Genomic DNA, 57,671 nt, shown 5'->3' with positions numbered 1-57,671 from the left:
CTGGCGGCCACCCCGGAGCTCAAGGTCGCCCAGCTCGACGTCCTGGAGCCCGCCGAACGCGGCCGGCTGCTCGGCGAGTTCAACGACACCGCCGCCGAGACCCCGGACGTCACCGTCCACGGGCTCGTCGAGGCCCAGGCCGCCCGGACCCCGGACGAGCCCGCCCTGACCGCCGACGGCACGACCCTCACGTACCGCGAGCTGAACGCCCGGGCCGACCGCCTGGCGCGCGAGCTCGCCGGACGCGGAGTGGGCCGGGAGTCGCTGGTCGCGCTGTCGCTGCCGCGGTCGGCGGACCTGGTCGTTGGACTCCTCGCGATCCTCAAGGCGGGCGGCGCCTACCTGCCGGTCGACCCCAGGTACCCCAGCCACCGGCTGGCGGCCATCTTCGGCGAGGCGCGGCCGCGCCTGGTCCTGACGGACTCCGCCACGGTCGCGGTCCTGCCCGCGCACGACGCCCCGGACCTCCTCCTCGACACCCTCGACCTCTCCGGGGCCGGGGACGCCGACGGGGAGGACACCGGCCCCACCCGGCCGGTGCACGCGGACCGGCTGGCGTACGTGATGTACACCTCCGGCTCCTCGGGCAAGCCCAAGGGCGTCGCCATCACCCACGCGAACGTCGTCAACGGCGTGCTCCAGCTCGCCCCCCGCGTGGGGGCCGGGCCCGGCAAGCGGCTCCTCGCGGGCACCTCCGTCAACTTCGACGTCTCGGTGTTCGAGATCTTCACGACCCTCGCCACCGGCGGCGTCGTCGAACTGGTCCGGGACGTCCTGGTGCTGGGCGAACGGAAGGAGGGCTGGAGCGGCAGCGTCATCTCCACGGTGCCGTCCGCCTTCGCCGAACTCCTCGACGGCATCGCCGGCCGCACCGAGGTGGAGACGCTCGTCTTCGCCGGAGAGGCCCTGCCCTCCTCGCTCGTCGAGAAGGTGCGCGGCGCCTTCCCGGGCGTCCGGGTCGTCAACGCCTACGGGCAGAGCGAGTCGTTCTACGCCACCACCCACACCGTCCCCGACGGGACGGAGGGCCGGGCGGGCAGCGCACCCGTCGGCACCCCGCTCGGCAACATGCGGACCTACGTCCTCGGACCCGACCTGGCCCCGGTGCCGCAGGGCGCGGTCGGCGAGCTGTACGTCGGCGGGAACGTGGGCCGCGGCTACCAGGGCCGCGCCGACCTGACCGCCGACCGCTTCGTGGCGGACCCGTTCGGCCCCTCCGGCTCGCGCATGTACCGCACCGGCGACCTGGCCCGCTGGAACGCCGAGGACCGCCTGGAGTACGTGGGCCGAGGCGACGCGCAGGTCAAGGTGCGCGGCTTCCGCGTCGAACCCGGCGAGGTCGAGGCCGTCCTCGCCGCCCACCCCGAGGTCGCCCAGGCGGCGGTCGTCGCCCGGCAGGCGGCGGGCTCCGGCAAGCAGCTCGTCGCGTACGTGGTGCCGGCGGGCGCCGCCGACCCGGAGGGGCTCCGCGGGTTCACCGCCGAGCGGCTGCCCGAGTTCATGGTGCCCTCCGCCTTCGTGCTCCTGGACCGGCTGCCGCTGATGCCCAACGGCAAGCTGGACCGGGCCGCGCTGCCCGAGCCGGAGTTCACCGGCGCCCCCTACCGGGCGCCCCGCACCGCCCGCGAGGAGGCCCTGGCCGCGCTCTTCGCCGAGGTGCTCGGACTGGACCGGGTCGGCATCGACGACGGCTTCTTCGAGCTCGGCGGGCACTCCCTGCTCGCCACCCGGCTGATCAGCCGCGCCCGCGCCGAGATGGGACTGGAGATACCCATCCGCAAGATCTTCGACCTGCCGACAGTGGCCGCGCTCGCACCGTGGCTTGAGGAATCGGCCGTCCCGCGCCGCCCGAGTCTGCGCCAGATGTTCGTATGAGGAGTGAAGCAATGATTCCGCTGTCCTTCGTGCAACGTCGCACATGGTTCCTGCACCAGTTGGAGGGTGCGGAGACCTGGAACATCTCCTCGGCGTTCCGGCTGACCGGGCGACTGGACGAGGAGGCCCTCCTCGCGGCGCTCCGCGACATCGTCGACCGGCACGAGGTGCTGCGCACCACCTACCTGACGGACGACGACGGGGAGCCCTACCAGCTGATCCTGCCGACGGAGCGGGCGCGGGAGCAGGTACGGGTGCCGGTGGCGGACGTGGCGCCCGAGGAGGTGCCCGCCGCCGTGGACGAGACCGTCGCGCACTGGTTCGACCTGGAGGCCGAGATCCCCCTGCGGGCCCGCCTGCTGCGCTGCGGACCCGAGGAGCACGTCCTCGTCCTGGTCATCCACCACATCGCCTCGGACGGCAGCTCGGGCGCGCCGCTGGCACGGGACCTGGCCGCGGCCTACAACGCGCGCCGCAGCGGCCGGGCCCCGCAGTGGGAGCCGCTGCCCGTGCAGTACAAGGACTTCACCATGTGGCAGCGCGAGGTCCTCGGCGACCTGGCGGACCCGGACAGCCTCGGCGCCCGGCAGATCGCCTACTGGCGCCGGGAACTGGAGGGCGTGCCCCAGCCGCTCAACCTCCCCCTGGACCGCCCGCGGTCCGTGGAGGCGGGCACCGACGGCGACGCGGTCCCCATCCCCGTGGCCGCCGACGTCATGGCCGGACTGCAGAAGCTGGCCGACGGGCGCGGGCTGACCATGTCGATGGTCATGCAGGCCGCGCTCGGCGTCCTGCTGTCCAAGCTCGGCGGCGGCGAGGACATCCCGGTCGGAACCCCGATCGCCGGCCGTACCGACGAGGCGCTGAACGACCTGATCGGCTGCTTCGTCAACAACCTGGTCATCCGCATGGACCTCTCCGGCGACCCGACCTTCGCCGGCCTGCTCGCCCAGGTCCGCGACAAGGCGCTGGCCGCCTACGAGCACCAGGACGTGCCGTTCGAGGTGCTGGTCGAACAGCTCAACCCGGACCGCTCCGCCGCGTACCGGCCCTTCTTCCAGGTGATGTGCGGCTGGCAGAACACCGAGAAGTGGTCCCTGGAGCTCGACGGACTCGACGTGGAGTACCAGCAGGCCCTCCTCGCGACCACCCAGGTCGACGTGTTCTTCAGCATGACCACCGACGAGACCGGCGCCCTGCGCGGCGACATCTCCTACGCCACCGACCTGTTCGACCGGGACACGGTCGAGGACATGGCCGCCCGCTACGCCCGCGTCCTGGAGCAGCTCGCCGCCGACCCGCAGGCGCGCATCTCCGACGTCGACGTCCTGATCGGCGGCGAACGCGAACGGCTGCTCATCGAGGTGAACGACACCGCCGAGCCCACCCTCGAAGGCGGCCTGGCGCAGGCGATCAGCCGGCAGGCGGAGGCGACCCCGCAGGCCCTCGCCCTCATCGCCGAGGAGGAGTCGCTCACCTACCGCGAACTGGAGGCCCGCTCGAACCGGCTGGCACACTGGCTGGCCGGCCGCGGCGTGCGCGCCGAGTCGCTGGTCGCCGTCTGCCTGCCCCGGACCCCGGACCTGCTCGTGGCCCTGCTCGCCGTGCTCAAGTCCGGCGGCGCCTACGTACCGATCGACCCCGACCACCCGCGCTCGCGCATCGACTTCGTCCTCGAACAGGCGAAGCCGGCCCTCGTCCTCGACGCCGCCACCCTGGCCGCCGCCGACCTCGCGGGGTACCCGGACACGGCGCCCGAGGTGAGCGTCCGCCCGGACAACACCCAGTACGTCATCTACACCTCGGGCTCGACGGGCACCCCGAAGGGCGTCACGATCCCGCGCGGCGCCGTGGCCAACTTCCTGGCCGCGACGCAGCGCCGGTTCCCGCTGACCGCCGCCGACCGGATGCTGTTCAGCACGACCGTGTCGTTCGACATGGCCAACACCGAGCTGTACCTCCCGTTCGTCTCCGGCGCGACCATGGTCCTGGCGAAGAAGGAGACCGTCACCGACCCGTCGGCGATCACGGCCCTGCTGCGCCGCCACGGGGTCACCGTGGTCCAGGCCACCCCCGGCTTCTGGCAGATGCTGCTCACCCACGAGCCGGACGCCGCCCAGGGCCTGCGGATCATCACCGGAGCGGAGGCCGTCCCGGTCCGCCTCGCCGAGACGCTGGCCGAGCAGGCCGCCGAGGTCGGCAACTGGTACGGCCCCTCCGAGACCACCACCTGGTCGACCATGGCGCCCCTCAAGGCCGGGGCGGGCGTGACCATCGGCACGCCGATCGGCAACACGCAGGTGTACGTGCTCGACGCGCGGCTGCGCCCGGTCCCGCGCGGCGTCCAGGGCGAGCTGTACATCGCCGGAGACGGACTCGCGCGCGGCTACCAGGACCGCCCGGAGCTGACCGCGGAGCGGTTCGTGCCCTCCCCGTTCGGCCCCGCCGGCTCCCGCATGTACCGCACCGGCGACCTGGTGCGGTGGAACAAGGCGGGCCGGCTGGAGTACGTCGCACGCACCGACCACCAGGTGAAGGTCCGCGGCTTCCGCATCGAGCTCGGCGAGATCGAGCACGTGCTCGCCGGACACCCCGCCGTGTCGCGGGCGGCGGTCGTGGTGCGCGAGAGCCGGCAGGGCGACAAGCGCATCGTCGGCTACGTGGTGCCCGCGGCGGACGCCGCCGGGGCGGACGTACTGCTCCCCGAGCTGACCGAGTACCTGCGCGCCCGCCTCCCCGACTACATGGTGCCGTCCGCGCTGATCCCGCTCGCGGAGATCCCGCTGACGCCCAACGGCAAGCTCGACCGCCAGGCCCTCCCGTCGGAGCACACCCCCGCGGCGGCCGGGCAGGCGCCGCGCAACTCCCACGAGGAGAGGCTGGCCGCCGTCTTCTGCGAACTGCTGGACAAGGAGAGCGTCGGCGTCGACGACGACTTCTTCGCGCTCGGCGGCCACTCCCTGCTGGCCACCCGGCTCAGCGTCCGCATCCGCAAGGACTTCGACGTCGAGCTGCCCCTCAGGACGATCATCAAGTTCCCGACGGTGGCCGAACTCGCCGCACTCCTGCTCGCCGGCGCCGTCCCCGACGAGGTCGCCGACCCCTTCGGCGTCGTCCTGCCGCTCAACAGCGACCCCGGCACGGGCAAGAAGCCGCTGTGGTTCTTCCACGGCGGAGGCGGCCTGGGCTGGGCGTACTTCAGCTTCGTGACGCACGTGAAGGACCGGCAGGCCTACGCCCTGCAGTCGCGCGGCGCCGACGGCCGGGCACCGCTGGTGGAGTCCATCGACGAGATGGTCGACCACTTCATCGAGGAGATGCTGCAGATCCAGCCGGAGGGGCCCTTCAACCTCGTCGGCTGGTCCTACGGCGGCACCCTCGTCCAGGCCATCGCGGCGGGCCTCGACCGGCGCGGCCACGAGATCGCGCTCACGGCCGTCCTGGACTCCCAGCCGGGCGGCCAGGGCTGGTCGGAGATCCACCGCAACAAGACGGTGGAGGACTACCGCGACGAGCTGGAGGACTTCTTCGGCCAGTACATCGGCACCGGGAACCAGCAGGAGTTCCTGGACAACATGTCGAAGGTCCTCGCCAACAACACCAACCTGATGATGGATTGGGAATCCCCGGTCTACCGCGGCGACGTGGTGTTCTTCCACGCCACGCTCAAGGACGAGATGTACGCCCACCTGTGGCGCCCCTACGTCCTCGGCACCATCGAGGAGTACGACGTGGCGGCCACGCACCACGAGATGAACCTGCCCGGACCCGTGTCCGAGGTCTTCGAGGTCCTGAACCGGAAGCTGGCGGACCTGGCATGACGAACCGTAGAACACATGATCGGAGTTGGTCGCGGTGACGGAGACCACGCTGCTGTGCGTGCCGTTCGCGGGAGCGGGCCCCTCGTTCTTCCACCCCTGGCGGGAGCTGGCCGCCGGCCGGTGGCGGGTGACCTCGGTCGAGCTGCCGGGCCGGGAGCGGCGCATCCTGGAGGAGCCGTACCGCAACGTCTACGAGGCCGCCAAGGGCTCGGTCGACGAGGTCGTCGCGGACCTCGGCGAGGGGGCGCGGACCGTGCTGTTCGGGCACAGCCTGGGCGCCGTGCTCGCCTATGAGCTGGCGCACCTGCTGGGCGCGCGCGGCGTGCACGTCGAACGGCTGGTCGTCAGCGGTTCGCCGGGCCCGTGGACCCAGCGCGAACGGCGGGCGGCGGGGCTCCAGGACGAGGAGTTCCTCGCCAGGGTCGAGGAGTTCGCCGGGTTCCGGCACGAGGCACTGGACCACCCGGAGATGCGCGAGCTGATCCTCCCGGTCCTCCAGGCCGACTGCGAGATGCACGAGAGCTACGTACCGAGCACCGACGTACCGCTGAGCGTGCCGATCTGCTCGCTGCGCGGCGCCGTCGACGGTCTGGTCACCGCCGAGGAGGCCCGGCAGTGGCAGGCGGCGACCACGGCCGGCTTCACCTATGCGGAGTTCCCCGGCGACCACATGTACCTGGTCGACTCCGGCCGGGAGGTCCTGGACGTGATCGCACAACAGTCCCTCTGATCAGGCGAGATGGGCTCCAGCGCGGTGTCAGCGGCGTGACAGGTGGATGACAGGCCCGGAGAGGAAAGTGGAGGCATGAGAAGTTCAGCGATCGCAGTTTCAGGGCTGCGGAAGGCATACGGTGACAAGGTCGTGCTCGACGGCATCGACTTCGACGTCGCCGCGGGATCGGTCTTCTCCCTGCTCGGCCCGAACGGCGCGGGCAAGACGACGACGGTCAACGTCCTGACGACGTTGATGAAGGCCGACGCCGGCACGGTGCGCGTCGCCGGGCACGACGTGGCGACCGAGACCCGGCAGGTGCGCGGCGCCATCGGCGTGACCGGCCAGTTCGCCGCCGTGGACGAGCTGCTGTCGGGCCGCGAGAACCTGCGGCTGATGGCGGACCTGAAGCGCGTGCGCGACGGCGGCGGGGTGGTCACGCGGCTGCTGGAGCGGTTCGACCTGGTGGAGGCGGCGGACAAGCAGGCGTCCACGTACTCCGGCGGTATGCGCCGCAAGCTCGACCTGGCGATGACCCTGGTCGGCAACCCGCAGGTCATCTTCCTGGACGAGCCGACGACGGGTCTCGACCCGCGCAGCCGGCGCACCATGTGGGGCATCGTCCGCGAACTGGTCGCCGAGGGCACCACCATCTTCCTCACCACCCAGTACCTGGAGGAGGCCGACCAGCTCGCCGACCGGATCGCCGTCCTCAACCAGGGCCGCCTGGTCGCCCAGGGCACCCCCGAGGAGCTCAAGCGCCAGATCCCCGGCACCCACGTCCGGTTCCGCTTCGCCGACCTCGTCGAGCTCGACAGCGCGGCGCGGGTCCTGACCGAGGCCACCCGGGACGACGAGGAGCTCACCCTGCGGGTGCCCGGCGACGGCGAGACGCGGTCGGTGCGGGCCCTCCTGGACCGGCTCGACGCGCACGCGATCGACGCCCAGGAGTTCTCGGTGCAGCGGCCGGACCTCGACGACGTCTTCCTCGCCCTCACCGAACAGACGGCGGGCGCCCAGAACACCAGCAAGGAGGCGATCGCACAGTGAGCACGGTCTCGACGCCGTTTGCCGACTCGGCGATCATGCTGCGCCGCAACCTGAAGCACACCGTGCGCAACCCCGTCACGGTCTTCAACGCGGTCCTGTTCCCCATCATCATCATGCTCATGTTCGTCGGGGTGTTCGGCGGCGCCTTCAGCGTCGGCGAGGACTACGTCGACTACGCGACGCCCGGCCTGCTCGTGATGGCCATCAGCTACGGCCTGGGCGCCACCGCGACGGCCGTGAACGACGACATGACCAAGGGCATCATCAACCGCTTCAAGGTCATGGACGTCTCCCGCGGCGCCATGCTGACCGGACACGTCGTCGTCACCTCGGTGCGCTGCCTGGTGGCCTGCGCCGCCATCGTCGGGGTGGCCTTCGCGATGGGCTTCGACCCCGCCGCGAGCGCCCTCGACTGGCTCGGCGTCGTCGGCGTCATCGTGCTGCTGAGCTTCGCGGCCGGCTGGCTCACCGTCGCCACGGGCCTGGCCGCCAAGACCGTGGAGTCGGCCGGCCTGGCCTCCGTACCGCTGATCATGCTGCCCTTCCTGAGCACCGCGTTCGTCCCCGCGGAGACCATGGGAACCGGCATCCGGCAGTTCGCGGAGTACCAGCCCTTCACCCCGATCATCGAGACGCTGCGCGGGCTCCTGGCGGGCAACCCGTCGGGCGGCGACGCGATCGCGGCCGTCGCCTGGTGCCTGGGCCTCGCCCTCCTCGGCTACGTGTGGGCGGTCTCCACGTTCAACAAGCGGGCGTGACCGCGGCCGGCCGGGGCCGGCCACGACCACGGCGGCCGTCAGGACCCGGACCGGGTCCTGACGGCCGCCGTCGCGTGCGCCCCCGAGCCGGCGGGCGCGGCCTCACCCCCGCCGGGCCGGACCGAACCAGGTGGTCAGCGCCGTCCGCAGCGCCGGGATGTCGGGCGCGCCGACGGCGTCCGCCGCCCAGGCCACGTGGCCGTCGGGGCGGATCAGCAGGGCCGCCGGAGCGGGGACCTCGCCCACGGCCGGGACCGGCCAGAGCTCGTCCTCGCTGCGCGCCTCGACGAGGTCGACGCGATCGGCCCAGCCCTCCGCGGCCGCCGCGACCCCGGCGCCGCCGCACAGGTCGAGGAGGACCGGCCGGCCCTCGTGCAGCAGCTGGTAGACGCCGATGACCCCGTCGGCCGTCTTGAGGTCGGCGTCGAAGACCCGGCGGCCCTCCATCGGGTGGTCGCCGTCGACCGGGTAGCGGATGTCCAGCGCGGTCAGCATGTGGCGCAGGACCCGGTTGACGTCGTCGAACACCATCAGCGAGCCGAACACCTCGCGCAGCGCGTCCGTCGCGGCGCCCGGACGGGCCAGGGCCGCCTGCGCCCGGGTGTTGTGCAGCACGCGCTCCCCGACGGGGTGGCGCTCGGCGTGGTAGCTGTCCAGCAGGCTCTCCGGCGCCCGCCCCCGTACCACCGACCCGAGCTTCCAGCCCAGGTTGACGGCGTCCTGCACCCCCATGTTCAGACCCTGCCCGCCGGCCGGGAAATGGATGTGCGCGGCGTCGCCCGCGAGCAGCACCCGGCCCTTCCGGTACCGGTCGGCCTGCCGTGCGGCGTCGTTGAACCGGGAGACCCACCGCGGGGCCCGCATGCCGAAGTCGGTGCCCGCGACCCTGACCAGGGACTCCCGCAGCTGCTCGAACGTCGCCGGTTCGTCGCGGTCCGCGACGCGGTCGTACTCGGACGTGATCACCCGGTACCAGCCCGGCTCGAAGGCGATCGCCGAGTAGTCACCGCCCGGGGTGCGCCGCACCCAGACGTAGTCCTCGGGCAGGCCGGGGAGTTCGACGTCGCCGATCAGGGCGGTCATCGTCGCCTCGGTGCCCGGGAAGCCGATGCCGGCCAGCTTGCGCACCGTGCTGCGCCCGCCGTCGCAGCCCACCAGGTAGCGGGCGCGCAGCGTCGCGTCCGCCGCGTCCGCCGTGTCCAGCTCGACCGTCACGCCGTCCTCGTCCTGGCGGATCCCGCTCACCGCGGCCGACCGGCGCACCCGCACGCCGAGCTCGGCGGCCCGCTCCTCCAGCAGCCGTTCGATGGCGGACTGCAGGATCATCAGCGGGTAGGGATGCCTCGACTCCGACTCGTCGAAGTCCAGATAAAGACCGGAGAAGTGGCCCACCGGCTGCGGTTCGCCCTCCGCCAGGAAGCGGTCCAGGATCCCGCGCTGGTCCAGCACCTCCAGGGTGCGCGAGTGGATCCCGCCGGCCCGTGACTCGCCCGTGCGCTCCGCGAGCCGCTCGACCACCAGCACGTCGGCGCCCGCCAGCCGCAGCTCGCACGCGAGCATCAGGCCCGTCGGACCCGCGCCCGCGATGACCACGTCCGCGTCCGTACCCGTATGTCCCACGTCGTTCCCCCTCGTTCGACTGCGCCTCTAACGTCGTTAAATCACCCTCACGTTCACTGAACGCGAATCGGCCGGTCAAGGAACGCCGACGCCGGGACGGGCGAGCCGAGGTCCGGCTTCCCCCTGTCCCGCCGGCGGGACGGTCCCGGTGAACAGGCCCGCCGGCGCACTCTCAACCCCACCGGCCGGCGGACACCGGACCACCGCCGAAGCGGTGTGAGCGGACACGCGTTCACGCGACACTCGGTCCGGCCGTTCGAGGAACGTGTCTCGCCGGCGGGACGGCGCGGCCGACGGAACTCCCGGTCGGCGGAGGAAGGACGGACTGGCAATGGGATCGCTGGGGCAGGAAATCGCGGGGCTGTGGGGAGAACACCTCGGCCGCGAGGTCGGGGTGGACGACGACTTCTTCACGATCGGCGGCAACTCGCTGAGCGGAATCAAGATCATCGAACAGGTGTCGGAGGCCTACGGCGTCCAGCTGTCCGTGCGCGACTTCTACCTGGCCCAGACCCCGGCCCGGGTCGCCGAGCTGATCGAGCGGGCGAGGACGGCGGCGTGAGGCTGACGCCGGGTCCCCGGCCCGAGGTCGACCTCGGCGGCGTCGACCTGTTCGACCTGGACCTCTACACGTCCGGCGACCCGCACCCGATCTGGGACGTGATGCGGGCGAAGGCCCCCCTGCACCACCAGGTCCTGCCGGACGGCCGCGAGTTCTGGTCGGTGACCCGCTACGAGGACGTGCGCCGCGTCCTGAGCGACCACCGCGAGTTCACCTCCGAGCGCGGCACGGTCCCCACCCACCTCGGGACGGACGACCCCGCCGCCGGCGTGCTGATGACCTCCACCGACCCGCCGCGGCACACCGAGGTCCGCCGGCCGCTCGGCTCCCGGCTCACGGCCCGCGCGGTGCGCTCGTGGGAGGAGCGGATCCGCGCCACCGTCGTGCGCTTCCTCGAACCCGCCCTGGACGGCGGGGTCTTCGACCTGGCCGAGCAGGCACTGCTGCTGCCCGCGCTGGTCACCGGCCCGCTGCTCGGCATCCCCGAGAAGGACTGGGAGGAGCTCGTCCGGCTGACCGCCATGGTGACGGCCCCCTCGGACCCGCACTTCCGGCTGGGCAACGAGGCCGTGACCCTGGCCATCTCCCACCACGAGCTCCTCGCCTACGTCCGGGACTGGGCCAAGGCGCACCGGGCCTCCGGCGCGGAGGACGAGAGCCTGCTCCACCACCTCACGAGCGTCCGCCCGGGCGGCGCGCCGCTGTCCGACGAGGAGATCGCCCTCGACGGCTACAGCATCCTCCTGGGTGCCAACGTGACGACCCCGCACACCGTGTCGGGTACGGTCGAGGCCCTCATCGAGCGTCCCGACCAGTACGCGAAGGCGGCCGCCGACCCGACGCTGGTCCCGAACCTCGTCGAGGAGGGCCTGCGCTGGACCTCGGCCGCGTGCAACTTCATGCGGTACGCGGTGGACGACGTCGAGATCGGCGGGGGCGTCATCCCGGCCGGCGGCGCGGTCGTGGCGTGGATCGGCTCGGGCAACCGGGACGAGACCGTCTTCCCCGACCCGCACGTCTTCGACATCACCCGGGCCGGCGCCAAGCGCCACGGCGCGTTCGGGTTCGGCCCGCACTTCTGCATCGGCGCCCCGCTGGCCCGGATGACCCTGTGCGTCTTCTTCGAGGAGCTCCTCGCGCGCTTCGAGTCCTTCGAGCTCGCCGGCGAACCGCAGCACCTGCGCTCGTACTTCATCGCCGGCATGACCCACCTGCCCATCGTCGGAAAGGAACGGCGGACCCCATGACCACCGGCACCCCCGCCACCGCCTCGCCGTGGTTCGTCCGCCCGCCGTCCGACGCGTACCCCGCCCGGCTCCTGTGCTTCCCCTTCTCCGGGTCCGGGGCCTCCGCCTTCAGCGCCTGGCCGGCCGGGATCGACGGCGCCGAGGTCTGCCCGGTGCAGTTCCCCGGCCGCGAGAACCGGCTGGGGCACCCGCACTACGGCACCTACGAGGACCTGGCCGACAGCCTCGTCGAGCCGCTGGAGCCGCTGCTCGACCGGCCGTACGCGATCTTCGCGCACTGCGCGGGCGCCCTCCCCGCCTACGAGACCGTGCTCCGGCTCGCCGAGCGCGGCCTGCGCGGACCGGACCGCCTCTTCGTGTCGGGCCAGCCGGCCCCGCACGACGCCGCGCGCGACCGGATGCTCACCCTGACCGAGCCCGAACTGCGGGCCGAGCTGGAGTCGTTCGTCCGCGGCCGCGGGATCGAGCCGCGGCCGGACATGATCGACATGGGCATGTACGTACTGCTCCGCGACCACGCCGCCGCGGGTGCCTACCGGCGGCGGGAGCCGGTCCGGGTGGACTGCCCGATCACGGTCCTGCACTGGCGCGACGACGCCGACGTGACCCCGGAGGACCTCGAAGGGTGGCGCCGGTACGCGGACACGGTCGAGTTCCGGGTGGTCGACGGCGGCCACTACGACTTCATGGACGCCCCGGACGAGCTGCTGAGGGCGCTGGCCTCCTGGCGGTGAAGCCGGCGCCGACCGTCCGTCAGTGCGTCAGTCCGTCCGTCCGAGCGACATCCCGACACAAGCCGAGAGAACCGGAAGGGAACGCGTATGAACGGCGCAGCCGCCGACATCGCCGTCATCGGGATGTCGTGCCGGTTCCCCGGCGTGAACGACCCGCGCGAGTTCTGGCGCCTCCTGCACGACGGGGAAGCCACCGTCGGAACCTTCCCCGCCTCCCGGGCGGCCGGCCCCGACCCCGCGTCCCACCCGGACGCGGCCACCCTGCTGCAGGGCTCGTTCCTCGACTCCGTCGACGGGTTCGACGCCGAGTTCTTCGGCACGGGCCCGGCGGAGGCCGCCGCCATGGACCCCGTGCAGCGGCTGGGGCTGGAGCTCGCCTGGGAGGCCGTCGAGGACGCCCGCATCCCGGCGGACACCCTCGCCGGCCGCGAGGTCGACGTCGTGGTCGGCACCGCCCCGTCCGGGTACGACCTGCTGCGCAAGCTGTCCGGCAGCGACCGGGACGACCACTACGCCGCCCTCGGCTCCAACGGGGCGATGATCGCGAACCGGATCTCCAGCCTGTTCGACGTCCGCGGCATGAGCTTCTGCGCCGACTCCGGCCAGTCCTCCTCGCTGGTGTCCCTGGCGCTGACCTGCGAACGCATCCGCAGCGGCGCCGTCGACATGGCGCTCGCGGGCGGCGTCCACCTGATCGCCGATCCGCAGGCGGGAGCCGGCCTGGCGAACCTGGGCGCCCTGTCGCCCGACGGCCGCTGCTACACCTTCGACGCCCGCGCCAACGGCTTCGCCCGCGGCGAGGGCGGGGCGTTCGTCCTGCTCAAGCGGCTCGACCTCGCCCTCGCCGACGGCGACCACGTCTACGCGGTGGTGCGCGGCTGGGGCGTCGGCAGCGGCGGGGCGTCCACCCGGATGCCGGACCCCAGCCCCGCCGGGCAGGCGGCCGCCGTACGGGCCGCCCTCGCACGCGCGGACGTCCCCTTCGACGGCATCGACTACGTCGAGGCCCACGGCACCGGCACCCGCATGGGCGACCCGGCCGAAACGGCCGGTCTGCGCGAGGTGTTCCGGGAGACGGGCCGCAGCCGCCCCCTGGTGATCGGCTCGGCGAAGACGAACGTCGGGCACCTGGAGCCGGCCGCGGGCATCGTCGGCTTCGTGAAGGCGGCGCTCTGCCTGGACCGCGCCACGCTGGTCCCGAGCCTGAACTTCCGCTCCCCGAACCCCGCCATCGAGGACTTCCACGAGCACTTCGAGGTCCTGCGGACCGCACGGCCCTGGCCGGCCGCGGCCGGCCGGCCGCGCCGGGCGGGCGTGTCGGCGTTCGGCATGGGCGGCACCAACGCGCACGTGATCCTGGAACAGGCCCCCGATACGCGGGCGGAGCCCCGTCCGGCCCCCGCCGGGGATCCGGCCCCCCGCGTGCTGCCGTGGGTGCTCTCCGCGCGCTCGGAGCCGGCCCTGCGGGAGCAGGCGGCACGGCTGCGGGACCTCGTGGCCTGCGACCCCTCGCTGTCCGCGGCCGACGTCGGCCACTCGCTGGTCTCGACGCGGACGCGGTTCGAGCACCGGGCGGTCGTGCTGAGCGGCGGCCGCGACGAGGCCCTGGCCGACCTCGGCCGGTTCGCGGCGGGCCAGGACCCGGAGCGGGTGGTCCGCGGGACGGCCACCGCCCCGGCGGGTCCGGTCGTCTTCGTCTTCCCCGGCCAGGGGTCGCAGTGGCCCGGCATGGGCAGGCGGCTGTACGCGGAGTCGGCGGTCTTCGCCCGCTCGGTCGACGCGTGCGCGAAGGCCCTCGAACCGCACGTGGACTGGTCGCTGGTGGACGTGCTGACCTGCACGGAACAGACCGCCGCGCTGGACCGCATCGAGGTCGTCCAGCCCGCGCTGTTCGCGATGCTGGTGTCCCTGGCGCGGGTGTGGGCTTCCCTGGGGGTGACCCCGGACGCGGTCGTCGGCCACTCCCAGGGCGAGATCGCCGCGGCCCACATCGCGGGCGCCCTGACCCTGGAGGACGCGGCCCGGATCGTGGCCCTGCGGTCCCGGCTGCTCGCCACGGTCGCCGGGCAGGGCGCCATGGCCGGCGTCCTGCTGCCCGAACGCCGGGTGCGGGAGCTGCTGGGGCGGTGGGGCGACCGGATCGGGATCGCCGCGGTCAACGGGCCCAACTCCACCACCGTCTCGGGTGAGACCACGGCGGTCACGGAACTGGTCGCGGCCTGCGAGGCCGAGGGCGCCCGCGCCCGGCTGATCAGGTCCACCGTCCCCGGCCACTCGCCGCTGCTGGACCGGTTCGAGGCGGAACTGACGGACGGACTGGGCCGGATCACCCCCCTGCCCGCCTCGGTGCCCATTTACTCGACGGTGACCGGCGACCTGATCGACCCGGCGGAGCTGGGCACCGCCTACTGGTTCCGCAACCTGCGCCGGACGGTCCGGTTCGAAGCCGCCACGAGCCGCCTCATCACCCAGGGGCACGGCACGTTCATCGAGGTCAGCCCGCATCCGGTGCTCCAGGTGGCGGTCGAGGAGACGGCCGACGCCCTGGGGGTCTCGCCGACCGTGGTGGGCACCCTGGACAAGCACGACGGGAGCACGGGCAAGGTCCTGGCCTCCCTGGCCCAACTGCACGTACGCGGAGTGCCGGCGGACTGGGAGGCGGTGTTCGCCGCAGACCGGCCGCGCCGGGTCCCCCTGCCGGCCTACCCGTTCCAGCGCCGGAGCCACTGGCTGACGGCGCCCGAGGACACCGCCGCGGACGGCCGCACCGCGGAGCCGGGCACGGCCGCCCGGGCGGCGGACCTGGCCTCGGAACAGGCGGTCCTCGCCCTCGTGTGCGCCGAGACGGCGGCCCTGCTGAAGGTGCGCGACCCCGCCCTGACGGAGACCGCGCTCGCGGCGAGGGCGACGGAGACCTTCAAGTTCCTCGGCTTCGACTCCGCGCTGGCGGTGGGGCTGCGCAACCGGCTCGCGGCCGCGGCCGGAGTACGCCTCCCGGCCACCGTCGCCTTCATCCACCCCACGCCGCAGCAGCTCGCCCGCCACCTCTTCTCCCTCCTCGCGCCCCCGGCGCCCCGGGCCCCGGAACCGGCGGAGGGGACGACGCGGGAGGCGGCCCCGGAACCGCCCGGCGATGACGACCTGTTCGAGCTGATCGACCGCGGATACGTGTAGCCGCACCTGTACTTCTGAGCAACGGTTGGGGGAGGCCCTGGTGGAGGATGTCGACAAGCTCCGGTCCTATCTGCGACGCGCCGTCGGCGACGCGCGGGAGCTCCGTGAGCGGGTGCGCGAGCTGGAGGAATCCGCCCGCGAGCCCATCGCGGTCGTGGGTGTGGGGTGTCGCTTCCCGGGCGGAGTGACCTCCCCCGAAGGGCTGTGGGGAGTCGTGTCCGGCGGTGTGGACGCGATGGGCGACCTCCCGCCCGACCGAGGCTGGGACCTGGAGGCGCTGTACGCCACGGATCCCGAGGCGCCCGGGACGACGTACGCGCGCGCCGGCGGGTTCCTGCCCGACCTCGCCGAGTTCGACGCCCCGTTCTTCGGCATCAGCCCACGCGAGGCGCTGGCCATGGACCCGCAGCAGCGGCTGATGCTGGAGACCTCGTGGGAGGCGCTGGAACGCGCGGGCATCGACCCGGCCGGGCTGCGGGGCTCGGCGACCGGGGTGTTCACCGGCATCTACGCCGTCGACTACGGCCCTCGGATGGGCGGCGCGGCGGCCGGCGAGGTCGAGGGCTACGCGCTCCCCGGCACGTACACCAGCGTGGCCTCGGGCCGGGTGGCGTACGTCCTGGGCCTGGAGGGCCCCGCGGTCTCCACCGACACCGCCTGCTCCTCCTCCCTCGTCGCCGTCCACCAGGCCGTGCGCTCCCTGCGCTCCGGTGAGTGCACGCTGGCGCTGGCCGGCGGGGTGTCGGCGATGCCGACGCCGGGCGTGCTCGTCGAGCTCGGGCGCCAGCGCGGCCTGTCGGCCGACGGCCGGTGCAAGGCGTTCGCGGACGCCGCCGACGGCACCGGCTTCTCCGAGGGCGCGGGCGTGCTGGTCCTCGAACGCCTCTCGGACGCCCTGCGCCACGGGCGCCGCGTCCTCGCGGTCATCCGCGGCTCGGCGGTCAACCAGGACGGCGCCTCCAACGGGCTGACCGCCCCGAACCCCCTGGCGCAGGAGCGGGTCATCCGGGCCGCCCTGGCCGACGCCGGGCTGTCCGGCCGCGACGTGGACGCGGTGGAGGCGCACGGCACCGGTACGACGCTGGGCGACCCCATGGAGGCGGAGGCGCTGCTCGCCGCCTACGGGCAGGACCGGGAGCCGGGCAGCCCGCTGTGGCTGGGCTCGCTGAAGTCGAACATCGGCCACACCCAGGCCGCCGCGGGCGTCGGCGGGATGATCAAGATGATCATGGCGATGCGGCACGGGGTGCTGCCCCGCACCCTGCACGTGGACCGTCCCTCGCGGCACGTGGACTGGTCGGCCGGCGCGGTCGAGCTGCTGACCGAGGCCAGGGAGTGGACGACCGGCGCACCGGGGCGCCCCCGGCGGGCCGGCGTGTCCGCCTTCGGGATCAGCGGCACCAACGCGCACCTGATCCTCGAACAGGCCCCCGCGCGGGACGCCGCGTCCGAGACCCCCGCCCCCGCGGGCGCCCCCGGACCGGTGCCGTGGGTGCTGTCGGCGCGGTCGCCGGAGGCACTGCGCGCACAGGCCCTGCGGCTGCGCGACCTCGTGGCCGCGGACCCGGACCTGCCGGCCGACGGCGTCGGACACGCCCTGGTGGCCACGCGCTCCCTCTTCGACCACCGCCGGGTGGTCGTCGGCGACGGCCGGGACGCCCTGCTCGCCGCCCTGACGGCCGCCGCGGACGGCGACGCCTCCGCCGACGTGGTGTCCGGCGTCGCCGGGCCCGCCGGCCGGACGGTGTTCGTCTTCCCCGGCCAGGGCTCGCAGTGGGCCGGGATGGGCCTGGAACTGTGGGAGTCCTCCCCGGTGTTCGCCCGCCGGATGCGGGAGTGCGCCGACGCGCTGGCACCGTACGTCGACTGGTCCCTCCACGAGGTGCTCGGGGACGCCGAAGCCCTGGAGCGGGTGGACGTCGTCCAGCCCGTGCTGTGGGCCGTGATGGTCTCCCTGGCCGAGGTGTGGCGCTCGTACGGGGTGCGGCCCGACGCGGTGGTGGGCCACTCGCAGGGGGAGATCGCCGCCGCGTGCGTCGCGGGCGCCCTCTCGACCGAGGACGCCGCCAAGGTGGTGGCGCTCCGCTCCAAGGCGATCCTCGCGCTGTCCGGGCTCGGCGGCATGGTGTCCGTCGAACTCCCCGTCGAGGCCGTGCGCGCACGGCTGACGGACGGGCTGTCGATCGCGGCCGTCAACGGGCCCTCCTCCGCGGTGGTCTCGGGCGACGTGGCCGCACTGGACGCGCTGCTGGCCGCCTGCGAGACCGACGGGATCCGGGCCCGCCGCATCCCCGTGGACTACGCCTCCCACTCCGCGCACGTCGAGGCGGTCCGCGAGGAACTCGGACGCGTGCTCGCGGACCTCCGACCCCGCACGGCGCAGGTGCCGTTCTTCTCGACGGTGACCGCCGCATGGCTGGACACGACCGGTCTGGACGCCGAGTACTGGTACACCAACCTGCGCCGGACCGTCCGCTTCGAGGAGGCGACCCGCGCCCTGGCCGCGGAGGGCTTCCGCTTCTTCGTCGAGGCCTCCGCCCACCCGGTCCTGACCGTCGGCGTGGAGCAGACTCTCGACGCCGCGGGAGCCGTCGCCGTCGCCGTCGGCACCCTGCGCCGGGGCGAGGGCGGCCTCGCCCGCCTCCACCGCTCCGCGGCCGAGGCCTTCGTCGCGGGCGCCCCGGTCACCTGGGAGAACGCCTTCCCGGCGGGGGAGGGCCCCTGGGTCGAGCTGCCCACCTACCCCTTCCAGCGGCAGCGCTACTGGCTGGACACCCCCGGCGAGACCACCGCCGCGAGCACCTCCGACCACCCGCTGCTCGACGCCGTCGTCGACCTGCCCGCCGGATCGGAACCCGGCGGCCTGGTGGGCAGCGGCCGCCTGTCCCTCGACCGCCGGCCCTGGCTCGCCGGCCACGTCGTCCACGGCACCGTCCTGGTGCCGGCCACGGCCCTGATGGAGCTGGCCCTGTGGGCGGCCCACCGCACGGGCGGCGACCTCGTCGGCGAACTCACCCTGGAGACACCGCTGGTGCTCTCCCGGACGGGCACCCGCGAGATCCGCGTGGTCGTCGACGCCAAGGGCGTGATCGGCGTGCACTCCCGCGGCGAGGACGAGACGGAGTGGACCCGCAACGCCGTCGGCACCGTCGGCTCCGACCCCGACCCCGGCCGTGGCGGCGCCGACGACGGCCTCACCGCGTGGCCCCCCGCCGGCGCGGCCCCCGTCCCCGTCGAGGACGCGTACGCCGGACTGTCCGCCCTCGGCTTCGTCCACGGGCCCCTGTTCCACGGCCTGAAGCGGCTGTGGCGCGACGACGAGACCCTCTTCGCGGAGGTGGAGCTGCCCGCCGCCGACGGCGCGGGCGGCCGCTACCGCATCCACCCGGCACTCCTGCACGCCGCGCTGCTCCCGGCCGCCCTGGGGCGGAACGCCGACGGCTCCCCGCCCGAGGGCCTGCTGCCGTACCGCTGCACGGGCCTGCGCGCGGACCGGGCCGGGTCGCCGGGCGTGCTGCGCGTGCGCCTGGCGCCGGCGGGGGAGGACGCCCTGAGCCTGACCCTCGCCGACGGCGACGGGAACCCCCTCGGCGGCATCGCGTCGCTGGACCTGCGGCCCGCGGACGCCGAGCGGCTGACCGCGCTGGGCTTCGACCACCGGGACTCCCTGTTCCGGGTCGACTGGACCCCCCTCGCGCTCCCCTCCGCCCCCGCCACGGGCCGGTACGCGGTGCTGGGAACGCCCGACGGGGCCGCCGCGGACGAGGGCGCCGAGGTCTTCGCGGACCTGCGGGACATCGCCGCCCCGGACGGGGAGGCACCCCCGGTCGTCATCGCCGGCCTCGGCCGGACCGACGCGGACGGCGCCGACACCCCCGCCCGCGTCGAGCGGGCCCTGCACCGCGTGCTGCGGTGGACACAGGACTGGCTGGCCGACGACCGGTTCGCCGGCTCCCGCCTGGCCGTCGTGACGCGGGACGCGGTCCGCGACGACCGGGCGCCCCGCACCGACCCCGCGGCGGCCGCCGTCTGGGGGTTCGTACGCACCGCGCAGACCGAGAACCCCGGCCGCTTCGTCCTCGTGGACACCGACGGAACCCCCGCTTCCCTGGCCGCCGTTCCCGCGGCGGCCGCGGCCGGCGCACCCCAGACGAAGATCCGGGCCGGCGAGGCGGCCACCCCCGCCCTGGCCCGCGCCCGGGGCGCCGGCCGGCCCGACGGCGCCCCGGCGCTCGGATCCGGCACCGTGCTGATCACGGGCGGCACCAGCGGCCTGGGCGCCCTGCTGGCCCGGCACCTCGTGGAGCACCACGGCGTGCGCCGGCTGCTGCTGACGAGCCGGCGGGGCCCGCAGGCCCCGGCTGCGGCCGGGCTGCGGGACGAACTGACCGCGGCGGGCGCCCGGGTCGAGGTGGTGGCCTGCGACGTCACCCGCCGGGACTCCGTCGCCGCGCTCATCGCCGCGGTGCCCGCCGAGCACCCGCTCACCGCCGTGGTCCACTGCGCGGGGATGCTGGACGACGGGGTCGTCGAGGCGCTGACCGAGGACCGCGTGGACACCGTCCTCGCGCCGAAGGTCCGCGGCGCCTGGTACCTGCACGAGCTGACCCGGCACCTGGACCTGTCCGCGTTCGTGCTGTTCTCCTCGGTCGCGAGCGTGCTCGGCACGGCGGGCCAGGCCAACTACGCGGCGGCCAACGCCTTCCTCAACGGCCTCGCGGAGGCCCGCCGGGCCGAGGGACTGCCGGCCACCTCGCTGTGCTGGGGCTTCTGGGCCGAACGCAGCGAGATGGTCGCCGGCATCGGGGACGCGGACCTCGTACGCCTGCGGCGCCAGGGCGTGCTGCCGTTGGCCTCGCGGGACGGGCTCGCCCTCTTCGACCGGGCCCTCGCGCTGGACGAGCCGGTCCTCGTACCGGCCCGGCTGGACCTCACGGGCCCCGCCGCGGCCGCCGCACCGCTGCTGGCCGGCCTGGCCGGTCCGGCCGGGAAGGCCGCCGGCCCCGGCGGTCCGGCGGCCGGCGAGCAGACCGGCCCCGGACTCGCGCAGCGGCTCGGGTCGCTGCCGCCGGCCGAGGCGGAGGCGGCGCTGCTCGACGCGATCCGGACGCAGACCGCCCTCGTCCTCGGCCACCCGGACACCGGCCGGATCGGTCCGGCCACCACGTTCAGGAAGCTGGGGATCGACTCGCTCACGGCGCTGGAGCTGCGCAACAAGCTGTCGGCGGTGACCGGGCTGAAGCTGTCCGCCACGCTCGTCTTCGACCACCCGAACCCGAGCGCCCTCGCGCAGTTCCTGGCCGCGGGCATCGCCTTCGACTCCGCGGCCCCCGAGTCCCCGGCCGGCCACCTTGCCAAGGAGATCGAACGGCTGGGCTCCCGGCTGGAGGAGGCCTTCCTCCAGCTCGCCCAGGAGGACAGGACCACCATTTCCACTCTGCTCGGCGAGCTGCAGGGCCGAGTCCGCGCGATGGCGGGCGCCGGATCACCGGTCGCCATCGTCGACCAGATCACTTCGGCCTCAGCGGGAGAGCTCCTCGCGCTGCTGGACAAAGAGCTCGGCTAGGGGAGAGCGATGACGAACGACAACAGCGCCGATGTGCTCGACTACCTCAGGCGGACGTCGATCGAGCTGATCGAGACCCGCAAGCGGCTGCAGGAGCTGACGGACGCCGCCGCCGAGCCCATCGCGGTCGTGGGCGTCGCCTGCCGCTTCCCGGGAGGCGTCAGCTCCCCGGAGGCGCTGTGGGAGCTGGTACGGGCGGGCGCGGACGTCGTGTCGGACTTCCCGCAGGACCGTCACTGGGACCTGGAGGGCCTGTACCACCCGGACCCGGACCACCCGGGCACCTCCTACACGCGCTCGGGCGGGTTCCTGGAGGACGCGGGTGACTTCGACGCCGAGTTCTTCGAGATCAACCCGCGCGAGGCGCTGGCCGCCGACCCGCAGCAAAGGCTGCTCCTGGAGACCTCGTGGGAGTCCCTGGAACGGGCCGGCATCGACCCGCACACCCTGCGCGGCAGCGACACCGGCGTCTTCGCCGGCATCGCGTACTTCGGCTACGGCAACCACCACTTCACCCCCGAGGTCATCTCGGGCTACGCCCAGACCGGCTCCCTGCTGAGCGTGGCCTCCGGCCGGGTGGCGTACACGCTGGGCCTGGAGGGTCCGGCCGTGTCCACCGACACCGCCTGCTCCTCCTCGCTGGTGACGGTGCACCAGGCCGTCCAGTCGCTGCGCCGGGGCGAGTGCGGCCTCGCCCTGGCCGGCGGGGTCACCGTCATGGCGACGCCCCAGGTGTTCCGGGAGTTCGCCCGGCAGCGCGGCCTGTCGGCGGACGGCCGGTGCAAGGCCTTCGCCGACGCGGCGGACGGCACCGGCTTCGCCGAGGGCGTCGGCGTGCTCGTCCTCGAACGGCTCTCCGACGCCCGGCGCAACGGACGCCGCATCTGGGCGGTCGTCCGCGGCTCCGCCGTCAACCAGGACGGGGCCTCCAACGGCCTGACCGCCCCGAGCGGGCCCGCGCAGCAGCGGGTGATCCGCGCCGCGCTGGCGGACGCCCGCGTGCGGGCCGACGAGGTCGACGTTGTGGAGGCGCACGGAACCGGCACCACCCTCGGCGACCCCATCGAGGCCCAGGCACTGCTCGCCACCTACGGCCAGGAGCGCGACGCGGGCAGCCCCCTGTGGCTGGGCTCCCTGAAGTCGAACATCGGCCACACCCAGGCCGCCGCCGGCGTCGGCGGCATCATCAAGATGATCATGGCGATGCGGCACGGGGTCATGCCCCGGACCCTGCACGTCGACCGCCCGTCGACGCACGTGGACTGGTCGGCCGGCGCGGTCGAGCTGCTCACCGAGGCCCGGGAATGGCCCGCCGCCCCCGGACGGCCCCGCCGGGCCGGCGTCTCCAGCTTCGGCGCCAGCGGCACCAACGCCCACCTGATCCTCGAACAGGCACCCGAGGAGGAGCCCGCACCCGGGGAGGACACGGCCCCCGAGGCCTCCGGGCAGGTGCCGGCCGGCGCCGTCGGCCTGGTGCCGTGGGTGCTGTCGGCCCGCTCGGAGCAGGCGCTGCGGGCCCAGGCCGGACGGCTGCGCGAGTCCGTCGCCGCCGACCCGGACGCCGGCCCCGCCGCCGTCGGCTCCTCCCTGGTGTCGGCCCGGGCACGGTTCGAGCACCGCGCGGTCGTGCTGGGCCGCGACCGCGACGGTCTGCTGAGCGCCCTCGCCGCGCTGGCCGGGGGCGAGGAGAGCCCCGCGGTGGTGCGCGGCACGGCCGCCGAGACCGGCGGCCACGTCTTCATGTTCCCCGGCCAGGGGGCGACGTGGGCCGGCATGGCCCGCGAGCCGTACGAGACCTTCCCCGTCTTCGCGCAGACCCTCGACGAGGTCTGCGCCCGCTTCGACGCGCACCTCCCGTACGCCCTCAAGCCCCTGCTCCTCGCCGACGAGCCCGAGGGCGCCGACCGCACGGACGTCATGCAGCCCGCCCTGTTCGCCCTGCAGGTCGCCCTCTACCGGACCCTGACCCGCTACGGCCCCCGGCCGGACCGCCTGATCGGCCACTCCGTCGGCGAGATCGCCGCCGCCCACGTCTCCGGCGTCCTCGACCTGGACACCGCGACCCGGATCGTCGCCGCCCGCGGCCGGGCCATGCAGGCCGTCACCGAACCCGGCGCCATGCTGGCCGTCCGCGCCACGCAGACCGAGGTGGAGGAACTGCTCGGCCGGTACGCCCGGGTCGGGATCGCCGCCGTCAACGGCCCCGGATCGGTGGTGGTCTCGGGCCTGCGCGAGGAGGTCCACGACCTCCGCGACCGGCTCCTCGCCGACGGCCGCTCGGCGAAGCTCCTCCCGGTCGACCACGCCTTCCACTCCCCGCTCATGGACCCCGTCCTGGACGCGTTCGCGGCGGCCCTCCCCGCGTTCCCCGCCGGCGGAGAGGCGACGGTCCCGGTGGTCTCCACGCTCCTGGGCCGCGAGGCCACCCTCCAGGAGCTGACCTCCGCCGCGCACTGGGTGGACCACGTCCGCGCACCCGTGCGCTTCCACGACGCCGTCGAGCACGCCCGCGCGGCCGGCGCGGACGTCTTCGTCGAGGTCGGCCCGGGCTCCACCCTCGCGGGCCTCACCAAGGACGCCTTCGCGGCCGAGGGCGTGGACGCGCTCGTCGTGGCCGCCTCGCGGCGGGGCCGCGGGGCGGCGGAAGGCCTCGCCGGCGCGCTGGCCGAACTGCACGTCCGGGGCGCGACGGTGGACTGGGACGCCCTGCTCGGCACGCACCGGCCGGTGGACCTCCCCACGTACGCGTTCCAGCGGCAGCGCTACTGGCTGGACTTCCTGGCGGGAGCGGCCCCGGCCGACGTGGCCTCCGCCGGGCTGTCGGCCCCCGAGCACCCGCTGCTCGGCGCCGCGGTGGACCACCCCGGCACCGGCGAGACGGTCTTCACCGGCCTGTGGTCCCTGCGGACCCACGGCTGGCTCGCCGACCACGCCGTGTTCGGCGCGGCCGTCGTCCCGGCGACGGCGTACCTGGACCTGGCGTTGTCGGTCGGCGACCACCTCGGCTGCCCGGCGGTCGAGGAACTCTCCCTGGAGATCCCCCTGGTCCTCCCCGACGAGGGCGGGGTACAGGTACGGGTCGTCGCCGGCCCGGCCGACGGGAGCGGACGCCGCTCCCTGGACGTGTACGCGCGGCCCGCCGAGGACGCCGCGGCCGGCGGGGGCTGGACCCGGCACGCCATGGGCGGCCTGGCACCCGCCGCCCCCGGGCCGGCCGCAGGGGCCGACGCCGCGCGGGCACTCGCCGCCTGGCCCCCGGCCGGCGCCGAACGGATCCCCTTCGACGGCCTCTACGACACCCTCGCGGACCGCGGCTTCGACTACGGTCCGGCCTTCCGCGGGCTGCGCGAGGTCTGGCGGCGGGGCGAGGACCTCTACGCCCTCGCCACCCTCCCCGAGGACGCCGCGGGAGCCACGGGCTTCGCCCTGCACCCCGCGCTCACCGACACCGTGCTGCACGCGGTGGTCGCCGGCGGGGTCATCACCGTCACCGACGAGCAGGGCTGGATGCCGTTCGCGTGGTCCGGCGTCACCCTCGCCGGGGAATGCGGCCCGACCGTACGGGTCCGGCTCACCCCCTCCGGCGAAGGCGTCGTGTCCCTGACGGTCGCCGACGAGCAGGGCCGCGGGAGCGCCCACGTCGACGCGCTGACGTTCCGCCCGGCCGTCGCCGAGCAGGTGCGCTCCGCGCGCGGCGGCCGGGAACACCCCCTGTACGCACTGGAATGGCGCCCGGTCCCACGGGACGCGCAGGAGGCCGCCCCCGCCCCGTGGGCCGTGCTCGGCACCGGGGACGGCCGCGGCGCCCGCCTGGCCGCGGACGGCGGGGCAGCCCTCCACCCGTCCCTCGGCGAGGTCCTCGCCGCGGACGAGCCCCCCCGCCACCTCGTGCTCTGCCTGGACGACCTCGTCACCGCCGGGGCCGACGTCCTCACCGCCGTCGGCGACGCCGGCCGGCGCGTGCTGGAACTGGTCCAGCGCTTCCTCGCGGAGGAAGCGCTCGCCGGATCCACGCTGACGGTGCTCACCCGCCTGGCCCAGGCCGCCGGCCCGGGGGAGGGCGTAGAAAGCCTCCCCGGCGCCTCCGTGTGGGGCCTGATCCGGTCCGCCCAGACCGAGCACCCCGGCAGGTTCCGGCTCATCGACCTCGACGACGAGGACAGCTCCTGGGCGCAGGTCCCCGGCGCGCTCCGGATCGCCGAGGACCAGCTGGCCCTGCGCGGCGGCGCCCCCCTCGTCCCCCGCATGGCGCCGGCCGCCCCCGCGGAGCAGCGGCTCGAAGCGCCCTCGGACGGCGCCCACCGGCTGGGCATCCCGCGGAAGGGCACGCTGGAGAACCTCACCTGGATCCCCTGCCCCGAGGTGGAGGCGCCCCTGGAGAGCGGGCAGGTCCGCATCGCCGTCCAGGCCGCGGGGCTCAACTTCCGCGACGTCACGATCGCCCTCGGGCTCATCGACCGGACGGCCTTCGACGCCGGGCTCGGCAGCGAGGGCGCCGGCATCGTCCTGGAAGCGGCGGACGACGTGACCGCCTTCCGGCCGGGCGACCGGGTGACCGGTATCTTCCCCGGCGCCTTCGGCCGCGTCGCCGTCGCGGACCACCGCCTGCTGACGCCCGTCCCCGACGGGTGGAGCCACGCCGAGGCGGCGTCCGTGCCGAGCACCTTCCTCACCGCCTACTACGCCCTCTTCCACGTGATGCGGCTGAAGAAGGGCCAGCGCATCCTCATCCACGCCGCGGCGGGCGGCGTCGGCACGGCCGCCGTGCAGCTGGCCCGGCACCTCGGCGCCGAGGTCTACGCGACCGCGAGCCCGGCCAAGTGGCCCGCCCTGCACCGCCTGGGACTGGACGACGCGCACCTGGCCTCCTCGCGCGACCTGGCGTTCGTGGAGAAGTTCCTCGGCTCCACGGACGGCCGCGGCATGGACGTGGTCCTGAACTCCCTCGCGCACACCTTCGTCGACGCCTCGCTGCAACTGCTGCCCCGCGGCGGGAACTTCATCGAGATGGGCAAGACGGACATCCGCGAGCCCCAGCAGGTGGCGGCCGCCCACCCGGGGGTCGACTACCGGGCCTTCGACCTCTACGGCTCGGCCGGTCCCGACGCGCTCCAGGCCATGTTCCGCGAGGTCATGGAGCTGTTCGCCGACGGCCGGCTGCGGCTGGGCCCGGTCTCGGTCCGTGACATCCGCGACGCGCGCACGACGTTCCGCGAGATGAGCCAGGGCCGCCACGTCGGCAAGCTCGTCTTCGACCTGGGCGACGGCTTCGGCGGCGGCACCGTACTGGTCACCGGCGGGACCGGGGGCGTGGGCTCGCTGATCGCCCGGCACCTGGTCTCCGCACGCGGCGTACGGAGCCTGGTGCTCGCCGGCCGCCGGGGCGCGGCCGCCGACGGGGTACCCGAGCTGGTCGCGGAGCTGGAGGCGGCGGGCGCCGCCGTCCGGGTCGCGGCCTGCGACGTCGCGGACCGGGACGCCGTGGCGGACCTGCTGGCGGACATGCCCGGCCCGTACCCGCTGACCGCGGTCGTCCACGCGGCGGGCGTACTGGCGGACGGCACCGTCGAGTCGCTGACCGCGGAGAGCCTCCACCGGGTGCTGCGCGCCAAGGCCGGCGGTGCGGTCAACCTGCACGAGCTGACCCGCGGGCACACCCTGTCGGCGTTCATCCAGTTCTCCGCCCTCGCCGGCACCATCGGCACCGCGGGACAGGCCAACTACGCCGCGGCGAACGGCTTCCTGGACGGCCTGGCGGCGCAGCGCAGGGCCTCGGGCCTGGTCGGCACCTCGCTGTGCTGGGGCTGGTGGGAACAGAGCAGCGGCATGACCGGGGACCTCGACCGGGCCGACCTCTCCCGGCTCCGGCGGATGGGCATCGCCCCCATGCCCACCCCCGAGGCCCTGGCCCTGTTCGACGCGGCCTGCGCGAGCGGCGAGCCGGTCCTCATCCCGGCCCGGGTGGACCTCGACGGGCTGCGCGGCCGGTCCGGCGACGAACTGCCGCCGCTCCTGCGCGGCCTCGCCGACGCCGGCCGGCCGCGCCGCTCCCGGGCGGCCACGGCCCGGCACGGCGGCCCGGCGGACCTGTCCGCCCGGCTGCTCACCCTGCCGGCGGACCAGGCGGCGGCCGCCGCCGTGGAGTGGGTCGGCGACCAGGCCGCCGTCGTGCTCGGACACCCGGCCGGCACGGTCGTCGACGCCGACCAGGCCTTCACCCAGCTCGGCTTCGACTCGCTGACCGCCGTCGAACTCTGCAACCGGCTGGCCGCGGCGACCGGACTGCGCCTGCCGTCCACCCTCGTCTTCAACTACCCGACACCGCGCGAGCTGGCCCTGCACCTCCTCGGCCTGCTGCGCCCCGGACCGGACGCGGACCCGGCGCGGGACGCGCAGGACGCGCAGGACGAGGAGATCCGGGAAGCGCTGCGGACCGTCCCGATCGAGGCCCTGCGCCGGGCGGGAGTCCTGGAGGCGCTCCTCGCGTGCGCCCGGGCAGCCCGGCCGGACGGCGAACCGGAGGCGGCCGGGGCCACCGGCGCGGACGAACTCGCCGGCATGGACCTGGACGCGCTGCTCGACCTGGCCCTCGATGAGAAGAGGTAGTGACATGACCAACTCCGCGGACCGGACGGCGGAGGGCGCGGACCGGGTCCAGCGAGCGCTCCGCACGCTGATCGAGGAACGCGACCGCCTCCGGCAGGAGAACGACGCCCTGAAGGCCGCACGCGGCGAGCCGATCGCCGTGGTGGCCATGGCGTGCCGCTACCCGGGAGGCGTGTCCTCGCCCGAGGAGCTGTGGGAGGTGGTCCGCGAAGGCCGGGACGTCGTGGGCGGGTTCCCGGCGGACCGCGGCTGGCGGGACGTGTACGACCCGGACCCGGACACCCCCGGCAGCGCCTACGTACGCCACGGCGGGTTCCTGACGGACGCGGCCGGCTTCGACGCCGAGTTCTTCGGCATCAGCCCGCGCGAGGCGCTCGCCACCGACCCCCAGCAGCGCCTGCTGCTGGAGACCTCCTGGGAGGCCTTCGAACGGGCCGGCATCGTCCCCGCCGACGTGCGCGGGACCGAGGTCGGCGTCTTCTCCGGAGTGAGCTCCACCGAGTACGGGTGGCGCTTCCTGGAGGCGGGCCAGAGCGAGCTGGAGGGCTACCTGCTGTACGGCAGCTCGCTGAGCGTGGCCTCCGGCCGGGTGGCGTACGAGCTGGGGCTGACCGGGCCGGCGGTGTCCCTGGACACGGCCTGCTCCTCCTCACTGGTGGCCCTGCACCTGGCGGTGCAGTCGCTGCGCGCGGGGGAGTGCTCCCTCGCGCTGGCGGGCGGGGCGCTGGTGATGTCCTCGCCCGCCGCCTTCGTGGAGTTCGCCCGGCAGGGCGCGCTCTCGCCCGACGGCCGCTGCAAGGCCTTCGCGGACGGAGCGGACGGGACCGGCTGGGCCGAGGGCGTGGGCGTCCTGCTGCTGGAGCGGCTGTCCGACGCCCGCCGCCACGGCCACCCGGTGCTCGCCGTCGTCCGCGGCTCCGCGGTGAACCAGGACGGCGCCAGCAACGGCCTGACCGCGCCCAACGGCCGCGCCCAGGAGAAGGTCATCCGGCGGGCGCTGGCGAACGCGGGCGTCGAGCCCTCCGAGGTGGACCTCGTCGAGGCCCACGGCACCGGAACCGTACTGGGCGACCCCATCGAGGCGGACGCCCTGCTGGCGACGTACGGCAGGGACCGGCCCGAGGGCCGGCCGCTCTGGCTGGGCTCCCTGAAGTCGAATATGGGGCACGCCCAGGCCGCCGCCGGGGTCGCCGGGGTCATCAAGGCCGTCATGGCCATGCGCCACGGGTACCTCCCCAAGACCCTGCACGTGGACGCCCCCTCCCGGCACGTCGACTGGGCCTCCGGCGGGGTCGAACTGCTGGCGGAGGGACGCGAGTGGACCCGGGCGGACGGTCCGCGGCGGGCCGGGGTGTCCTCGTTCGGGGTCAGCGGCACCAACGCCCACGTGATCCTGGAGGAGGCCCCGCCACAGGAGCCGGCGGACGGGCCCGCCCCCGGCCCGGGCGTCGCCGGCGGGCTGCTGCCGTGGGTGCTGTCGGGCAAGAGCGCCGCCGCCCTCCAGGGGCAGGCGGCCAGGCTGCGCGAGTTCCTCGCCGCGGCCCCGCACGCCGACCTCGCCGGCATCGGCGGCTCCCTGGTGTCGGACCGGTCGCGGTTCGACCACCGCGCGGTGGTGCTGGGGCGCGGCCGCGACGAGCTGCTGGAGGCCCTGGCCGCGCTGGGCGGGGGCGCGGAGTCCCCCGCGGTGGTGCGCGGCACGGCCGGCAAGCCCGGCGGGGTCGTGTTCACGTTCCCCGGGCAGGGGTCGCAGTGGGCCGGCATGGGCCGGCGGCTGTACGACACCTTCCCGGTCTTCGCCCGGCAGCTCGACGCCTGCGCGGACGCGCTCTCCGAGTGGGTGGACTGGTCGCTGCTCGACGTGATCCAGGGGGTGGAGGGGGCGCCGTCGCTGGACCGGGTGGACGTGGTCCAGCCGGCGCTGTTCGCGGTGATGGTCTCCATGGCCGGCCTGTGGCGTTCGTGGGGTGTGGAACCGGCCGCGGTGGTGGGGCACAGCCAGGGCGAGATCGCCGCCGCCCACGTGTGCGGTGCGCTCTCCCTGCGGGACGCCGCCAGGATCGTGGCGCTGCGCAGCAAGGCCCTGGTGGAGCTGATCGGGTACGGCGGGATGGCCTCGGTCGCGGAGTCCGCCGACCTCGTGGCGGAGCGCCTCGCTCCGTGGGAGGGCCGTCTCGGCGTCGCCGTGGTCAACGGACCCCGCTCGGTGGTGGTGTCCGGGGAACCGGACGCACTGGACGAGTTCGTGGAGAAGATGAAGGCCGACGGGGCCCAGGCCCGCCGGATACCCGTCGACTACGCGTCCCACTCCCACCAGGTGGCCCGCGTCCGTGACCGGGTCACCGGCCTGCTGGCCGGGGTGAACCCCGCGACCTCGGCCCTCCCCTTCTACTCGACCCTGTACGGCGAGGCCATCGACACCGCTCGGCTGGACGCCGACTACTGGTACAACAACCTGCGCGAAAAGGTCCTTTTCGAATCCTCCGTCCGGCGGCTGGCCGACGACGGCTTCCGGGTGTTCATCGAGATGAGCCCGCACCCCGTGCTGACCGTCCCGGTACAGGAGATCGTCGAGGACGTGGACGACGCGGTGGTCCTGTCCTCCTCCCGGCGGGACCGCGACGAGGTGGAGGCCCTGCTCGGCTCCCTGGCCGGGCTCCACGTCCGGGGCGGATCCGTGGACTGGAACGCGCTGTTCGGGGAGGGCCGCCGGGCCGGCCTGCCGACGTACGCGTTCCAGCGGCAGCGCTACTGGCTGGCCCCCTCGCACACGGCGGTGGCGGCCGAGGTGCCCGCGGCGGACCGGCCCGCGGGCGAGGACCACCTCGTCCCCCTGCCGGAGCGGATCGCCGCCCTCTCCGAGGAGGACGCGCGGGCGCTCGTGCTCGACCACGTCCTGGAGAAGGTCGCCGTCGTGCTCGGACACGCCTCCAGCGGGTCCGTCGACCCCGACCAGCAGTTCAAGGAGATCGGATTCGACTCGCTGCTCTCGGCCGAGCTGAGCAAGCGCCTGACCGCGTCGACCGGACTCAGGCTGCGGGCGAACCTGGTGCTGAAGCAGCCGTCACCGAGACTGATCGCCGGACACCTCACCACCCTGATGACCCGGAAGTGACCCCGCGGGCGTGTCCCGCCGGCGGGACACGCCAGGTCCGCGGGCCGCTCCTGCCGTCCGGCACCGACTTGTCTTGAACGGCCGATCCGCTTCCCCGAAGGTGGGGGTGATCTGCGAGTTCCTCCGATTCCCGGGCCTGTCTGCTGAGGGGTTGATCTGTGTGCCTTCGTTCGGTGTGTCGTCCGCGCATGAAGGGATGTGGCGGGCGCAGGAGATGGCGCCCGACACGCCCAACCACGCCCTGACCATGTGGGACGTGGACGGCGAGCTGGACGAGGCGGCCGTCGGATCCGCGTTCCTGCGGGTGATGGACGAGGCGGAGGTGCTGCGCGTCAACTTCGTCGACGACGGCGACGGCCTGCGGATGGTCCCCCGGGAGCTGGGGGACTGGAAGCCGTTCTTCCTGGACCTCAGCGCCGAGGCCGACCCCGAGCGGGCCGCCCGCGAAGCCCTGGCCGACCTGGTGAAGCAGCCGTTCGACCTGGAGCGGGACCTGCTGTTCCGACTGGGCGTGGTCCGGCTCGCGCCGGCCCGCTCCCTCTTGGTGATCGCCTACCACCACCTCATATCGGACGGGTTCGGCGCGGGCGGCCTGCTGTCGCGGCGCCTCGCCGAGGTGTACACGGCGTTGGTGCGCGACGAGCCGGTACCGGAGCTCGCGCACCCCTGGGACACCGGGTCGTTCGCGGCCGAGGCGGTGGAGTACCTCGCCTCCCCGGAGTTCACCGAGGACAAGGAGTTCTGGCGCGACTACCTGAAGGACGCCCCCGCGCCCGCGCAGGTCCCGCGCGTCGCCCTCTCCGACGCGCAGCGCGCGGCCCTCTCCGAACCGCTCGGCAGCGCCGACCTCTGGTCGGAGGTGGCCGAGACCATCGGCATGGTCAGCCGGACCCTGACCGTCCCGCGCGCCGAGGCGCAGGCGTGGACCGAGGCCGCCGAGGCCATGGGCGTGTGGAAGTCGCAGCTGCTGACCGCGGCCGCGGCGGTCTTCCTGCGGCACCGCTGCGACCGTCCGGAGTTCCTCCTCTCGCTGGCCGTGAGCAACCGCGTCGGGGTGGCCAGCCGTACCCCCGGCCTGGCGGTGAACGTGGTGCCGGTACGGGCGAAGGTCCCGCTCGGCGCGACCTTCGCCGAGGTCGCCGACGCGCTCGTGGACGAGACGTACGAGATCTTCGGACACACCGCCTGCCACTACTCCGACATCCAGCGCGCGAGCGGAACCGTCCTGAGCGGCCGCGGCAGCTTCGGCGCCGTCGTGAACGTCGTCGAGTTCGCGGAGCAGCTCCACTTCGGCGACAGCCCGGCGCGCTACTCCGGCGCGACGACGGGGACCTTCGAGGAACTGTCCATCGGCGTCTACACCGACGGCGGCGCCGACAGCGACCTGTACATCCGGCTCGACGCCCCCGCCGGCCTCTACCACCGCGCGGAACTGCGCTTCATCGGCGAGGAGCTGATCGCGTACGTCCGTGCCGCGGTGGCCGACGCCGAGCGGCCGGTCGGCGCCTTCGACGTGCTGGACGGCGACGGGCGCGAGCGCGTGCTGCGCGCGCCGGACGAAACGGACGCGGCAGATTCGGAAGGGACCGTTCCGGAGCTGTTCGCCCGTCAGGTGGAACGGGACCCCGACGCCGTCGCGCTGCTCTCCGGCGACCTGGCCGTCTCCTACCGGGAACTGGACGCACGGGCGGACCGCCTGGCCGAGGCACTGCGGCGGCGGGACGTCGGACCCGAGACCGTCGTGGCGGTGGCCCTGCCCCGCTCGGTGGACCTGGCCGTCGCCCTGCTCGGCGTGGCGAAGGCCGGCGGGGCCTTCCTGCCGCTCGACCCGCGGTCCCCGGCGGAGCGCATCACCGCGCAGGCCGCCGGAGTCTCCGCGCGCCTGCTCCTCACCGGCGCGGCGACGGCCGCGGCCCTCCCGGCCGGCCCGGACACCGCGGTGCTCGTGTTCGAGGACCTCGTGTCGGAGACCGTCGACGCAGCGCCGCAGCCCGCGCGCCCGCCGCACCGGGACGGCCTGCTGTCCCTCACGTACGCCACCGGACCGGCCGGCGAGGCCACCGCGGTCGCCGTGACGCACCGGAACACGGCGCGGTTCGCCCTGGACTCCCGCTGGCGGCGGGCCGGCCGCAGCACCGTCCTGTGGCACGGACCGCTCACCTCCGACGCGCTCGCCCTGGAAGTGTGGGCCCCCCTGCTGGGCGGCGGCCGGGTGGTCGTCGCCGCCCCGGGCGAGCTCGACGTCGACACGCTCGCCGAGGTGCGGGCGGCGGCCGGGATCACCACGCTGTGGCTGCCCGCGGGCCTGTTCTCGGCGGTCGCCGCCGACCGCCCCGAGCGCCTCGCCGGGCTGCGCGAGGTGTGGACCGGCGGCGAGCGCGTGCCCGCGGCCGCGCTGCGCCGGGTCCGCGAGGCCTGCCCCGACCTGACGATCCTCCACGGCCACGGCCCGGCGGAGACCACCGTGTTCGCCGCCTGCCACCTGCTGGCCGCCGACGAACCGGTGCGCCACGCGGGCGCGGTCGGCCGTCCCCTGGACGGCGCCGCCCTCTACGTGCTGGGGCCGGGACTGGCGCCCGTCCCCGTCGGCGTGGCCGGCGAGCTGTACGTGGCCGGACCCGGCGTGACGCGCGGGTACCCCGGCCGGCCCGGGCTGACCGCGGAGCGTTTCGTGCCCTGCCCGTTCGGCCCGCCCGGCGGGCTCATGTACCGCACCGGGGACCGGGTGCGGTGGGGCAGCGACGGCCTGCTCGCCTACGTGGGCCGGGCCGGCACCCGGGCCGAGGTGCGGGGCGTCCGCGTCGAACTGGCCGAGATCGAGGAGGTGCTCTCCGAGCACACCGGGCTGGCCCAGTGCGCGGTGGCCGTCCGGGAGGACGGGGCCGGCCAGCAGAAGCTGGTGGCCTACGTGGTCCCGGTGGCCGGCCGGACCCTGTCGGGCGAGGAGCTGCGCCGGTTCGCGGCGGGGTGGCTGCCGGAGTCCATGGTGCCCTCGGTGTTCACCGTGCTGGACCGCCTGCCGGTGACGGCGGAGGGGAGGCTGGACCGGGCCTCGCTGCCGGAGCCCGAGACCGACGGCGGGACGTACCGGGCACCGCGCAACGACACCGAGCGGATCCTGGCCGCGGCGTTCGCCGAGGTGCTGGAGCTGGACCGGGTGGGCATCGACGAGGACTTCTTCGACCTCGGCGGCAACTCCCTGCGGGCGATCAGGCTGGTGGGCCTGATCCGGGCGGAGCTCAACCAGGAGGTGTCCATCCGCAGGCTGTTCGCGGCGCGTACCGTCACCGGTCTGTCCGACATGTGGAAGGACCTCGCCCGCTCCAGCCGGCCGAGCCTGCGCAGGAGGACGAAGGACGGCGCGGTCCTCTGACCCCACGGTCCGGACCCCCACGGTCCGGATCCGCACGGTCCGGACGCGAACGGGCCGGGCCGTGGGTCCTCGCGGATCCCACGGCCCGGCCCGTTCGCCCGTTCGCCCGTACGGTCAGGAGGCGGCGGCCCGGGCGAGCAGCCCCTCGGTGACGGCCGAGGCCACCTGTTCCACCTGGTCGTTGAGGTAGAAGTGGCCGCCGGGGAAGACCTTCAGGGCGAAGCCGCCCCGGGTGTGCTCCCGCCAGCCGCGGGCCTCCCCGACCGTCACCACCGGGTCCCGGTCCCCGATCAGGGCCGTCACCGGCACCGGGACCGGCTCTCCGCCGTCCCAGGTGTACGTGGCGACGGCCCGGTAGTCCGCCCGCAGCGCCGGCAGCACCATCTCCAGTACCTCGGGGTTGTCGAGCAGGGCCTGATCGGTGCCGCTCAGCCTCCGTACCTCGGCCAGCACCGCGGCGTCGTCGTAGTTCCGGTACCGCTCCCCGGACGGGGAGTCCGGCGCGCCCCGTCCGGAGAGGAACAGCCGCTGCGGGGCGGGAAGTCCGGCCCGTTCGAGCCGGCGGGCCGTCTCGAACGCCACGAGCGCGCCCATGCTGTGCCCGAACAGGGCGTACGGCCGCCCGGGGTCGCGCGCCAGTGAGCGGGCCAGTTCCCCGGCCACCGCCTCGACGAGGGGGCCCACGGCCGTGAACGGCGCCTCGTCGTACCGGTCCTGACGCCCCGGGTACTGGACTGCCACCACGTCGAGGTCCGCGGGCAGGGCGTGGGCCAGGGGCTTGTACGCCGTCGCGGAACCCCCCGCGTGCGGGAAGCACACGAGCCGCGGCCCGTTCCCCACGGCCGGGGTGTAACGCCGGAACCAGGTGCTGTTCACTCGGTGTGTCCCTTCGTCTCGGGTGCGGCGCGCGGTCACGCGCCGGCGAAGGCGTGCGCGAGCTCGGACTCCATCACCGCGCCCAGCCGGCGCACGCCCTCGCAGATCCGCTCCGGTGTGGGGTAGCAGTAGGACAGCCGCATCCGGCGGCTGCCGGCCCCGTCGGTGTAGAACCCGGTGCCCGAGGCGTACGCCACCCGCGCGGCCACCGCGCGCGGCAGCATCGCCTTCGTGTCCACGCCCTCCGGCACCGTCACCCACACGTAGAACCCGCCCTCCGGCTCGGTCCACGTGCATCCCGGCGGCAGGTACGCCTCCAGCGCGCCGAGCATCGCGTCGCGGCGCTCCCGGTACTCCTCCCGGAACGTCTTGATCTGGCCCTGCCAGTCGTGCGTGGCCAGGTAGCGCGACACGATCATCTGGTTCAGCGTGGGCGGGCACAGCGTCGCCGACTCCGTGGCCAGCACCAGCTTGTCCCGCACCGCGTGCGGCGCCAGCACCCAGCCGACCCGCAGTCCGGAGGCGAACGTCTTCGAGAACGAGCCCAGGTACACCACGTTCTCCGGGTCCAGGGAACGCAGCGCCGGGTACGTCTGCCCGTCGAAGCCGAGCAGGCCGTACGGGTTGTCCTCGACCACCAGCACGTCGAAGGCGCGGCAGATCTCCAGGATCTCCGCCCGCCGCTCGACCGCCAGCGTCACGCCGGCCGGGTTGTGGAAGTTCGGGATCGTGTACAGCAGTTTGACCCGCTGCCCGGCGGCGCGGGCCTGCAACAGCGCCGCCCGCAGCGCCTCCGGTACCAGTCCGTGTCCGTCCATCGGCACGTGCACGACCTGCGCCTGGTACGAGGCGAACGAGCCCAGGGCGCCGACGTACGACGGTCCCTCGGCCACCACCACGTCCCCCGGGTCGCAGAACAGCCGGGCCACCAGGTCGAGGCCCATCTGCGAGCCGACCGTCACGACGACGTCGTCCGGGCGGGCGGTGATGCCCTCCAGCGCCATCACCTCGCAGATCTGCTCCCGCAGCACCGGCAGGCCGTGCGCCGACGCGTACTGCAGCGCCGTCAGCCCTTCCCCGGCGATGAGCTGCGCGGCCTGCCCGGCGAGGGTTTCCAGCGGCAGCGCGGCCAGGTTCGGCATCCCGCCGGCCAGCGAGACCACCTCGGGCCGACTGGCGACCGCGAACAGCGCCCGGATCTCCGAGGCCGTCATCCCCGCGGTGCGCGCGGCGTACCGGCCGAGATGCGGGTCGGGGACGGTGTGGCCGTTCCGCGGACAGTGACCCATTCCGTCTCCCCACCTCGTTCGGCCTTGCCGGCCAGCATTGGCGCCCGCGCTCGGGATCCCCTCAAGTGCGGCTCGGGAGCGGGCCGCGGCGGCGTGGCGGCCGCCTGGGGTCCCGGTCGAACCGGCCGCCCCTCGCAGCGGGCGGTGACCGACGGATCTATACAACCGTCTTGAACAACCGTCATAGACATGCGTATAGTCAATCTCGGCAAGCCCGCCACCGGACCGAAGGAGTGCCGACATGGCCACCACCGCCACCGCCCAGCCCACCCGCGCCACCCTGACCGTCGACGGCCGCGCCCTGTCCTACCTGGACTTCGGCGGCACGGGCCGCCCGCTCGTCGCCCTGCACGGCCACCTCTCCGAAGGCGCCTCCTTCACCGCCCTGGCCGCCGCCCTCGGCCCCGAATGGCGGGTGATCGCCCCCGACCAGCGCGGCCACGGCGACTCCGACCGCGCCCCCGACTACACCCGCGCCGGCTACCTCTCCGACCTCGTCGCCCTCCTCGACCACCTCGGCATCGACCGCGCGGTCTTCCTCGGCCACTCCCTCGGCGCGATCAACGCCTACCACCTGGCCGCCGAACGGCCGGAGCTGGTCGAGGCGCTGATCGACGTCGACACCGCCGCCGACCTCCCCGACCGCGGCGTCAGCCCCCTCGCCTTCGTGCTGGACTTCCCCTACACCGCCGCCACCCGCGAGGAACTCGCCGCCGCCTGCGGCCCCCTCGCCGCCGCCCTCGGCCCCGTGCTGCGCCCGCTGCCCGACGGCGCCGGCTGGCGCCTGCCCTTCCACCCGCAGGACACCGTCGACTCCGAGACGCTCGTCCACGGCGACCACTGGAAGCAGTGGCTCGCCACCGACTGCCCCGCCCTGCTGATCCACGGCCTGCGCAGCCAGGTCCTGTCGGCCGAGCAGGCCGAGGCCATGACCACCCGCCGCCCCCGTACGGCCTACCACCCCCTGGACACCGACCACTTCGTCCAGCAGGCCGACCCCGAGGGCTTCGCCATCGCGGTCCGCGCCTTCCTCGCGACCGTCTGAGGGCGGTCTGCGTACGGCGACACCTCTTGCGTACATCGTTCCATCATGCGTACGGTGTGCGCATCGAGCAACGCCGTACGCACCACCGAGCGCCGGCACCGCCCACGAAGCCGAAAGGGAACCACCCATGGAAACCCGCAACCCACGCCGCTGGTGGATCCTGATCGTGCTGTGCCTCAGCTCGCTGGTCCTCGTCGTCGACTCCATGGCCCTGACCGTCGCGGTCCCGTCCATGACCGCCGACCTCGGCGCGAGCACCCAGGACACCCAGTGGATCCTCGACTCCTACATCCTGGTGTTCGCCGGGCTCCTGCTCACCTCCGGCAGCCTCGGCGACCGGTTCGGCCGCCGGCGGATCATGCTGATCGGCCTGCTGCTCTTCGGAGCCGCCTCGCTCGCCGCGACCTTCGCCGCCGACCCCGCCGAAGTGATCGCCGTACGCGTCGCGATGGGCGTCGGCGGCGCGCTGATCATGCCCTCCACCCTCTCCATCCTCATCACCGTCTTCGACGAGGAGGAACGGCCCAAGGCCATGGGCGCCTGGGGCTCGGTCTCGATGCTCGGCCTGGTCGGCAGCCCCGTCCTCGGCGGCGTCCTGATCGACCACTTCTCCTGGCACTCGATCTTCCTGATCAACGTCCCGGTCGTCGCCCTCGCCGTCGTCGCCGCCCTCACCCTCATGCCGGAGTCCAAGGGCCCCTGGCAGAAGCCCGATCCGCTGGGCGCCGTCCTCTCCGTCACCGGAATGACCGCCCTCGTCTGGTGGATCATCGAGATCCCGCAGCGGGGCGCCTTCGGCGGCCGTTCCGCCCTCACCCTGGCCGTCGCCGTGGTCGCCCTCGTCGGCTTCGTGGTCTGGGAGAACGTCACCGACTCCCCGATGGTCCCGCTGGTCCTCTTCAAGAACCGCAACTTCAGCGGCGGCTCGCTCTCCCTGACCCTGGTCCAGATCGGCAACGGCGGCCTGCTCCTGGTCCTCACCCAGTACCTGCAGTTCGTCCTCGGCTACTCGCCCCTCAAGGCCGGCCTCGCCTTCGTGCCGCTGGCCGTCGCCGCCCTCATCGGCAACGGCGCCGGCGCCGGCCTGGCCGCCCGGATCGGCAACCGCCCCCTGATCCTGGCCGGGATGCTCGTGATGGCCTCCTCCTTCGCCCTCCTGACCACCGTCACCGCCGGCACCGGCTTCACCGTCCCGGCGGTCGCCCTCGGCCTGCTCGGCCTCGGCGCGGGCCTGGCCATGCCCGCCGCGGTGGGCGCCCTGATGGGCACCATCCCCGAGGAGAAGGCGGGCGTCGGCTCGGCCCTCAACGACACCATCCAGCAGGCCGGCACCGCCCTCGGCATCGCGATCCTCGGCTCCCTGCTCAGCAGCGGCTACGCGCAGAAGATGCCGGCCGACGCCCCCGCCCAGGCCCGGCAGTCCCTCGCCGGCGCCCTGGCCACCGCCCACGGCGAGCCCGGCCTGGTGCACGCCGCCCGCGAGGCCTTCACCTCCTCGATGGCGACCACCTTCACCCTCAGCGCCGCCGGCCTGCTGGCCGCCGCCCTGCTGGCCACCGTGGTCATGCGCGACAAGAAGCCCGCCGCCCCGGCCGCCACCCCGGAACCCGAACTCGCCGCCTGACCCTCCCCATCCCGCCGCCCCGGAGGCCGGTACCCCACCAGGGGTACCGGCCTCCGCGCACACCATCTGCCTTTCGGACACGCCCCCCGCCCTGTTGTGGACTCGGTCAACCCTGCCTGTTGCACTCGCAGGCCGCGGGCGGACCACCCGCGCCCGCGGACCGCGGACACCAGGGGGAGTCGCATGGCCAGGGCAGGACGACCACAAGGAGCTCCGAAGGGCCGCTCGCAGGCCGCCAACGAGCTGGCGGAGCTGCTGCGGCAGGTCACCGGCGGTCTGACGGTACGGGAGCTGGCCCAGCGGTTCGGAGGAGGCAAGACGGCCTGGAGCGAGTACCGTTCGGGCGCCCGGATCATCCCGCTCGGGCGCCTCGGCCTCGTCATCCGGGAGTGCGTCCGAGATCTCCGCAGCCGCCAACAGCTCCTGACCAGGGCCCGGCAGCTGCACGGCCGGGCCCTGACCGCGAGCGCCGAGACGGAGGCCGAAGCCACCCCCGCACCCGGCCTGGAGGAGGCACTGCGCCGGGCCCAGGAGGACCTCGCCACGTCCGGCCGCTTGGTGGAGGGCCTGCTGGCCCTGATGACGATGCTCCAGGATCAAGCCAAAGTCGCCGAGCAGGCCGCCTCCACCGCCGCGCCGGAGGAGCGCCCCACACCGCCCGAGCGATTACGCGGCCGGCTCGACGAGGCACTCGACCAACTGGCCGCCGCCCGGGCCGTCGAGGAATCCGCCCGCCGTGCCGTCGCCGAGGTCCGGGCCCGGCGCGAGGCCGCGGTCCGCCGACGGCTCCCCGTCCTGGCGCCGCCACCGGACGGCGCCCCCGGACCGGAGCCCGACGGGGACCGGCCCGCGCCGACGACGGACCGGCCGCTGTCCACGGAACTCATACGCCTGCACCGCAGCCTGGAACAGCAGCGCGAGGCCGCCCACTGGCTGTGGGAACGCACCCGGGCCGACCGGGCCGGCCCCGACGTCGTCGAGGGCGTCGTCCTCGAACGCCTCGACACCCTCCCCGCACTCCCCGCACCCCGGCCCACCCGCCCCGCCAGGACCCCGCTGGCCGTCCTGACGGCCCTCCTCGCCCTGGCGGTCATCGCGGGAGCCACCCTCGCCGGGGTGCTGATTGGCCACCAGCACACCACCCTCGCCACCCCCACCCCACCCCTCCACCCCACCCCACCCCTCCCGGGAACCCCCCGACCCCCCTCCCCCTCCCCGTCCCCATCCCCCTCGCCCTCCCCCTCGCCCTCACCCACGCCCCTCCCCTCCTTCCCCGGCCCCCTCCCCACCCCCGCCACGCCCACCCCCACACCCACCACCCCCACACCCCCCGCCGACGCCCCCACCGCCCCCCAACCCCCGCCCGGCACGGCGTACGCCGTCTCCCAGGACCGCCGCAGCATCCTGCGCTGGACCGCCCGCGACGGCACCTGGAAGGTCATCGGCCCCTCGGCCGAGAAGGTCTACGCCGGCGCGGCCGGCCTGTTCGCCACCAAACTCGGCGACGGCCGCATCTTCACGTACGACGAGCCCTCCAGCTCCTGGTCCCAGATCGGCGCCCCCGGCGAGCAGTTCGTCACCGCCGGGGACGCCCTGTACGCGATCACGGAACACCGGGACGCCGTCATGCGGTGGACCGGCCAGGGCACCGAATGGATCCGCATCGGCAGCGCCGCCGCCCGGCTGTACGCGGGGGGCGCGGGCCTCTTCGCGACCAGCCCCGACTCGGGAGCCCTGTTCCGGTACGCCGGCTTCGGCGATTCCTGGGTCGACGCGGGAGGCCCCGGAGCCGACTTCGCCGTCGGACCCGACTACGTGGCCCGGCTCTCCCCCGACGGCCGGGAGATCTGGCAGGCCAACGCCAAGGGCAGCAACTGGCGCCGGATCGGCGGCCCGGCCCGCAACCTGTACGCGGGCGGCGCCGGGCTCTTCGCGGTCGACTCCGCCACGGGCCGGATCCTGCGCTACGACAACGTGCCGGACGCGTGGACCCCGATCGGCACGGCGGGCGTCGGCCTGGCCGTGGGCACCGACTCCCTCTACCGCATCGGCGACGACCTGACCGTCTCCCGCTGGACGGGCCAGGGAACCCAGTGGACCACCCTCGGCATCTCCGCCAGCTCCATCGCCACGACCGGCTGATCCGCCGACGCCCCCACCGGGGCCGCCGTCCGCCACCGGACCCGCATCCGGAAGAATGCCCTCCCATGATCGTGCGCCCGTCCGACGACCTGCCCGCCGCCTTCGCCCGCCTCGGTGGTGAGGAGGACGCCCGGGTCTGGAGCGAGCTGTGGGACGACCTGTGCCACCAGGGCTCCGTCTACGACGACAGCTTCCTCGCCCTCCCGCACCTGGCGGCGATCGCCGGTGGCCGCGCCCCCGGCGCCGCCCTCGACGCGGTCCTGATGGCGGGCCTCATCGTCTCGGCGGCGGACGGGGAACGCACCGCCCGCCACGCCGGCGACATCGCCGCCCTCCTCCCGGTGGCACGCGGCCTCCTCGACGCCGCGACGGACGACGCCCCGGCCTTCGTCTACCTCCTCCAGTGCGTCCTGGCCTTCGAGGGTGAACGGGTGTGGAGCGCCGGCCGCCTGGAAGGCCTGTTCGAGCTGGAATACGAGCTGGAGTGCCCGGCCTGCACCTCGGCGCTCTTCATTGCCCTCGGCGACCACGACGCCTTCGCCCCGGACGGCGACCACATGACGGCCGACCCGGCCAGCGCGCGGCTCCTCCCCGCCGACCCGCCCACCCTCGCCCCGCTCCCCGCCCGCCTGCACCGCACGGCGACGCGGGCGGGCCACGAGGACATCGCCCGCGGCCTGACCCGTCTCTTCGGCCGGGCCACCTGCCCGTCCTGTGCGACCGCCTTCACCGTCTCGGACGAGGTCGGCAAGAACCACTGACCGCCCGGTTGTCCGCCGGACAACCGGGTTGTCCACCCCCTCCACCTCGCTGACCTGCATGGACGTAATCCGGACCGTCCGGCCAATCTCCCCGCCGGGCGAGTCTTCCGACGAACGGGGCGCCGACCGGGCGCCTCGCCACCCGGCCCACCCGGTGGGACCGGACGACCAGGGGAGATCCATGTCATCGACGCGTATCCGCCTGGCGGCGCTCGGCGCCGCCGTACTCGGCACCATCGCCCTGGCGGGCCCGGCGCAGGCGACCGACACGACGGCCGCACAGACGCGGGCCGCCTTCTCGACCCAGGCCCACGAGGCGGGTCTGAACGACGGCCAGGCCGCGGAACTCCAGCGCCGCGTCGACGCCGAGGTGGCCACCACCGGCGGCCGTCAGATCGCCGCGAACAAGATCGCCCTCGACAGGGACGCCAAGACGGTCATGCTGCTCACCCTGCCGGGGGAGGCGCGGGCCCGTGAGCTGTCCGGCCCCGAGGCCTCCTTCGCCGACCCCTGCGCACGCGGCTGGGCGTGCCTGTATCCGTACCCGGACTTCGAGGGCAACGCGATCAAGATGTACGACTGCGGCAAGGTCGGCAACCCCTGGTACGGCACGGGCTCCTGGGTCAACAACCAGCCCTCGAACTACCACATGAAGTTCTACGACCGTAGCGGCCGGCTCGGCTGGACCTCTCCGGGCGGCTACTCCGCCGACGCCAACGCCCCCCTGGACTGGGTGGGCTACGTCAGCGCCTGCTGACCCGCGCCCACCCACACGGAGGGCCTCCTGCCGCCCCGACGGCAGGGGGCCCTCAGCCCTGCGGGCCCGCCGGCGGATGCGCCGCGAGCCAGTGCCGCGCGATCTGCTCCCGCGTGGCCACCCAGGCCCCGCCGCGCTGCGCGACGTACGCGAGGAACCCGTCGAGCGCGCGGATCCGCCCGGGCCGCCCGATGATCCGGCAGTGCAGGCCGACGCTCATCATGCGCGGCCGTTCGGCCCCCTCCGCGTGCAGCGTGTCGTACGTGTCGACGAGGTACGCCAGCATGTCGTCGGCGGTCGTGAAGCCGTGCACGATCAGGAACTTGAAGTCGTTGGCGTCGAGGCTGTACGGCAGCACGAGCTGCCGCCCCCCGCTCTCCCCGGCATAGAACGGCAGGTCGTCGGAGTAGTCGTCGGAGTCGTAGAGGAACCCGCCCTCCTCCGCCACGAGCCGCCGCGTACGGGAGCTGGTCCGCCCGGTGTACCACCCCACGGGCCGGCGTCCCACGAGCCGCTCGACCGTCGCGACCGTCCGCGCGATGTCGGCGCGCTCGGCCTCCTCGGGCACGTCGCGGTAGTCGGTCCACCGCCATCCGTGCCCCGCCACCTCCCACCCGGCGGCCCCCATCGCCCGCGCCGCGCCGGGATTGCGTTCCAGGGCCTGCCCGACCGCGAAGACGGTGAGGGGAACACCGTGCGCCACCACCGTCCGGTGCACCCGCCAGAACCCGGCCCGCGCCCCGTAGGCGAACATCGACTCGACGTTCAGGTCCCGCCCGCCCTCCACCGGCGGCGCCCCCACGATCTCGTGCAGGTACCCCTCGGAGGCGGCGTCCCCTTCGAGCACGCTCCGCTCGCCGCCCTCCTCGTAGTTGAGGACGAGGCTGACGGCGACCCGCGCCCCACCGGGCCAGCCCGCACGCGGCGGCTCGGCCCCGTACCCGACAAGATCGCGCTCATACCCGGACACGCCCGCACCCTACCGCCGCTCCCCGCGCGGGGCCGCCGTCGACGGGCGGGAATACCCCGGCCGCACCCCCCGTTCCCGGATATGGTTGAATTCTTAACAACTTTGGAAGGGGAGCCATGCAGTTCGGGATCTTCACCGTCGGCGACATCACCACCGACCCGACGACCGGACGCGCGCCCGGCGAGCACGACCGCATCAAGGCCATGCTCACCATCGCGCAGAAGGCCGAGGAGGTCGGCCTCGACGTCTTCGCCACCGGCGAGCACCACAACCCGCCGTTCGTCCCCTCCTCGCCGACGACGATGCTCGGCTACATCGCCGCCCGCACCGAGAAGCTGATCCTCTCCACCTCCACCACGCTGATCACCACCAACGACCCGGTGAAGATCGCCGAGGACTTCGCGATGCTCCAGCACGTCGCGGACGGCCGCGTCGACCTCATGACGGGCCGCGGCAACACCGGACCCGTCTACCCCTGGTTCGGCAAGGACATCCGCGACGGCATCGACCTCGCCATCGAGAACTACGCGCTCCTGCGCCGCCTCTGGGACGAGGACGTCGTCACCTGGAAGGGCAAGTTCCGCACCCCCCTCCAGTCCTTCACCTCCACCCCCCGCCCCCTCGACGGCGTCGCCCCCTTCGTCTGGCACGGCTCCATCCGCTCGCCCGAGATCGCCGAACAGGCCGCCTACTACGGCGACGGCTTCTTCCACAACAACATCTTCTGGCCCGCCTCCCACACCCGGCAGATGGTCGAGCTGTACCGGCAGCGCTACGCCCACTACGGGCACGGCACCCCCGAACAGGCCATCGTCGGACTCGGCGGCCAGGTCTTCATGCGCCGCAACTCCCAGGACGCCGTCCGCGAGTTCCGCCCCTACTTCGACAACGCGCCCGTCTACGGCCACGGCCCCTCCCTGGAGGAGTTCACCTCCCAGACCCCCCTCACCGTCGGCTCCCCGCAGCAGGTCATCGAGCGCACCCTCTCCTTCCGGGACTACGCCGGCGACTACCAGCGCCAGCTGTTCCTGATCGACCACGCCGGCCTGCCCCTGAAGACCGTCCTGGAACAGCTCGACCTCCTCGGCGAGGAGGTCGTACCCGTCCTGCGCAAGGAGTTCGCGAACCTCCGCCCGGCCGGCGTACCGGACGCACCCACCCACGCGGCCCGCGTCGCGGCGGCCCGCGAGACCGCCGAGGAGGCGAACCGGGCATGAGGCTCGTCGTCGTATCGGCGGGCCTGAGCTCGCCCTCCTCCACCCGGCTGCTCGCCGACCGCCTCACCGCGGCCGCCCTCACCCGCCTGGACGCCGCACCCGAGGTCATCGAACTGCGGGACCTGGCCACGGAGATCGCCCAGCACCTCGTCACCGGCTTCCCGCCGGCCCGCCTGGCCGCCGCCCTCGACGCGGTGGCGGCCGCGGACGCCCTGATCGCCGTCACACCCGTCTTCGCGGCCTCGTACAGCGGCCTGTTCAAGTCCTTCTTCGACGTCCTCGACAAGGACGCCCTCACCGGCACACCGGTGCTCCTCGGCGCGACCGGCGGCACCGCCCGGCACTCCCTGGTCACCGAACACGCCCTGCGCCCCCTCTTCACCCACCTGCGCGCCCTCGTCCTGCCGACCGCCGTCTACGCCGCCTCGGAGGACTGGGGCGACGAGGGCCTGGACCGGCGCATCACCCGCGCGGGCGCCGAACTGGCCCGCTTCGCGACCCCCGCAGCCCACCCCGCCACCCCTACGGACACGGACGCGCTCCCCGCCCCCCGCTCCCTCACCGGCGCGATCACCTCCCTCACCCCGGCGGCCGCCTCCACCCTGATCCCCTTCGAACAGCGCCTGGCCGCGCTGCGGGCGGAGTAGTGGCGGGCGCACGGCCCGGCCCGGGACCGCGGGCCGTGCGCCGTTGGAGTGAGGAACAAACGATCCGGCGTCGACAGGGGGTTCTGGACCCGCGGCGGGCGGCGGCAGCATGCCGCTGACCGGCCCGAGCGCCGCCCCCCACCACCCCCCACACCCCGTAAGGAAGTGGTCCCCCGTGGCATTGACGACCGCGACGATCGCCGCCGAGCTCGAAGCGGCGAGCAAGGTAGGCGACCCGAAGGCCGACGAGCTCGTATCGGACTTGATCGACAACAAGGAGATCGACGGGGTCAACGCCCTGTTCCGCACCATCGGCACCCTCAAGCCCGGAATGGACATGTCGGACCTGCCCGTCAGGCTGGCCGAGTTCCTCAAGGAGGCCGCGGCCCCGCCGCCGGACTGGTCGGAAGCGGACGTCAAGGCCGCGGAGGGCTTCTTCGCGCACCACCACGGCGAGGTGTCCATGCTCCAGGGCACCGTCGGCCTGATCGGCACCTACCTCTCCCCGACCGGTGCGTTCACCCTCCGCTCCACCGGCCGCCTCGGCGGCGTCGACGGCCCCGGCCGGCGCCTGTCGCAGTCCTCGCGCCTGTTCATCGACATGGGCAACAAGAACGCCCTGCGCGACGGCACCCTCGCCGCCAACGTCACCAAGGTCCGCCTCGTCCACGCCTCCGTGCGCCAGCTCCACAAGAAGAGCGGCGAATGGGACTACGCCAAGTGGGGCGAGCCGGTCTCGCAGAAGTACACCACCGGCGCCGCCTGCGTCTTCTCCACCCAGATCCTCCAGGCCATGGACCGCCTCGGGATCGACGTCTCCAAGGACGACGCCAAGGGCTTCATGTGCTCCTGGCACTACGTCAACCACTACCTCGGCACCCCCGACAAGTGGCTGCTGCCCAAGGACCCCGACCTGGTCGCGGCCCTGTGGAACCAGGAACGCGACAAGGAGTGGAAGAAGACCGACGACGGCGTCTTCATGACCAAGCAGGCCGTCGACTTCTACCGGCAGTTCTACCCCGGCCCGACCCACGACGCCTTCATCGCGATGGTCCGCCACGCCCTGTCCGACAAGTACGCCGACATGGCCGGCCTGCCCCGGGGCGTCCTCGACGCGGCCGCCAAGCCCCTGGCAGCCGGAAACGACCTGGTCAGCGGCATCGGCGGCAGAGTGCTGGGCGGGGGAGCGAAGAAGGTCACCGGCGTCAACCCGTACAAGGAGATCGTCGGCGTCGCCTCCAAGGGCTTCAACCAGATCCAGAAGTTCGCCCTCACCCACGACCAGGACGACCAGCCCCAGATGCACCAGGAACTCCACGACAACCGCTGACCCCACGACACCCCGCGAACCCGCGCCCCGCGGGGCGACGCCGTCTCCGGCCGGAACGAGACACGACGGAGCTCCGCTGGAGGGGCCGCTCACCCCGGCGATTCCTGGGTAGGGCCCCGGGATGACCAATGTGAGCCCCGCCAAGGGGTACTCCCGTGACAGCCGCTACATCACCACCCGGATCACCGCCGACGGACGCGACGGTTTCCCCGTGGAGCCAGGCCGCTACCGGCTCGTGGTGAGCCGCGCCTGCCCCTGGGCGCACCGCGCGGTGATCACCCGCCGGCTCCTCGGACTGGAGAAGGCCCTGCCCATGGCCGTCGCCGGCCCGACGCACGACAAGCGCAGCTGGACCTTCGACCTCGACCCGGGCGGCCGCGACCCGGTGCTCGGGATAGAACGCCTCCAGGAGGCGTTCCTCGCCCGCGACCCCGACTACGACCGGGGCATCACCGTCCCCGCGATCGTGGACGTGCCGACCGGCAAGGTGGTCACCAACGACTACGCGCAGATGACCCTCGACCTCTCCCTGGAGTGGACGGCGTACCACCGCGACGGCGCCCCGGACCTGTACCCGGCCGCGCTGCGGCCGGAGATCGACGCGGTCGGCCAGGAGATCTACACGGACGTGAACGACGGCGTCTACAAGACCGGCTTCGCCAAGTCGCAGGAGGCGTACACCGAGGCGTACGAGCGTCTCTTCAACCGCCTCGACCGGCTCTCCGAGCGGCTGGAGCGCTCCCGCTACCTCGTCGGCGACACGATCACCGAAGCGGACGTACGCCTGTTCACCTCACTCGTCCGCTTCGACGCCGTCTACCACGGCCACTTCAAGTGCAACCGGCAGAAGCTCACGGAGATGCCGGTGCTGTGGGCGTACGCCCGGGACCTGTTCCAGACGCCCGGCTTCGGGGACACGGTCGACTTCGACCACATCAAGAAGCACTTCTACGTCGTCCACGGCCACATCAACCCGACCGGGATCGTTCCCGCCGGCCCCGACCCCTCGGGCTGGCTCGCCCCGCACGACCGCGCGACACTGGGCGGCCGCCCCTTCGGCGACGGCACCCCGCCCGCCCCCACCTCCCCCGAGGAAACGGTCCCGCCCCTCACTCACCCCTGAGTACGGCCGGAGTCGATCGCCGTTCGAGGAGTTCTCGTCCGCACGGTGCCAGTGTCATGGCACCGGCTCCACTGTGGATGAAGGGACATGGGGTATGACGAAGTCAGGACGCAGGTTCGGTATCGCCACCGTCGTGGCCGCGCTGGTGGCCGTGATGATCGCAGTCGTGGGTCCGCAGGGGGCCAGCGCGCAGGACCAGGCACGCCGAGGCTGGGACCACTTCGGGTTCGGGGTGCCGTGGGAGGGCTCCTACGGCTACTCGCAGGCCATCCGGGCCGGGGACACGGTCTACATCTCGGGCCAGCTGTCGCACGACGCGGCCGGGAACCTGGTCGGCGTCGGCGACTTCGAGAAGCAGGTCCGCACGTCCTTCGAGAACATGGACAAGGTCCTGGCGCACTACAAGATCCCGCGCAGCCAGATCGTCAGCATGAAGATCTACACCAAGGACCTGCGCCAGAACTTCGACACGGCCGCACGGCTCCACAAGGAGTACGTCGGCAACCACCGCACCACCGACACCATCCTCGGCGTCTCCGACCTGGCCTTCCCCGACCAGCTGGTGGAGATCGAGGCCGTCGCACTGGTGAAGCCGCGCTCCTGAACCGAGCGGGCCGCGCGGCAGGAGCCGCGCGGCCGCTCAGCGCGTCACGACGACGCCCGCCCGACGCCCCAGCGGCGTCGGGCTCTTCTGCGTTCTGGGGCAGAGTCCCCCTTGCCCAGCCTATCGACATTCGATAGATTCACATCGTAAGTCGATGGAAGGACAGGTCGTGGGAAAACTGACAGTGGGCGCCCTGCGCGCCGTGCTCGCCGTGGTGCTCGCCGGCACGGTGCTCGTGCAGGCGTTGATGGTGTGGGCGTTCTTCACCGACCCGGAGGACGGTTCGCTCCCGCTGACCCCGCTGCGCCTGATCACGATCGTGGGCATGACCGCGGCCCAGGTTGCCCTGGTCTGCGTATGGCGGCTGGTGGCGATGGTGCGGCGCGGCACCGTGTTCTCCCACGCCGCCTTCCGGTACGTGGACGGCGTGATCGGCGCGATCGTGGCGGCCGCCGTCCTGTGGTTCGCGGTCACCATCGTCAACGCCCCGGGCCAGCGTGAGGACCCGGGCGTCACCGTCATCATGGGCGGGATCGGCCTGGCCATCCTCGGCGTCGCACTCATCGTGCTCGTGCTGCGGATGCTGCTCGCCCAGGCGACGCGGATGCAGGCCGAGCTGGACGAGGTGATCTGATGCCGATCGCCGTGGACATCGACGTGATGCTGGCCAGGCGGAAGATGTCCGTCGGCGAGCTCGCGGAACGCGTGGGGATCACCCCCGCCAACCTGGCGGTCCTCAAGAACGGCCGCGCCAAAGCAGTCCGCTTCGCCACCCTCGCCGCCCTCTGCGAAGCACTCGACTGCCAACCGGGCGACCTCCTCCGCTGCGAACCCGACCCCCCCGAGGCCACCTGACCCCGGATGACGGCCTCCTGGCCACCCTGCCGCCTGCGGGCGGCGGCAGTACCCCCCTCAGGCGCTCTGCGGGTGGAGGTCGAATACGACGTGCGGGGCCAGTGCGTGCAGGAAGTCCGGTGCGTCGAAGATCTCCCCGGCGGAGGCGACGCCAACGGCCCTGGTGCGGCCGGTCAGCACGCGTTCGAGGGCCTCGACGGCCAGCGGCGCGGTGACGGCGTAGATGTCCCGGCCGCCGGCCGTGGCCCGGCGTTCGGCTCCGCCCGAACGCACGACGACGTCGACCAGGAAGGTCTGGTCGGAGCGCCCGTTCTCGTCGGTGGCGGTCGGAGCCGGAGTCTGAGGTGCGGCGATGTCCCGGACCGCTTCGGCGGTCATATAGGTGGTCACGTCCGGAATCGGCAGGTGATGGGGGACGGTGACGACATCCGCCATCGTGAACTCCCCGATCACTTCCCGGGGCCCCACCGGCTCCGGGAAGGCCCACTCCAGAGTGGGCGCGGCGTCGGCGCGCCGCTCCCACTGTCCGCCGCGGTAGCGCAGGCGGACGTCGCCGCGCCGCTCACGGGAGACGGCACCGGACAGACGGGTCCCGGCAGTGGGGTGCCAGCTGCTGAGCGCGTAGGCGATGTGAGCCTCGTCGGCCGCGGTCCAGTCGCCCATCGCCGCGGTGACCAGCAGATCGCCCAGCCCGCCGAAGAAGGCCATGGCCGGGACGACCACCGCTCCCGCTTCCCGGGCCCGCTCGCGGTAGTGGGCGAAGGTGTCGAGATTCGCCTCTAGTTCGGCGGCCACGTCCAGGTACGGGATCTTCGCACGGAGCGCGGCTTCGATCACGGGGCCGGCGGTCGCCGCGAACGGGCCGGCGCAGTTGATGACCGCCACGGTTCCCGCCAGGGCACGGTCCAACGAGTCCGCATCGTCGGCCGATGCCACCCGGGCCTCAAGCCCGAGCCCGTCGGCCAGCTCCTGCACAGCCCGCGCGTTGCGCCCGGACGGCACCGGGACGAACCCGCGCCCGGCCAGCTCCGCGACCACGAACTTCCCCGTGTGACCGTACGCGCCGAACACCGCCACCAGCTGACCTGACCCCATGAGACCGCTCCCGTGCACTCGAATGCCGCCGCGCTGTCGATCCGCCGCGGCCTGACACCCACATCCTGGCCCCCTGCCCACACCCCGCACGAGCGTCGGAAACGACATGGCACGTACAGTTTCAGACATGCCCACCGTTGCGGTCGCCGTCACCGACGGCATGCTCCACTACGAACTGTCCGTGGCCATCGAGGTCTTCGGATCCGACCTGACCCACATCGTGGACCCCTGGTACGACTTCTCCCTCTGCGGGAACGGCCCGGTCCGCGTCGACCGCTTCCGCCTCGAACCCGACCACGGGCTCGACCACCTCGCGCACGCGGACACGGTGATCGTGCCCGGCTGGGCCGACACGGACCGCGAACCACCCGCCGAACTGACCGAGGCGGTGCGCGCCGCCCACGCGGCCGGCGCCCGCGTCGCCTCCCTGTGCACGGGCGCCTTCGTCCTGGGCGCGGCCGGACTGCTCGACGGGAAACGCGCCACCACCCACTGGGCCCACACACGGGAACTGGCCCGCCGCCACCCAGCGGCCACCGTCGATCCGGACGTCCTTTACGTCGACAACGGCGACGTCCTCACCTCCGCGGGCAAGGCCGCCGCCATGGACCTGTGCCTGCACCTCGTCCGCCTCGACCACGGCTCGGCCAACGCCAACAAGATCGCCCGCCGCCTGGTCATCCCACCCCACCGCGACGGCGGCCAGGCCCAGTTCATCTCCACCCCCCTCCCCGCCCCCAGCAACCACCCCCTGGCAGAACTCTTCCCCTGGGCGCTGGAACGACTGAACCAGCCCCTCACCGTGGAGGACCTGGCCCGCCAGGCCCGCATGAGCTCACGCCACCTCGCCCGCCACTTCAAACACCTCACCGGCACCACACCCCTGCAATGGCTCCACACCCAGCGCATCCGCCACGCCCAGGAACTCCTGGAAACCACCGACGCCACGGTCGACACCATCGCCACCTCCACCGGCATGGGCACGGCCACCACCCTCCGCCGCCACTTCCACCGCACCGTCGGCGTCCCACCCGACACCTACCGCCGCACTTTCCGCCCGTGAAAACCAGTCCCGGCTGTGAGTTGGGACGCGTCGGCGAAGGAACGGCCGAGCCCGCCCCTTCCAGCCTTGGACGACGGTGATGACCCCGGCCTTCAGCCCTTTCGGTGCTCCCAGCTGGCGATGGCCAGGCCAGCCGCAGAGACCGAGCGGTCTGCGGGTCAAGGCCGCGGACGTCTCGCAGGGCGATCTGGGCCTCCCAGCCGACGACGATCGTCAGGGCCGGCGGATCGACGGTCAGCCGGACCAGCCGGCGGCCCAGTGCCGGCGACTGCGGCGAGTGCTTCAGCAGCGTCCGGATCAGGGCGTCCACCCGGGCCTCGACGTCTGTGGCGCAGGTCACGCGCTCGCGCCTGTCACAGGGATCGGGCCGCCGGTGTCTTGTGCCCGACACCCGAGAACGCAGGAACCCAAGACACCCCGCACGACAAGGGAGAGCCCGTATGCCCCATTACACCGGCGTGGCCATGGTCGGCGGCGGCTACGCAGAAGCCGGTATCCGTCAGGAACCGGGACGCTGTTCCGCTCGGGTCTCCGGGAGCGAGCGCATCGACAGGAGCATCGCATGAAGCACCGCATCGTCGTCCTCGGCGCCGGCTATGCCGGGGCCTACGTGGCCGGGACCTCGGCCCGCCGGCTGTCCCCGGCGGACACCGAGATCACCGTGGTCAACGCCGAGCCGGACTTCGTCCAGCGGCTGCGGCTGCACCAGTTCGCGGCCGGCCAGGAGATCGAGGCTCCACAGCTCACCGACGTCTTCGCGGGCACGGGGGTACGGGTGCGCCTGGCCCGCGTCACCGCCGTCGACCCCGAGCGCCAGGTCGTCACCCTGGCCGACGCCGACAGCAGTGGCCGGGAGCTCGGCTACGACACGCTTCTCTACGCCCTCGGCAGCCACGCCTCCCACGGCGGCGTCCCCGGCGTGGCCGAGCACGCCTTCGACGTCGCCGGCCGGCCCTCGGCCCTGCGCCTGCGCGAGCGCCTGGACAGCCTGGCCGGGCGGGACGGAGGCGGAAGCGTCCTGGTCGTGGGTGACGGTTTGACCGGCATCGAGACCGCCACCGAGATCGCCGAATCCCGACCGGGCCTGTCGGTGGCGCTCGTCGCCCGCGGCGAGCTGGGCGCCGCGCTCTCCGCCGGAGCCCGCGGCCACCTGCGCCGGGCCTGCGACCGGCTGGGCATCACCGTACTGGAGCACACCAGCGTCGAGGCCGTCGAAGCCACGCGGGTGCTGTGCGCCGACGGCACCGCCCTGGCCTGCGACGCGACCGTGTGGACGGCCGGGTTCGCGGCCGGCCCCATCGCCGCCGCCGGCGGCCTTGCGGTCACCGAGGACGGCCGCATCGTGGTCGACCGCACCATGCGCTCGCTCTCGCACCCGAACGTCTACGCCGCCGGTGACAGCGCCTACGCCATCGGCGACAACGGCCGCCCGCTGCCGATGTCCTGCGCCTCGGCCGGCTTCACCGCCTTGCAGGCCACGAACGCGATCGTGGCACGTCTGACCGGCGCCAAGATCGCGAACACCAAGCTGGAGTACTACGGCAACCACATCAGCCTCGGGCGGCGGGACGGGATCCTGCAGATGGTCGACCACGAAGCGCGCGCGAAGCCGAAGTTCGTGGGCGGCCGGAAGGCCGCGCGGATCAAGGCGGGCATCGTCAGGATGTCGCTGTGGACCACCTCGCACCCGACGTTCGGCCTGCCCAAGCGCAAGCACCGCCTGGCCGCCGCCCCGGCTCTGTCCGCCGCCGCCCGCGGCTGACGACACCTCGCCGACAACTCCCGCAGGCCGTCCACCGCGGTGACGGGGCCGGGCCGGCTCAAATTTACTGTTCAACTAACAACTCCCGATGCAAAGATGATCTTCATGACGACGACGCGTGTGATCATCCAGCGGAGCATCGGCGGCTCCGACGTGCTGGAACTGGCCGAGATACCCCTCCCTGTGCCCGGCCCCGGCGAGGTGCTGGTCCGGGTACGGGCCACGGGCATGAACCCGGCGGACTGGAAGGTCCGAGTCGGCAAGGTGGACTTCTTCGGGCCACCGCCCTACGTCCTCGGCCACGAGTTCAGCGGCACCGTGGAACGGCTCGGCGAGGGCGTGGACCGCTTCGCGGAGGGCGAAGAGGTGTACGGCTGGACCGTGCCGCCGCACGGCAGCCACGCCGACCACGTCGTCGTCCCCGAGGACCGGATCGCCCCCAAGCCCCGCACCCTCGACCACGTCGGCGCCGCGGCCCTGCCCATCTCGGGCTTCACCGCCTACCAGGCCCTGATCACCCTCGCGGACGTGGGGCCCGGCGACCGGGTGCTGATCCACGGCGCGGCCGGCGGCGTCGGCCACCTCGCCGTCCAGATCGCCAAGGCCCGGGGCGCGTACGTCATCGGCACGGCGAGCGCCGCCAAGCACCCGTACCTGCGGGACCTCGGCGCCGACGAGCTGATCGACTACACGGTGGCGGACTTCGGCGCGCTCCGCGACGTCAACGCCGTACTGGACACCATCAGCCACGACTACGGGCCGCGCTCCCTCGCCACGCTCAAGCCGGGCGGCATCCTGGTCGACGTGGTCGGAGTCGGCGTCGACCGCACCGAGGTCACCACCCGCGCCGCCGAACTGGGCCTGCGCTTCGTGGAGTTCTTCCTCAAGCCGACCCCTGCCGTACTGACCGACTTCGCCGCACTGATCGACGACCACGGCATCCGTCCCACCATCTCCGAGACCCTCCCGCTCACCGAGGCGGCAAAGGCCCACGATCTCAGCGAGACCGGCCGGGTCCGGGGCAAGATCGTTCTGGTTCCCTAGGATTCGCGCGGCCCACGGCCGAGGGTGCGCATCCGGCTCCGGCCGTACGGGCCTACCGGGCGCGGGCGACGCACACGCGTGGCCAGCCGCTTGAGGCGCCGGCGCCGCCAGGGAACCCATCGACGCCCGCGGTGAGCGGGCCGTACACGTGACCGGCCTCCGGCTTCCACAGGGCCTCGATCTCGTCGTCCGGCCACCCGGCCAGGGTCAGTCCCTGGATCCGCCAGAACCTCAGCCGGTTCGCCGCCGGGACCAGTACGGCCGCGGCGCGCGGGGCGATGCCGGGTGCCCGGTCCGCCCCGATGCCCCTGCTGCGGTGTCACACGGGTGGGAGGGCGATATGGGGCGGGGGTGGGATCTCCGCGCGGATGGCCATGCCGGGCGCGACGTGGCCGGTGGTCACAACGACGGCCATGACGCCGGCCCGGCGGATCAGGGTGCCGTCCTGGTCGCGGTAGAGGACCTGCTTGAGGAGCCGGGGGCGGAGGCTGCTGATCCGCAGGCAGGGGTCTCGAAGTCCGGTGAGCCGGATGACGGCGTCGGGTCCGATGTGCAGAAGGGCGCCCGTCTACGCACTGCGGGGTGCGAAGCCGCTCAAGCACGTGTATCACGTCGCGGTCCGCAATCCGCCCGAGGACCGACTCCTGTCGGACGAAGAATGGGCGCGCGTCGCGGCGGAGATGATGCATGCCGCCGGCATCGCCGAACACGGAGACGCGAACGCATGCCGCTGGTTCGCAGTACGTCACGCCGACGACCACATCCACATCGTCGCTACCCCGGCCCGCGAGGACGGACGACAGCCGGACATCAGCTGGGACGTCGTGAAGATGCAGGCCCGCGCGCGAGGCTTCGAGGTCGAATTCGGACTGCGCCGACTGACGCACGAGGACGGGACAGCCAGGAAGTGGGCGAAGACAGGCGAGAAGGAGAAGGCCGCACGCCGAGGGCTGGACGAGCCGGTACGGGAGACGGCAACGCGCAGTCCGAGAAGCCGCCGCGGCCGCCACGAGCGACACTGACTTCTTCACACGACTGAGCACTGCTGGGGTCCGCATCAAGCAGCGCATCGCACCCGACGGGAACATCACGGGGTACTCGGTGGCGATGCCGGGCGACCGTGACGGCGAACAGACGCCCGTGTGGTTTCCCGGCGCCCGACTCGCACCGGACCTGTCCCTTCCCCGAGTACGTGAGCGTTGGAACTCACCCGTGGAGACTCCACGCGTTGGGTCGGCGGAGATGTGGCGCGTGGCCGAGGACAAGGTACGCACAGCCGCCGCTCAACTCGGCGCCGAGGGACTCCGCCAGGGAGCCGGAGGCGTGGCCGCACTCGGTGACCTGATCGTGGTCGCGGCCCTCGTTTCTCCCCGGCTCGTACGCGGCCAGATCAAGGACGCGGCATACGAGTTCGAACGGGCATCCCGTGCGCCTGGAGACCGTGCAATGGAGGGCCAGGCACGCAAGCTCTACCGCGAGTCGAACCAGCTCCTCACCCAGTCCGCTGCGGCCATCGGGCACAACGACACGGTCGCAGCACTCGGCTTCCTGCTGGCTCTGGCACGACGCACAAGAGCATCGCGCCCAGGCCGAGGCATCCGGGAGAGCAGGTCGACTCCTGCGTGAAGCTGTCGAGGTTACTGCTGGCGCGGCTGCGGCCCGCGATTACCGGCCTCGACCCAAACGCGCCCCCGGGCGCTCTTCGAGCGGGCAGCGGAAGGCAGCACCCCCCCCGGGGATCGGCTGATGGCCGGAGTGGTCCAGGAGGCCGTACCTGAGCACGCTCGGGCCGTACTGGCCGACCCGGCATGGCCGGCGCTGCGGGCCCGTCTCGTCGAGGTCGAGCGAGCGGGTGAAGACCCCTGCGATGTGCTGGCAACGGTAGCCCGACGCCGGGAGTTGGCCTCAGCGGAGTGGGTCGCCGAAGTGCTTTCATGGCGACTGGACGGATGGCGGAAGCAACGCGGCGCGGCTGCGGCCGTCTCCGGATTGAGCCCGTCGTCGACGGCTGGGGGCGGCACGGGGAAGAACACCGGACCTACCCGTAAGACGGCAGCATCTGCGGCGAAGCGCAGGCCACCGGGCGACGAGCAGCGCAAGGGTCCGAGGGGGACCCGCTAATGAGGGGAGAAGCAGGAATGGCAACACCCGCTCAGGGAGAGCCGTTCGCCGAGGCGGCGGGCGAGGCGGTGCAGACCGCGGTGATGTCGGTGCGTCTGATCATGGCCATCGCCGACGCCGTGCGGCGGCAGCAGCAGCGGCGGAAGAAGGGTGTCGAGGAGGAGCTGCCGCCCGCCGAGCAGGCGAAGGATGATGCCAAGGCGGAGCTCAAGGATCTTCTCCCGTCAGACATCTCCGCTGCGTTGCTGGATGGTGCGGACTGGCCGCAGGTGGCGCAGCAGCTGATGGCGCTTAAGCGTGCCGGGGTGGACCTGGAGCAGCTGCTGCCGCAGGTTGGTGAGATCGCGGTGACCGTGCGGGACCAGGTGGCTGAGAACGAGGCCAAGGTGGCGGCTGAGGGGACGGGGGAGTGGGAGCGGATGCTTCGTGAGACCCTGCCTGCTGGGCCGGTGCGTGAGGCGATGTCCTCGCCTGGGTGGCCCGATATCTCGGCGACGATGGCGAAGCTGGACGAGCGCGGTGTCGATGTACGGCGGCTTCTGGCTTCGGCACACGATGCAGGTCTCGGCGTTGACCAGGCGGTCGCGAAGGTGATTGCGGCCGGCGAGGCGCCGGCGACGAGCCGGGACGCGCTGCTGTCCTACGGGCCGCTGACACAAGGGCTGGACCTTCCACCGGACATCGACCTGGCCGATCGGGCCAGGGCGCTTCGGCAGCTTTCGATCGGGACGGGGGAGCACGAGCGGTTCATGAGGATGGTGCGGGAGGCACTGCCTGGACGTGAGCGTGAGGTCGACTTGATGTTCGCCCATAAGCAGTGGCCCTTGGTGGCCGCGCGGATGGCGGCGATGGACGACGCGGGGAAGCCGGTGAAGGAGCATCTGGCGGGGCTCGCGAAGGACAGCTCGTGGGGGCAGGGCCGGGAGTCGCTGGTCGGCTCGCGGCTGCTTCACGCGACGAGCAGCGTCCTGCGTCATCCGCCGGGGAAGGTGAGTACGGCGGCGGCCCGGTCGCAGTCCGCGACGGCGGGCCCTACTAAGACGTCATCTCATTTGGCCAGTCTTCGGTAGCAGATGAGGGTGCAGGCGATGCTGGTGAAGGCGAGGAAGTGGTCGGCTTTGCGTTCGTAGCGG

General features: G+C 73.5%; 36 protein-coding genes (1 of these 36 running past the window's edge). 31 read left to right on the top strand and 5 right to left on the bottom strand.

All coding sequences use genetic code 11. The features are described from left to right. From AB0F18_RS14935 to AB0F18_RS14915, 5 genes are all read left to right on the top strand, one after another. Positions 1–1,875: part of an amino acid adenylation domain-containing protein coding region (locus AB0F18_RS14935; RefSeq protein WP_362059657.1), annotated on the top strand (this coding region is incomplete at its 5' end). 3,298 nt of the annotated region lie to the left of the window's left edge; the window shows 1,875 of its 5,173 annotated nt. Further along, positions 1,872–5,696, top strand: coding sequence for an amino acid adenylation domain-containing protein (locus AB0F18_RS14930; protein ID WP_362059654.1), 3,825 nt, complete (start codon positions 1,872–1,874; stop codon positions 5,694–5,696). The genes AB0F18_RS14935 and AB0F18_RS14930, both read left to right, overlap by 4 nt. A gap of 34 nt (positions 5,697–5,730) precedes the next feature. Next, positions 5,731–6,426: an alpha/beta fold hydrolase gene (locus tag AB0F18_RS14925; protein ID WP_362059652.1), complete on the top strand. Its 696-nt coding sequence runs from the start codon at positions 5,731–5,733 to the stop codon at positions 6,424–6,426. A gap of 75 nt (positions 6,427–6,501) precedes the next feature. After that, positions 6,502–7,458, top strand: coding sequence for an ATP-binding cassette domain-containing protein (locus AB0F18_RS14920; protein WP_362059649.1), 957 nt, complete (start codon positions 6,502–6,504; stop codon positions 7,456–7,458). Next, entirely contained in the window at positions 7,455–8,216 is a 762-nt protein-coding gene (locus tag AB0F18_RS14915) for an ABC transporter permease (protein WP_362059646.1), read from the top strand. Before AB0F18_RS14920 ends, AB0F18_RS14915 begins: the two co-directional genes overlap by 4 nt. 102 nt (positions 8,217–8,318) lie before the next feature. Here the strand turns inward: AB0F18_RS14915 and AB0F18_RS14910 are convergent, their stop codons facing one another. Then, positions 8,319–9,836 carry an FAD-dependent monooxygenase gene (locus tag AB0F18_RS14910; RefSeq protein ID WP_362059643.1) on the bottom strand — a complete coding sequence of 506 codons (1,518 nt, stop codon included), beginning with the start codon at positions 9,834–9,836 and terminating at the stop codon, positions 8,319–8,321. A gap of 331 nt (positions 9,837–10,167) precedes the next feature. On the opposite strand from AB0F18_RS14910, the gene AB0F18_RS14905 reads away from it, so the two are divergent. From AB0F18_RS14905 to AB0F18_RS14870, 8 genes are all read left to right on the top strand, one after another. After that, complete coding sequence (locus AB0F18_RS14905) at positions 10,168–10,398, top strand: phosphopantetheine-binding protein (protein WP_362059640.1); 231 nt, start codon at positions 10,168–10,170, stop codon at positions 10,396–10,398. Further along, on the top strand, positions 10,395–11,645 hold the full coding sequence (locus tag AB0F18_RS14900; RefSeq protein WP_362059637.1) for a cytochrome P450: 1,251 nt from the start codon (positions 10,395–10,397) through the stop codon (positions 11,643–11,645). The genes AB0F18_RS14905 and AB0F18_RS14900 overlap by 4 nt, the downstream gene beginning before the upstream one ends. Then, positions 11,642–12,379, top strand: a complete 738-nt coding sequence (locus tag AB0F18_RS14895) for an alpha/beta fold hydrolase (RefSeq protein ID WP_362059634.1) — start codon at positions 11,642–11,644, stop codon at positions 12,377–12,379. Before AB0F18_RS14900 ends, AB0F18_RS14895 begins: the two co-directional genes overlap by 4 nt. Positions 12,380–12,466: 87 nt before the next feature. Beyond that, complete coding sequence (locus tag AB0F18_RS14890) at positions 12,467–15,553, top strand: acyltransferase domain-containing protein (protein ID WP_362059631.1); 3,087 nt, start codon at positions 12,467–12,469, stop codon at positions 15,551–15,553. A 40-nt stretch (positions 15,554–15,593) separates the two neighbouring features. Next, on the top strand, positions 15,594–21,119 hold the full coding sequence (locus tag AB0F18_RS14885) for an SDR family NAD(P)-dependent oxidoreductase (RefSeq protein ID WP_362059628.1): 5,526 nt from the start codon (positions 15,594–15,596) through the stop codon (positions 21,117–21,119). Positions 21,120–21,128: 9 nt separating this feature from the next. After that, positions 21,129–27,725 (top strand): type I polyketide synthase, encoded by a 6,597-nt coding sequence (locus AB0F18_RS14880; protein WP_362059625.1) that lies wholly within the window; start codon positions 21,129–21,131, stop codon positions 27,723–27,725. A gap of 4 nt (positions 27,726–27,729) precedes the next feature. Beyond that, complete coding sequence (locus tag AB0F18_RS14875; protein ID WP_362059622.1) at positions 27,730–30,840, top strand: type I polyketide synthase; 3,111 nt, start codon at positions 27,730–27,732, stop codon at positions 30,838–30,840. 10 nt (positions 30,841–30,850) lie between these two features. After that, entirely contained in the window at positions 30,851–34,213 is a 3,363-nt protein-coding gene (locus AB0F18_RS14870) for an amino acid adenylation domain-containing protein (RefSeq protein WP_362059619.1), read from the top strand. Positions 34,214–34,327: 114 nt separating this feature from the next. Here the strand turns inward: AB0F18_RS14870 and AB0F18_RS14865 are convergent, their stop codons facing one another. Together AB0F18_RS14865 and AB0F18_RS14860 are read right to left on the bottom strand one after the other, a co-directional pair. After that, positions 34,328–35,089, bottom strand: coding sequence for an alpha/beta fold hydrolase (locus AB0F18_RS14865; RefSeq protein WP_362059616.1), 762 nt, complete (start codon positions 35,087–35,089; stop codon positions 34,328–34,330). Between the two features lie 35 nt (positions 35,090–35,124). After that, complete coding sequence (locus AB0F18_RS14860; protein ID WP_362059613.1) at positions 35,125–36,378, bottom strand: PLP-dependent aminotransferase family protein; 1,254 nt, start codon at positions 36,376–36,378, stop codon at positions 35,125–35,127. A gap of 241 nt (positions 36,379–36,619) precedes the next feature. On the opposite strand from AB0F18_RS14860, the gene AB0F18_RS14855 reads away from it, so the two are divergent. The 5 genes from AB0F18_RS14855 to AB0F18_RS14835 all read left to right on the top strand — a co-directional run bounded on the left by AB0F18_RS14855 (position 36,620) and on the right by AB0F18_RS14835 (position 42,707). Beyond that, complete coding sequence (locus AB0F18_RS14855) at positions 36,620–37,423, top strand: alpha/beta hydrolase (RefSeq protein WP_362059610.1); 804 nt, start codon at positions 36,620–36,622, stop codon at positions 37,421–37,423. A gap of 127 nt (positions 37,424–37,550) precedes the next feature. Beyond that, entirely contained in the window at positions 37,551–39,047 is a 1,497-nt protein-coding gene (locus AB0F18_RS14850; protein WP_362059607.1) for an MFS transporter, read from the top strand. A 183-nt stretch (positions 39,048–39,230) separates the two neighbouring features. After that, positions 39,231–41,189 (top strand): hypothetical protein, encoded by a 1,959-nt coding sequence (locus tag AB0F18_RS14845; protein ID WP_362059604.1) that lies wholly within the window; start codon positions 39,231–39,233, stop codon positions 41,187–41,189. A 65-nt stretch (positions 41,190–41,254) separates the two neighbouring features. Then, positions 41,255–41,950, top strand: coding sequence for a hypothetical protein (locus AB0F18_RS14840; RefSeq protein ID WP_362059601.1), 696 nt, complete (start codon positions 41,255–41,257; stop codon positions 41,948–41,950). Positions 41,951–42,131: 181 nt separating this feature from the next. Continuing rightward, a complete protein-coding gene (locus AB0F18_RS14835) occupies positions 42,132–42,707 on the top strand; it encodes a hypothetical protein (protein ID WP_362059598.1) in 576 nt (191 codons plus the stop codon). A 52-nt stretch (positions 42,708–42,759) separates the two neighbouring features. Here the strand turns inward: AB0F18_RS14835 and puuE are convergent, their stop codons facing one another. Continuing rightward, positions 42,760–43,677 (bottom strand): allantoinase PuuE, encoded by a 918-nt coding sequence (gene puuE, locus AB0F18_RS14830; RefSeq protein ID WP_362059595.1) that lies wholly within the window; start codon positions 43,675–43,677, stop codon positions 42,760–42,762. A gap of 116 nt (positions 43,678–43,793) precedes the next feature. Here puuE and AB0F18_RS14825 point away from each other — a divergent pair, with 116 nt between their 5' ends. The 7 genes from AB0F18_RS14825 to AB0F18_RS14795 all read left to right on the top strand — a co-directional run bounded on the left by AB0F18_RS14825 (position 43,794) and on the right by AB0F18_RS14795 (position 49,453). Further along, positions 43,794–44,894 (top strand): LLM class flavin-dependent oxidoreductase, encoded by a 1,101-nt coding sequence (locus tag AB0F18_RS14825; RefSeq protein WP_362059592.1) that lies wholly within the window; start codon positions 43,794–43,796, stop codon positions 44,892–44,894. Continuing rightward, positions 44,891–45,541, top strand: coding sequence for a CE1759 family FMN reductase (locus AB0F18_RS14820; protein ID WP_362059589.1), 651 nt, complete (start codon positions 44,891–44,893; stop codon positions 45,539–45,541). The genes AB0F18_RS14825 and AB0F18_RS14820 overlap by 4 nt, the downstream gene beginning before the upstream one ends. Positions 45,542–45,716: 175 nt before the next feature. Next, positions 45,717–46,871 (top strand): oxygenase MpaB family protein, encoded by a 1,155-nt coding sequence (locus tag AB0F18_RS14815; RefSeq protein ID WP_362059586.1) that lies wholly within the window; start codon positions 45,717–45,719, stop codon positions 46,869–46,871. A 121-nt stretch (positions 46,872–46,992) separates the two neighbouring features. Then, entirely contained in the window at positions 46,993–47,994 is a 1,002-nt protein-coding gene (locus AB0F18_RS14810; RefSeq protein WP_362059583.1) for a glutathione S-transferase C-terminal domain-containing protein, read from the top strand. A 94-nt stretch (positions 47,995–48,088) separates the two neighbouring features. After that, complete coding sequence (locus AB0F18_RS14805; RefSeq protein WP_362059580.1) at positions 48,089–48,598, top strand: RidA family protein; 510 nt, start codon at positions 48,089–48,091, stop codon at positions 48,596–48,598. Positions 48,599–48,767: 169 nt separating this feature from the next. After that, positions 48,768–49,232: a DUF2975 domain-containing protein gene (locus AB0F18_RS14800; protein ID WP_362059577.1), complete on the top strand. Its 465-nt coding sequence runs from the start codon at positions 48,768–48,770 to the stop codon at positions 49,230–49,232. After that, positions 49,232–49,453 carry a helix-turn-helix transcriptional regulator gene (locus AB0F18_RS14795; RefSeq protein WP_362059574.1) on the top strand — a complete coding sequence of 74 codons (222 nt, stop codon included), beginning with the start codon at positions 49,232–49,234 and terminating at the stop codon, positions 49,451–49,453. Before AB0F18_RS14800 ends, AB0F18_RS14795 begins: the two co-directional genes overlap by 1 nt. 57 nt (positions 49,454–49,510) lie before the next feature. Here AB0F18_RS14795 and AB0F18_RS14790 read toward each other — a convergent pair whose 3' ends face one another. Continuing rightward, the gene (locus AB0F18_RS14790; RefSeq protein WP_362059571.1) at positions 49,511–50,548 is read right to left on the bottom strand and encodes a saccharopine dehydrogenase NADP-binding domain-containing protein; all 1,038 of its coding nucleotides are present in this window, start codon (positions 50,546–50,548) and stop codon (positions 49,511–49,513) included. A 127-nt stretch (positions 50,549–50,675) separates the two neighbouring features. Between AB0F18_RS14790 and AB0F18_RS14785 the strand changes: the two genes are divergently transcribed. From AB0F18_RS14785 to AB0F18_RS14760, 6 genes are all read left to right on the top strand, one after another. Next, positions 50,676–51,611: a helix-turn-helix domain-containing protein gene (locus AB0F18_RS14785; RefSeq protein WP_362059568.1), complete on the top strand. Its 936-nt coding sequence runs from the start codon at positions 50,676–50,678 to the stop codon at positions 51,609–51,611. A 562-nt stretch (positions 51,612–52,173) separates the two neighbouring features. Further along, complete coding sequence (locus tag AB0F18_RS14780) at positions 52,174–53,373, top strand: FAD-dependent oxidoreductase (RefSeq protein WP_362059565.1); 1,200 nt, start codon at positions 52,174–52,176, stop codon at positions 53,371–53,373. Between the two features lie 105 nt (positions 53,374–53,478). Continuing rightward, positions 53,479–54,417 (top strand): NADP-dependent oxidoreductase, encoded by a 939-nt coding sequence (locus AB0F18_RS14775; RefSeq protein ID WP_362059562.1) that lies wholly within the window; start codon positions 53,479–53,481, stop codon positions 54,415–54,417. Positions 54,418–55,019: 602 nt separating this feature from the next. Beyond that, a complete protein-coding gene (locus AB0F18_RS14770; RefSeq protein WP_362059560.1) occupies positions 55,020–55,439 on the top strand; it encodes a hypothetical protein in 420 nt (139 codons plus the stop codon). Positions 55,440–55,668: 229 nt separating this feature from the next. Continuing rightward, the gene (locus AB0F18_RS14765; protein WP_362059557.1) at positions 55,669–56,043 is read left to right on the top strand and encodes a hypothetical protein; all 375 of its coding nucleotides are present in this window, start codon (positions 55,669–55,671) and stop codon (positions 56,041–56,043) included. A 512-nt stretch (positions 56,044–56,555) separates the two neighbouring features. Continuing rightward, complete coding sequence (locus AB0F18_RS14760) at positions 56,556–57,608, top strand: hypothetical protein (protein WP_362059554.1); 1,053 nt, start codon at positions 56,556–56,558, stop codon at positions 57,606–57,608. Positions 57,609–57,671 lie beyond the last annotated feature (63 nt).

This window comes from Streptomyces sp. NPDC029216 (assembly GCF_040648015.1).
In the GTDB taxonomy this organism is placed as follows: domain Bacteria; phylum Actinomycetota; class Actinomycetes; order Streptomycetales; family Streptomycetaceae; genus Streptomyces.
This window is presented reverse-complemented; position numbering and strand designations above follow the sequence as displayed.

What these genes read in the sequence shown, in the direction of transcription:
- AB0F18_RS14930 (WP_362059654.1), top strand. Translation starts at nt 1,872, where the DNA reads ATGAGGAGTGAAGCAATGATTCCGCTGTCCTTCGTGCAACGTCGCACA.
- AB0F18_RS14805 (WP_362059580.1), top strand. Translation starts at nt 48,089, where the DNA reads ATGACGAAGTCAGGACGCAGGTTCGGTATCGCCACCGTCGTGGCCGCG.
- AB0F18_RS14855 (WP_362059610.1), top strand. Translation starts at nt 36,620, where the DNA reads ATGGCCACCACCGCCACCGCCCAGCCCACCCGCGCCACCCTGACCGTC.
- AB0F18_RS14790 (WP_362059571.1), bottom strand. Translation starts at nt 50,548, where the DNA reads ATGGGGTCAGGTCAGCTGGTGGCGGTGTTCGGCGCGTACGGTCACACG.
- AB0F18_RS14875 (WP_362059622.1), top strand. Translation starts at nt 27,730, where the DNA reads ATGACCAACTCCGCGGACCGGACGGCGGAGGGCGCGGACCGGGTCCAG.
- AB0F18_RS14785 (WP_362059568.1), top strand. Translation starts at nt 50,676, where the DNA reads ATGCCCACCGTTGCGGTCGCCGTCACCGACGGCATGCTCCACTACGAA.
- AB0F18_RS14780 (WP_362059565.1), top strand. Translation starts at nt 52,174, where the DNA reads ATGAAGCACCGCATCGTCGTCCTCGGCGCCGGCTATGCCGGGGCCTAC.
- AB0F18_RS14835 (WP_362059598.1), top strand. Translation starts at nt 42,132, where the DNA reads ATGTCATCGACGCGTATCCGCCTGGCGGCGCTCGGCGCCGCCGTACTC.
- AB0F18_RS14860 (WP_362059613.1), bottom strand. Translation starts at nt 36,378, where the DNA reads ATGGGTCACTGTCCGCGGAACGGCCACACCGTCCCCGACCCGCATCTC.
- AB0F18_RS14880 (WP_362059625.1), top strand. Translation starts at nt 21,129, where the DNA reads ATGACGAACGACAACAGCGCCGATGTGCTCGACTACCTCAGGCGGACG.
- AB0F18_RS14795 (WP_362059574.1), top strand. Translation starts at nt 49,232, where the DNA reads ATGCCGATCGCCGTGGACATCGACGTGATGCTGGCCAGGCGGAAGATG.
- AB0F18_RS14840 (WP_362059601.1), top strand. Translation starts at nt 41,255, where the DNA reads ATGATCGTGCGCCCGTCCGACGACCTGCCCGCCGCCTTCGCCCGCCTC.
- AB0F18_RS14825 (WP_362059592.1), top strand. Translation starts at nt 43,794, where the DNA reads ATGCAGTTCGGGATCTTCACCGTCGGCGACATCACCACCGACCCGACG.
- AB0F18_RS14810 (WP_362059583.1), top strand. Translation starts at nt 46,993, where the DNA reads ATGACCAATGTGAGCCCCGCCAAGGGGTACTCCCGTGACAGCCGCTAC.
- AB0F18_RS14760 (WP_362059554.1), top strand. Translation starts at nt 56,556, where the DNA reads ATGGCAACACCCGCTCAGGGAGAGCCGTTCGCCGAGGCGGCGGGCGAG.
- AB0F18_RS14890 (WP_362059631.1), top strand. Translation starts at nt 12,467, where the DNA reads ATGAACGGCGCAGCCGCCGACATCGCCGTCATCGGGATGTCGTGCCGG.
- AB0F18_RS14845 (WP_362059604.1), top strand. Translation starts at nt 39,231, where the DNA reads ATGGCCAGGGCAGGACGACCACAAGGAGCTCCGAAGGGCCGCTCGCAG.
- AB0F18_RS14775 (WP_362059562.1), top strand. Translation starts at nt 53,479, where the DNA reads ATGACGACGACGCGTGTGATCATCCAGCGGAGCATCGGCGGCTCCGAC.
- AB0F18_RS14920 (WP_362059649.1), top strand. Translation starts at nt 6,502, where the DNA reads ATGAGAAGTTCAGCGATCGCAGTTTCAGGGCTGCGGAAGGCATACGGT.
- AB0F18_RS14820 (WP_362059589.1), top strand. Translation starts at nt 44,891, where the DNA reads ATGAGGCTCGTCGTCGTATCGGCGGGCCTGAGCTCGCCCTCCTCCACC.
- AB0F18_RS14895 (WP_362059634.1), top strand. Translation starts at nt 11,642, where the DNA reads ATGACCACCGGCACCCCCGCCACCGCCTCGCCGTGGTTCGTCCGCCCG.
- AB0F18_RS14905 (WP_362059640.1), top strand. Translation starts at nt 10,168, where the DNA reads ATGGGATCGCTGGGGCAGGAAATCGCGGGGCTGTGGGGAGAACACCTC.
- AB0F18_RS14850 (WP_362059607.1), top strand. Translation starts at nt 37,551, where the DNA reads ATGGAAACCCGCAACCCACGCCGCTGGTGGATCCTGATCGTGCTGTGC.